Origin of the sequence: Streptomyces sp. NPDC051172 (assembly GCF_040682555.1) — a bacterium.
GTDB lineage: Bacteria > Actinomycetota > Actinomycetes > Streptomycetales > Streptomycetaceae > Streptomyces.
Genome location: NZ_JBFBBE010000003.1, coordinates 126,437 through 182,167, shown reverse-complemented (window position 1 = coordinate 182,167; position 55,731 = coordinate 126,437). Strand labels below are relative to the sequence as shown.

General features: G+C 70.5%; 50 protein-coding genes and 3 tRNA genes (1 of these 53 running past the window's edge). 25 read left to right on the top strand and 28 right to left on the bottom strand.

From position 1 onward, the window contains the following. Window positions 1-992 carry the 5' portion of a Gfo/Idh/MocA family oxidoreductase gene (locus AB0N07_RS03090; RefSeq protein ID WP_365831469.1) on the bottom strand. It extends 82 nt beyond the left edge of the window, so 992 of the gene's 1,074 nt are visible here — the first part of the coding sequence; the start codon lies at window positions 990-992; its stop codon lies beyond the left edge, outside the window. 108 nt (window positions 993-1,100) lie between these two features. Between AB0N07_RS03090 and AB0N07_RS03085 the strand changes: the two genes are divergently transcribed. From AB0N07_RS03085 to AB0N07_RS03060, 6 genes are all read left to right on the top strand, one after another. Continuing rightward, window positions 1,101-2,180, top strand: coding sequence for an ROK family transcriptional regulator (locus tag AB0N07_RS03085; protein ID WP_365831521.1), 1,080 nt, complete (start codon window positions 1,101-1,103; stop codon window positions 2,178-2,180). Window positions 2,181-2,461: 281 nt separating this feature from the next. After that, window positions 2,462-3,208, top strand: coding sequence for a hypothetical protein (locus AB0N07_RS03080; RefSeq protein ID WP_365831467.1), 747 nt, complete (start codon window positions 2,462-2,464; stop codon window positions 3,206-3,208). 86 nt (window positions 3,209-3,294) lie between these two features. After that, complete coding sequence (locus tag AB0N07_RS03075; protein WP_115907969.1) at window positions 3,295-4,074, top strand: HAD-IIA family hydrolase; 780 nt, start codon at window positions 3,295-3,297, stop codon at window positions 4,072-4,074. A gap of 93 nt (window positions 4,075-4,167) precedes the next feature. Next, the gene (locus tag AB0N07_RS03070) at window positions 4,168-4,722 is read left to right on the top strand and encodes a hypothetical protein (RefSeq protein WP_365831465.1); all 555 of its coding nucleotides are present in this window, start codon (window positions 4,168-4,170) and stop codon (window positions 4,720-4,722) included. Window positions 4,723-4,726: 4 nt separating this feature from the next. Next, window positions 4,727-5,392 (top strand): class F sortase, encoded by a 666-nt coding sequence (locus tag AB0N07_RS03065; protein ID WP_365831463.1) that lies wholly within the window; start codon window positions 4,727-4,729, stop codon window positions 5,390-5,392. A gap of 582 nt (window positions 5,393-5,974) precedes the next feature. Beyond that, complete coding sequence (locus tag AB0N07_RS03060) at window positions 5,975-6,988, top strand: glycoside hydrolase family 6 protein (RefSeq protein ID WP_365831461.1); 1,014 nt, start codon at window positions 5,975-5,977, stop codon at window positions 6,986-6,988. Window positions 6,989-7,120: 132 nt separating this feature from the next. Here AB0N07_RS03060 and AB0N07_RS03055 read toward each other — a convergent pair whose 3' ends face one another. The 4 genes from AB0N07_RS03055 to AB0N07_RS03040 all read right to left on the bottom strand — a co-directional run bounded on the left by AB0N07_RS03055 (window position 7,121) and on the right by AB0N07_RS03040 (window position 12,540). Further along, window positions 7,121-9,058 carry a galactose oxidase-like domain-containing protein gene (locus AB0N07_RS03055; protein WP_365831459.1) on the bottom strand — a complete coding sequence of 646 codons (1,938 nt, stop codon included), beginning with the start codon at window positions 9,056-9,058 and terminating at the stop codon, window positions 7,121-7,123. Continuing rightward, window positions 9,055-11,061: a glycosyltransferase family 2 protein gene (locus AB0N07_RS03050; RefSeq protein WP_365831457.1), complete on the bottom strand. Its 2,007-nt coding sequence runs from the start codon at window positions 11,059-11,061 to the stop codon at window positions 9,055-9,057. The genes AB0N07_RS03055 and AB0N07_RS03050 overlap by 4 nt, the downstream gene beginning before the upstream one ends. Before the next feature lie 317 nt (window positions 11,062-11,378). Continuing rightward, window positions 11,379-12,095, bottom strand: coding sequence for a FadR/GntR family transcriptional regulator (locus AB0N07_RS03045; protein ID WP_365831455.1), 717 nt, complete (start codon window positions 12,093-12,095; stop codon window positions 11,379-11,381). A gap of 371 nt (window positions 12,096-12,466) precedes the next feature. Next, window positions 12,467-12,540 (bottom strand) — tRNA-Lys (locus AB0N07_RS03040). Window positions 12,541-12,728: 188 nt separating this feature from the next. Here AB0N07_RS03040 and AB0N07_RS03035 point away from each other — a divergent pair. The 5 genes from AB0N07_RS03035 (at window position 12,729) to AB0N07_RS03015 (ending at window position 18,256) form a co-directional block, all read left to right on the top strand. Beyond that, window positions 12,729-14,036 (top strand): peptidoglycan-binding protein, encoded by a 1,308-nt coding sequence (locus AB0N07_RS03035; protein WP_365831453.1) that lies wholly within the window; start codon window positions 12,729-12,731, stop codon window positions 14,034-14,036. A 106-nt stretch (window positions 14,037-14,142) separates the two neighbouring features. Next, on the top strand, window positions 14,143-15,255 hold the full coding sequence (locus AB0N07_RS03030; protein ID WP_365831451.1) for an SPFH domain-containing protein: 1,113 nt from the start codon (window positions 14,143-14,145) through the stop codon (window positions 15,253-15,255). Between the two features lie 113 nt (window positions 15,256-15,368). Next, the gene (locus AB0N07_RS03025) at window positions 15,369-15,974 is read left to right on the top strand and encodes a lytic polysaccharide monooxygenase (protein ID WP_365831449.1); all 606 of its coding nucleotides are present in this window, start codon (window positions 15,369-15,371) and stop codon (window positions 15,972-15,974) included. A 97-nt stretch (window positions 15,975-16,071) separates the two neighbouring features. Continuing rightward, on the top strand, window positions 16,072-16,587 hold the full coding sequence (locus AB0N07_RS03020) for a DUF3592 domain-containing protein (RefSeq protein WP_365831519.1): 516 nt from the start codon (window positions 16,072-16,074) through the stop codon (window positions 16,585-16,587). Between the two features lie 40 nt (window positions 16,588-16,627). Further along, window positions 16,628-18,256: a long-chain-fatty-acid--CoA ligase gene (locus AB0N07_RS03015; RefSeq protein WP_365831447.1), complete on the top strand. Its 1,629-nt coding sequence runs from the start codon at window positions 16,628-16,630 to the stop codon at window positions 18,254-18,256. A gap of 144 nt (window positions 18,257-18,400) precedes the next feature. Here AB0N07_RS03015 and AB0N07_RS03010 read toward each other — a convergent pair. The 6 genes from AB0N07_RS03010 to ehuB form a co-directional block, all read right to left on the bottom strand. Then, window positions 18,401-18,474: transfer RNA gene (locus AB0N07_RS03010), tRNA-Lys, on the bottom strand. Window positions 18,475-18,579: 105 nt separating this feature from the next. Next, window positions 18,580-19,338: an IclR family transcriptional regulator C-terminal domain-containing protein gene (locus AB0N07_RS03005; protein ID WP_365831445.1), complete on the bottom strand. Its 759-nt coding sequence runs from the start codon at window positions 19,336-19,338 to the stop codon at window positions 18,580-18,582. Between the two features lie 212 nt (window positions 19,339-19,550). Continuing rightward, entirely contained in the window at window positions 19,551-20,327 is a 777-nt protein-coding gene (gene ehuA / locus AB0N07_RS03000; RefSeq protein WP_365831443.1) for an ectoine/hydroxyectoine ABC transporter ATP-binding protein EhuA, read from the bottom strand. A 10-nt stretch (window positions 20,328-20,337) separates the two neighbouring features. Further along, a complete protein-coding gene (gene ehuD, locus AB0N07_RS02995; protein ID WP_365831441.1) occupies window positions 20,338-20,988 on the bottom strand; it encodes an ectoine/hydroxyectoine ABC transporter permease subunit EhuD in 651 nt (216 codons plus the stop codon). Next, a complete protein-coding gene (ehuC, locus tag AB0N07_RS02990) occupies window positions 20,985-21,707 on the bottom strand; it encodes an ectoine/hydroxyectoine ABC transporter permease subunit EhuC (RefSeq protein ID WP_365831439.1) in 723 nt (240 codons plus the stop codon). The genes ehuD and ehuC overlap by 4 nt, the downstream gene beginning before the upstream one ends. After that, complete coding sequence (gene ehuB, locus AB0N07_RS02985; RefSeq protein WP_365831437.1) at window positions 21,704-22,627, bottom strand: ectoine/hydroxyectoine ABC transporter substrate-binding protein EhuB; 924 nt, start codon at window positions 22,625-22,627, stop codon at window positions 21,704-21,706. Before ehuB ends, ehuC begins: the two co-directional genes overlap by 4 nt. A 47-nt stretch (window positions 22,628-22,674) precedes the next feature. Between ehuB and AB0N07_RS02980 the strand changes: the two genes are divergently transcribed. Together AB0N07_RS02980 and AB0N07_RS02975 are read left to right on the top strand one after the other, a co-directional pair. Further along, window positions 22,675-23,175 (top strand): DUF3830 family protein, encoded by a 501-nt coding sequence (locus AB0N07_RS02980; protein ID WP_365831435.1) that lies wholly within the window; start codon window positions 22,675-22,677, stop codon window positions 23,173-23,175. Between the two features lie 30 nt (window positions 23,176-23,205). Next, window positions 23,206-23,790, top strand: coding sequence for a hypothetical protein (locus AB0N07_RS02975; protein WP_365831433.1), 585 nt, complete (start codon window positions 23,206-23,208; stop codon window positions 23,788-23,790). Here the strand turns inward: AB0N07_RS02975 and AB0N07_RS02970 are convergent. Beyond that, entirely contained in the window at window positions 23,771-25,174 is a 1,404-nt protein-coding gene (locus tag AB0N07_RS02970) for an amidase (protein WP_365831431.1), read from the bottom strand. The genes AB0N07_RS02975 and AB0N07_RS02970 overlap by 20 nt on opposite strands. A 22-nt stretch (window positions 25,175-25,196) precedes the next feature. Beyond that, window positions 25,197-26,144: a D-2-hydroxyacid dehydrogenase gene (locus AB0N07_RS02965; RefSeq protein ID WP_365831429.1), complete on the bottom strand. Its 948-nt coding sequence runs from the start codon at window positions 26,142-26,144 to the stop codon at window positions 25,197-25,199. Between the two features lie 151 nt (window positions 26,145-26,295). Here AB0N07_RS02965 and AB0N07_RS02960 point away from each other — a divergent pair, with 151 nt between their 5' ends. From AB0N07_RS02960 to AB0N07_RS02950, 3 genes are all read left to right on the top strand, one after another. After that, complete coding sequence (locus AB0N07_RS02960) at window positions 26,296-27,093, top strand: aspartate/glutamate racemase family protein (protein WP_365831427.1); 798 nt, start codon at window positions 26,296-26,298, stop codon at window positions 27,091-27,093. Further along, the gene (locus AB0N07_RS02955; RefSeq protein ID WP_365831425.1) at window positions 27,090-27,821 is read left to right on the top strand and encodes a decarboxylase; all 732 of its coding nucleotides are present in this window, start codon (window positions 27,090-27,092) and stop codon (window positions 27,819-27,821) included. The genes AB0N07_RS02960 and AB0N07_RS02955 overlap by 4 nt, the downstream gene beginning before the upstream one ends. Window positions 27,822-27,926: 105 nt before the next feature. Next, a complete protein-coding gene (locus AB0N07_RS02950) occupies window positions 27,927-29,015 on the top strand; it encodes an LLM class flavin-dependent oxidoreductase (protein ID WP_365831423.1) in 1,089 nt (362 codons plus the stop codon). A 155-nt stretch (window positions 29,016-29,170) separates the two neighbouring features. On the opposite strand, the gene AB0N07_RS02945 is transcribed toward AB0N07_RS02950, so the two are convergent. Beyond that, entirely contained in the window at window positions 29,171-31,036 is a 1,866-nt protein-coding gene (locus AB0N07_RS02945) for an EAL domain-containing protein (protein WP_365831421.1), read from the bottom strand. 285 nt (window positions 31,037-31,321) lie between these two features. On the opposite strand from AB0N07_RS02945, the gene AB0N07_RS02940 reads away from it, so the two are divergent. Beyond that, a complete protein-coding gene (locus AB0N07_RS02940) occupies window positions 31,322-32,632 on the top strand; it encodes a M6 family metalloprotease domain-containing protein (protein ID WP_365831419.1) in 1,311 nt (436 codons plus the stop codon). 324 nt (window positions 32,633-32,956) lie between these two features. On the opposite strand, the gene AB0N07_RS02935 is transcribed toward AB0N07_RS02940, so the two are convergent. The 7 genes from AB0N07_RS02935 to AB0N07_RS02905 all read right to left on the bottom strand — a co-directional run bounded on the left by AB0N07_RS02935 (window position 32,957) and on the right by AB0N07_RS02905 (window position 39,203). After that, window positions 32,957-33,030 (bottom strand) — tRNA-Lys (locus AB0N07_RS02935). Continuing rightward, window positions 33,021-33,614, bottom strand: a complete 594-nt coding sequence (locus AB0N07_RS02930) for a bifunctional DNA primase/polymerase (RefSeq protein ID WP_365831417.1) — start codon at window positions 33,612-33,614, stop codon at window positions 33,021-33,023. The genes AB0N07_RS02935 and AB0N07_RS02930 overlap by 10 nt, the downstream gene beginning before the upstream one ends. A gap of 121 nt (window positions 33,615-33,735) precedes the next feature. Further along, window positions 33,736-34,101, bottom strand: a complete 366-nt coding sequence (locus AB0N07_RS02925; RefSeq protein ID WP_365831415.1) for a hypothetical protein — start codon at window positions 34,099-34,101, stop codon at window positions 33,736-33,738. Between the two features lie 150 nt (window positions 34,102-34,251). Beyond that, window positions 34,252-35,589, bottom strand: coding sequence for an AAA domain-containing protein (locus tag AB0N07_RS02920; protein ID WP_365831413.1), 1,338 nt, complete (start codon window positions 35,587-35,589; stop codon window positions 34,252-34,254). Further along, a complete protein-coding gene (locus AB0N07_RS02915) occupies window positions 35,586-37,175 on the bottom strand; it encodes a hypothetical protein (protein ID WP_365831411.1) in 1,590 nt (529 codons plus the stop codon). The genes AB0N07_RS02920 and AB0N07_RS02915 overlap by 4 nt, the downstream gene beginning before the upstream one ends. Continuing rightward, window positions 37,166-38,305, bottom strand: coding sequence for a hypothetical protein (locus tag AB0N07_RS02910; RefSeq protein ID WP_365831410.1), 1,140 nt, complete (start codon window positions 38,303-38,305; stop codon window positions 37,166-37,168). The genes AB0N07_RS02915 and AB0N07_RS02910 overlap by 10 nt, the downstream gene beginning before the upstream one ends. Beyond that, entirely contained in the window at window positions 38,256-39,203 is a 948-nt protein-coding gene (locus AB0N07_RS02905; RefSeq protein WP_365831408.1) for a phosphatase PAP2 family protein, read from the bottom strand. The genes AB0N07_RS02910 and AB0N07_RS02905 overlap by 50 nt, the downstream gene beginning before the upstream one ends. A gap of 193 nt (window positions 39,204-39,396) precedes the next feature. Here AB0N07_RS02905 and AB0N07_RS02900 point away from each other — a divergent pair, with 193 nt between their 5' ends. Next, window positions 39,397-39,996: a histidine phosphatase family protein gene (locus tag AB0N07_RS02900; RefSeq protein ID WP_365831406.1), complete on the top strand. Its 600-nt coding sequence runs from the start codon at window positions 39,397-39,399 to the stop codon at window positions 39,994-39,996. Between the two features lie 50 nt (window positions 39,997-40,046). Here AB0N07_RS02900 and AB0N07_RS02895 read toward each other — a convergent pair whose 3' ends face one another. Continuing rightward, window positions 40,047-41,513 (bottom strand): hypothetical protein, encoded by a 1,467-nt coding sequence (locus tag AB0N07_RS02895; RefSeq protein ID WP_365831404.1) that lies wholly within the window; start codon window positions 41,511-41,513, stop codon window positions 40,047-40,049. Between the two features lie 288 nt (window positions 41,514-41,801). On the opposite strand from AB0N07_RS02895, the gene AB0N07_RS02890 reads away from it, so the two are divergent. Together AB0N07_RS02890 and AB0N07_RS02885 are read left to right on the top strand one after the other, a co-directional pair. Then, on the top strand, window positions 41,802-42,233 hold the full coding sequence (locus AB0N07_RS02890) for a hypothetical protein (RefSeq protein ID WP_365831402.1): 432 nt from the start codon (window positions 41,802-41,804) through the stop codon (window positions 42,231-42,233). Window positions 42,234-42,293: 60 nt separating this feature from the next. Next, window positions 42,294-43,163: a fused MFS/spermidine synthase gene (locus tag AB0N07_RS02885; RefSeq protein WP_365831400.1), complete on the top strand. Its 870-nt coding sequence runs from the start codon at window positions 42,294-42,296 to the stop codon at window positions 43,161-43,163. A 13-nt stretch (window positions 43,164-43,176) separates the two neighbouring features. Here the strand turns inward: AB0N07_RS02885 and AB0N07_RS02880 are convergent, their stop codons facing one another. Next, window positions 43,177-43,686: a hypothetical protein gene (locus AB0N07_RS02880; protein ID WP_365831398.1), complete on the bottom strand. Its 510-nt coding sequence runs from the start codon at window positions 43,684-43,686 to the stop codon at window positions 43,177-43,179. A 98-nt stretch (window positions 43,687-43,784) separates the two neighbouring features. Between AB0N07_RS02880 and AB0N07_RS02875 the strand changes: the two genes are divergently transcribed. The 3 genes from AB0N07_RS02875 (at window position 43,785) to AB0N07_RS02865 (ending at window position 47,452) form a co-directional block, all read left to right on the top strand. Then, window positions 43,785-44,489, top strand: a complete 705-nt coding sequence (locus AB0N07_RS02875; protein WP_365831396.1) for a response regulator transcription factor — start codon at window positions 43,785-43,787, stop codon at window positions 44,487-44,489. Continuing rightward, entirely contained in the window at window positions 44,486-45,889 is a 1,404-nt protein-coding gene (locus AB0N07_RS02870; RefSeq protein ID WP_365831394.1) for a HAMP domain-containing sensor histidine kinase, read from the top strand. Before AB0N07_RS02875 ends, AB0N07_RS02870 begins: the two co-directional genes overlap by 4 nt. A gap of 108 nt (window positions 45,890-45,997) precedes the next feature. Next, on the top strand, window positions 45,998-47,452 hold the full coding sequence (locus tag AB0N07_RS02865; RefSeq protein WP_365831517.1) for a cellulose binding domain-containing protein: 1,455 nt from the start codon (window positions 45,998-46,000) through the stop codon (window positions 47,450-47,452). Between the two features lie 355 nt (window positions 47,453-47,807). Here the strand turns inward: AB0N07_RS02865 and AB0N07_RS02860 are convergent, their stop codons facing one another. The 4 genes from AB0N07_RS02860 to AB0N07_RS02845 all read right to left on the bottom strand — a co-directional run bounded on the left by AB0N07_RS02860 (window position 47,808) and on the right by AB0N07_RS02845 (window position 52,642). After that, the gene (locus tag AB0N07_RS02860; RefSeq protein WP_365831392.1) at window positions 47,808-49,247 is read right to left on the bottom strand and encodes a GH1 family beta-glucosidase; all 1,440 of its coding nucleotides are present in this window, start codon (window positions 49,245-49,247) and stop codon (window positions 47,808-47,810) included. 149 nt (window positions 49,248-49,396) lie between these two features. Then, on the bottom strand, window positions 49,397-50,302 hold the full coding sequence (locus tag AB0N07_RS02855) for a carbohydrate ABC transporter permease (protein WP_365831390.1): 906 nt from the start codon (window positions 50,300-50,302) through the stop codon (window positions 49,397-49,399). Continuing rightward, on the bottom strand, window positions 50,289-51,323 hold the full coding sequence (locus AB0N07_RS02850; protein WP_365831388.1) for a sugar ABC transporter permease: 1,035 nt from the start codon (window positions 51,321-51,323) through the stop codon (window positions 50,289-50,291). Before AB0N07_RS02850 ends, AB0N07_RS02855 begins: the two co-directional genes overlap by 14 nt. After that, a complete protein-coding gene (locus tag AB0N07_RS02845) occupies window positions 51,320-52,642 on the bottom strand; it encodes an ABC transporter substrate-binding protein (protein WP_365831386.1) in 1,323 nt (440 codons plus the stop codon). Before AB0N07_RS02845 ends, AB0N07_RS02850 begins: the two co-directional genes overlap by 4 nt. Before the next feature lie 361 nt (window positions 52,643-53,003). Between AB0N07_RS02845 and AB0N07_RS02840 the strand changes: the two genes are divergently transcribed. Together AB0N07_RS02840 and AB0N07_RS02835 are read left to right on the top strand one after the other, a co-directional pair. Further along, the gene (locus tag AB0N07_RS02840) at window positions 53,004-54,044 is read left to right on the top strand and encodes a LacI family DNA-binding transcriptional regulator (protein ID WP_365831384.1); all 1,041 of its coding nucleotides are present in this window, start codon (window positions 53,004-53,006) and stop codon (window positions 54,042-54,044) included. Between the two features lie 273 nt (window positions 54,045-54,317). Beyond that, window positions 54,318-55,109 (top strand): serine/threonine protein kinase, encoded by a 792-nt coding sequence (locus tag AB0N07_RS02835; protein ID WP_365831382.1) that lies wholly within the window; start codon window positions 54,318-54,320, stop codon window positions 55,107-55,109. Here the strand turns inward: AB0N07_RS02835 and AB0N07_RS02830 are convergent. Further along, a complete protein-coding gene (locus AB0N07_RS02830; protein ID WP_365831515.1) occupies window positions 55,098-55,595 on the bottom strand; it encodes a GNAT family N-acetyltransferase in 498 nt (165 codons plus the stop codon). The genes AB0N07_RS02835 and AB0N07_RS02830 overlap by 12 nt on opposite strands. Window positions 55,596-55,731: the final 136 nt, after the last annotated feature.

Here is a 55,731-nt window from a genome sequence, read left to right as displayed (position 1 = left end):
GTCACCGGGTTGGGACCGTCGTCGTTGAGGGCCCTGGTCACGGCCGCATAGTAGGCCGGATAGTCGCCGGGGAGGGTGGGTTCGACGCGGCCGCCTCCGGTCAGCGGGGACTCTCCGGATCCGACGCGGCCCCACAGGGACTCGGGTTCCGTGCCCCAGTCGGCGGTCGTCTGCGGGCGCTCGCCGTCCCGCAGGGCCGCCTCCTGCGGGTCGAGGCCGTACTTGACGTAACCCGCCTTCGATCCCAGTACCCGGAAACGCGGGCCGAGTTGGGCGGTCGTGGCCGAGACGTACAGGTGGGAGCGGACGCCGCTGGTGTGCGTGACGGCGATGAACGTGTCGTCGTCCGTCTCGGCGCCCGGGCGGCGGATGTCCGACTCGGCGTAGACCTGCGCCGCCGGGCCGAAGAGCACCAGCGCCTGGTCGACGACATGGCTGCCGAGGTCGTAGAGCAGACCTCCGATCTCTGTGGGGTCGCCGGACTCGCGCCAGCCGCCCTTCGGCTGTGGACGCCAGCGCTCGAAGCGGGACTCGAAGCGCCATACGTCGCCCAACTCGCCCTCGGCCAGCAGCTTGCGGAGGGTCAGGAAGTCGTTGTCCCAGCGGCGGTTCTGGTAGACGGAGAGCAGCAGACCGCGGTCCTCGGCGAGGGCGGCCAGCTCGCGTGCCTCGGCCGCCGTGCCCGCGACGGGCTTGTCCACGACCACCGGGAGGCCGGCCTTCAGGGCGGTGGCCGCCAGCGGGACATGCGTCTTGTTCGGGGACGCGATGACGATCAGGTCCAGCTCGGCGGCGCGGTCGAACAGCTCGTCGGGAGTGGTCGCGATCCGTACGTCCGGGAACTCGGCGCGGGCCTGCTGCTGCCGCTCCGGGTTCGAGGTGACCACCGTGTCGAGGGTGAGGCCCTCGGTGGCGGTGATCAGCGGGGCGTGGAAGACGGAGCCCGCGAGGCCGTAGCCGACGAGGCCCACGCGCAGAGGGGTGCGAGTCATGCACCCTACTTTCGCAACGCTGTTGCCAAAGTGCAAGCGGGGGAGAATGGAGGCGTGGACAGGACGAACGCAGGGGCGGCGGCAGGAGCGGGGGCCGGACGGGCGGGGATGGCGGGCTCCGCAGGCGTCAATCTGCCGGTGCTGCGCAACCACAACACGGCACTCGTGCTCGATCTGCTGCGCACGGCAGGAGGGGAGGGCATCAGCCGGCTGGAGCTCGCGGAGCGGACCGGGCTGACCCCGCAGGCCGTCAGCAAGATCACCGGACGGCTGCGGGACGAGGGGCTGGCGACGGAGGCGGGTCGCAGGGCCTCGACGGGAGGCAAGCCCCCTACGGTGCTGCGGCTGGTGCCCGAGGCGGGCCACGCCGTCGGGCTGCACCTGGACCGCGACGAACTGCGGGCGGTGCTGGTCGACCTCACGGGGACCGTGCTGGGGGAGCGGCGCACCTCGCTGGACCTGGGGGCGGGGGCCGAGGCCGTCGTCACCGCGGTGGCGGGGGAGGCGGTCGCGCTCATGGCGGGGGACTCGGGCGCCGGTTCCGTCCTCGGCGTCGGTGTCGCGCTCCCCGGTCCGCTCGACCACCACCGGGGTGTCCTGCACCGTATGACGGGATTCCCCGAGTGGAACGGCTTCCCCCTGCGGGACGCGCTCGCGCGGCGGCTCGGGGGGCCGGTCGTCGTCGACAAGGACACCAACGCGGCCGCGCTGGGACTCGCCGTCGGCGGCGAGAGCGGGTCCTTCGCCTATCTGCATCTCGCCACGGGGCTCGGCGCCGGGCTCGTCATCGGCGGCGCCGTGCACCGGGGGGCCCGTACCGGGGCCGGGGAGTTCGGGCACCAGGTCATCCAGCTGGACGGACCGCCGTGCGGCTGCGGCAACCGCGGCTGCATCGAGGCGCTGTGCCTGGCCGCGATGGCACGCGGCGCGGTCGACGAGGCGGCGCACGTCCTCGGCATCGGCGCCGGCAACCTGGTCGCACTCCTCGACATCGACCGCGTACTCCTCGGCGGCCGCACTGTCACCGCCGCCCCGGACGCCTTCCTGCGAGGGGTGCGCACTGTCCTCGTCGAACACGCCGGCCGCCTCGGCGAGGCCCCGGTACCGGTCCGGCTCGCCTCCGGCGGGGTTGCCGAGGGCGCGGCACAGCTGGTCCTGGCAGGGCTTTTCAGCCCGTCCCGGGCTTGATCCTTCACCGTCCGGCGTTGGGATTTCTCAGCCCGTCCGGCGCGGGAAATTTCAGCCCGTCCGGCGCTGGATAATTCAGCCCGTCCGGCGTTTGAGGACGAGGCCGTCAGGCCGAAGGGGGGTCTGGGGGCGCAGCCCCCAGGGACGGGACGGGAAGGGGCGGAGGGGGCGAAACACCCGCCTGCGCCCGATGGCAGCCCCCCGCATGCGCTGAACGAGCGGACCTGAAGGCCCGCACGGAGCGGCACCCTTCCCCACCCGCCGGCCCCCGGCAGACTCACATGTCCATGCGACCCTGCACGCCCGTCTCCCTCTGCCTGGCGGCAGCCGCCCTGCTCCCCGCGGCACCGCCCGCACACGCGGCCGACGCCTCCACCTGCGCCGCCCCCGACGCCCGCCGCTTCCCCCTCACCACCCGCATCCACGGCGGCCCGGACACCTATGAAGCGGGTGGCGGATACGGCATCTGGTATCTGGACCTCACCAACACCACCACCCGGACCTGCGGAAAGATCCACCCGGTCGTCGTGCTCGTCGACGACAGGCACGAGCTGACGTCCTCGCAGACCCATCTGGAGTTCTACGACGGCACCCACCCGCACCCCGTCCAGTTCGAGACCACCGACGAGGACGAACTGGTCGGGCCCTTCGACGACGGCTTCCCCGGGTTCACCGTCGGCCCCCGGCAGACCGTCACCGTGAAGATCCGCCTCGCCATCACCTCGGACGCGGCCCCCAACCAGGTCACCGCCGACGCCGCCGTCGTCCAGCGGCGGGGCGACGACGGCGACTGGGTCGGACAGTCCAACGACTACGCCTTCCGCATCCACAACGACGCGAGCCCCACCCCAAGCCCCAGCACCACGGGAACCGGCACCACCCCGCCCAGCCGCGCCCCCCGCCTCCCCTTCGCCGACGAACTCGCCCGCACCGGCCTCGGCACCCCAGGCGTCGCCCTCGCCGCTGCCGCGGTCCTCGTCACCGGCGGTGCGCTGCTGCTGGCCCGCAGACAGCGCAGGCGCCGCTGAGACGCCCATTCCCGAAGATCCGGCCAGTGTCTACGCTGGGGGCGCACGCAGCACCGCGTACATGCGTACGGCAGGAGATCCCGCACATGGCAGAACGCAGGCCCATCGAGTCGTGGCTCACCGACATGGACGGTGTGCTCATCCACGAGGGCGTACCGATCCCCGGCGCCGATGCCTTCCTCAAGAAGCTGCGCGAGTCCGGCAAGCCCTTCCTGGTCCTCACCAACAACTCGATCTACACCCCGCGCGACCTGCACGCCCGGCTGCGCCGCATGGGTCTGGACGTGCCCGTCGAGTCCATCTGGACCTCCGCCCTGGCCACCGCCCAGTTCCTGGACGACCAGCGCCCGGGCGGCTCGGCCTACGTCATCGGCGAGGCGGGTCTGACCACCGCCCTGCACGACATCGGGTACATCCTCACCGACCACGAGCCGGACTACGTCGTCCTCGGCGAGACCCGGACGTACTCCTTCGAGGCCATGACCAAGGCCGTACGGCTGATCAACGACGGCGCCCGCTTCATCTGCACCAACCCCGACGAGACCGGCCCCTCCACCGAGGGCCCGCTGCCCGCCACCGGCGCGGTCGCCGCGCTGATCACCAAGGCGACCGGCAAGAAGCCGTACTTCGCGGGCAAGCCCAACCCGCTGATGATGCGGACGGGTCTCAACGCCATCGGGGCGCACTCCGAGACCAGCGCGATGATCGGCGACCGCATGGACACCGACGTACTGGCCGGCATGGAGGCCGGGATGCAGACGTTCCTGGTGCTCACCGGGCTGACCCGGCCCGAGCAGGTCGAGGACTTCCCGTACCGGCCGTCCAAGGTCGTCGACTCGATCGCGGACCTCGTCGACCGGGTCTGAAACCCCGCTTGACCCATTCGGAGCAATGCGGTCCCGCTGAGGATGCGGTGCCCCGGTCCGCGGGGGAGTCTCCAGATATCTGGAGGTTTCACGATGGGTTCACCACGTCTCACTCTCTGTACCGGGGTTCTGGCCGTCTGCGCCCTCACCCCGCCGGTGTACGCGGTCGACGCGGGCGGAGCCGGTATCTCTGTGAGCCCCTCGTCCCCCGCGCCGGGGACGGATGTCGCGCTCCGGGTGACCGGGTGCTCGGCGAAGGCGGGGACCGCCGCGTCCAGGGCGTTCGTCGCGGATGTACGACTCGCGGGCGCCGACGGCACCCTCACCGGGAACAGCCGCGTCCGTGCCTCGGCCGAGCCCGGCTCCTACGACGTCAAGGTCACCTGCGCGGGCGCCGTGACCACGGCCAGGATCACCGTCGTATCCCCGTCCCCCTCCCCGTCCAAGCCGCAGCCGGCCTCGCACCCCGCGGCGTCCCCCGTCGCCCCCGTCCACGCGGGCGGGGGTGGCACCGCGCACTTCGCCACCGTGGACGTCCGTGAGGCCGGACCCGGCACGGGGCAGGCAGTCACCGGGCTGGTGCTCGTGGCCGCGGCCGCGGGCGCCGTCGCGGTCCTGAGCGCGCGCCGGAGCCGCGGAACGGACTGAATCCATGTCGGACGACGAACACCCCTCCGGGTCCGGGCGCCTCGTGATGGCCCTGACCTGGGCGGCGCTGCTGCTCGCGCTGTGGCAGTGGGGTGTGCAGTTGACCGACGTACGGCAGGACATGTCCGCACCCGCCACCGGTGACATGGGCGCGGTCGGACGCCCGCCGGTCACGGAACTCCCGCCCGCCGTCCGCCCGTTGGGGAACGCACTGCCGCAGCGCATCGACATTCCCGCCCTGGGCGTCCAGGCACCCGTGCTGCCCCGCGGCCTGGACCGCCAGGGAGCGATCGAACCGCCGCCCTTCGAGCAGGCGGGCACCGTCGGGTGGTACGCGGCCGGGACCCGACCGGGCGCCGCCGGAGCCGCGCTGATGCTGGGGCACCTCGACACCGAGACCGGACCCGCCGTCTTCTACAAGCTGAGCTCCCTACGACCCGGCCAGACCGTCCGCGTCACCCGTGACGACGGCAAGGCCGCCGAGTTCACCGTCGAGGGCGTCCAGGTCCAGAACCGCGACCACTTCGACGCCCGGCAGGCCTACGGACAACACCGACCCGGGCGCGCGGAGCTGCGCCTGATCACCTGCGGGGGCACCTTCGACCGGGACAGCGGCAGCTACACGGCGAACGTGATCGTCTCGGCTTACCTCACGGGAACCGGCCACTGACCGCCCGCACCTGCCCCGGCCGCCGGCCTGCTCATCCTGACGCCGGGCGCGGGGCTGCGGGAGTGCTGCACCGTTCCGGGGGCCGGCCCCCGGGCCCCCGGCGGAGAGGCAGGTTGCCGGGGTGTCTGGTGCGGGCATCGCGAGGGGGCCGGTACCGGGGCCGCCGTACCTGGCCCGGCCGGCGGCCTGCTCCCCCCGACGCCGCCGACCGGGCTGGTCCTCAACCGCGGGCGCAAGGGCTGCGGGAGTAACCCGGCGACCGGCGCGGGAGGTCATGGGGTCACAGCGGCAAGGACCGGCCGGGGACTGGGGCCGTCTGAGACGACTCTAGAACGGATGAGCGCCAGAGCCTAGAGGCCGAATGACGCCAGGTTCCGTTACGGTGGCTCTCCGTCATACGCACTGGTGAACGACGGTGCACTGAGGGTTATACGTCGACCCTCCGGACCGGCCGGGTGCTGCCGTGCCCACCCCGGCCATGGTGCTGTAACAGCTCGCCGACAAGCTCCCTGCGACCTCGTGGGCGAGGCGGGCTGTATGTCAGGATTGAGACCTGGACCGGTGCACCCAAGGGGGAGTTGGATGTACGGCATGAGGGGGGCCCGAGTGAGGGCTTCCGCGGCGGTGCTGGGGGCGGCGCTGCTGGTCGCGGGATGTTCCTCCGGGGGCGGGGACGACAAGAACGCCGGCGCGAAGATCACCCAACAGCCCAAGGACAGCGATCCGTTCTGGGTCAACCCGGACGGCAACGCGGCACGTCAGGTCGCCGCCTACGCCAAGTCCGGCAAGGACTCCGAAGCCGAGCAGATCCGCAAGATCGCCGAGCAGCCGACCGGCGAGTGGATCGGCCCGGAGAACCCCGAGCCGGAGGCCCGGGGCTTCACGGAGGCCGCCGACAAGGCCGGCCGCACGGCCCTGCTGGTCCTCTACAACATCCCGCACCGCGACTGCGGCCAGTACTCCCAGGGCGGCGCGGCCGACGGCAACGCCTACCGCGCCTGGATCGACGGCGTGGCCACGGGTATCGGGGACCGCGCCGCCATGGTGATCCTCGAGCCGGACGCCGTACTGCACCTGGTGGACGGCTGCACCCAGCCCCAGTTCCAGGAGGAGCGCTACAGCCTCCTCAACTACGCCATCGCCAAGCTGAAGTCCCTGAAGAACACCAAGGTCTACCTGGACGCGGGCAACGCCGGCTGGGGCCACCCCGACCAGATCTTCCAGCCCCTCCAGCGCGCGGGCGTGACCCAGGCCGACGGATTCTCGGTCAACGTCTCCAACTTCTACTCCACCCAGGACTCCATCGCGTACGGCAAGCAGCTGTCCGCAAAGGTGGGCGACAAACACTTCGTCATCGACACCAGCCGCAATGGCAACGGCCCGTACACGGCAGGCAAGGCAGACGAAAACTGGTGCAACCCGCCCGGCCGCAAACTGGGCGAGAACCCGACCACGAAGACGGCGGATCCTCTGGTGGACGCATACCTGTGGGTCAAACGCCCCGGCGAGTCCGACGGCACCTGCAGGGGCGGCCCCAAGGCAGGCGAATGGTGGCCGGCTTATGCATTGAAGCTGGTGGAAGGGGCGAGTTCTTAAGGGGCGCGGGGCTGTGACATCTGCGGCTCCGCCGCGATGGGGGTCCCCCGCTCGAGCGAAGCCGAGAGTGGGGGGAGCGACAAGCCACAGCGCTCAGCGCTCCCGCACCCCAAAAGACGACCTGCGGGAGCGCTACGGCACCCTCACCCACTGCGCCTTCGACGGCGTCCCCTGATCGTCATCGACGAACAGCATGTACCACCCCGAAGTCACGAGATTCCGATTCTTCGGCACGGTGACCGTGATCTTGTCACCGGAGACCTGGTAGTCCAACGCAATGGACCGCTGATCCACGTCCGTGACGTGAGTGGACGCACTGGGCCGAATCAACCGCACCTTCTTGATCGCTGAAGCCTGCGGCGACGTGAACGTCCCCGACCCGCCCCGAGCAATGGTCTGCGGCCCCCCGGACAACGACGGCCGCGAATCCCGATAAAGATAGGGCGGGGTGTAGATCTCGATCCGCTGCTCGAACTTCCCCGGCTTCGTGTTCGCCTTGTCGCCGTACAGCGAGTCCGACCCGAAGAACATCACCCGCCCGTCCGGCAGCAGAATCGACCCGGAGTGGTAGTTCCGCCCCACCTCGGGATCGGCGACCTGCTGGAACGTGTTGGTGTCCGGGTGATAGAGCCGGGCCTGCAGGATGTTGGAGTCGCTGCGCCCGCGATAGTCCTCCGACCCGCCGGACACCAGTACCGTGTCGTCCGGCAGCACCGAGGACTGCGGATACCGCGTCCCCTTCTCCAGCGTCGGCCCGTCCACGAACTTCGGATTGCTGTCCTTGAGGTCGATCAACCGCGTCTTGTTGCTGGACAGCTTCGACTCGCCGACCCCGCCACCGCCGATCACCATGAACTTCTCGTTCTGCGCCGGAGGCAGCAGCACGGTGCCGGACGTCTCCATCTCGTTGGCGTCGCTCAGCCCGGGCAGCTTGGTGAACTGGTTCGTATCGACGTCCCAGATACCCGGAATACGGCCGACGTTGTCGGGCCCGTACCCCGCATTCGAACCCGAATAGAAGATCTTTCCGTTCTGCATCAGGAACAGAGCCGGATACGTCGGGAACTGCCGGATCTTCGACGTGTACGTCCACTTCTTGGTCTTCGGGTCGAAGACCTCGTTCTTGCCCGGCACCAGCTGCCCGATGTCGTCGAGCCCGGACACGCTGAGGATCTTGCCGTCCGACAAAGTCGTCAGCGTCGGATACCAGCGCGCCTCGTTCATCGGGTCGACCTTGATGTACTTCTCGGCGACCGGGTCGAACTCGAAGGCGTCCCGGATCCCCTGGAAGTCCTTCTTGTCGAGGGCGAGCTTCTGCGCGATGCCGTACGTGTTGCGTGCGTCGGCGCCGGTCAGGCCCTGGATCCGGTAGTTGTCCTGCGTACCGGTCTCGTACTTCGATCCGCTCTTCTTCGCCTCGACGTAAATACGGCCGAGCCCCGGGTCGTTGCGCAGGAACTTCCCCGTCTTCGGGTCGAAGACCTTCGTCGCGCGCGGCACGAGCACCGGGTCCTTGGACACGAAGGTCTTGCCGTTCTCCTTGCCCGTGAACTTCGTCCCCGCGGGCAGGGTCATCGGCTTGTCCGGGTTCTCGTTGTGCACCACCATCAGGCCGCCGGCCTTGGTGACGTCACCCTTCAGCTTCTCGTACCGCTTCGTCCCGCCCGCGATCAGCAGATTGCCGTTCGCCAACTGGGTGTGGCCGGTGCAGAACAGGTCCTTGGGCGTCGGGATCTTCTTGATGGTGCCCTTGACCGGGTCCCAGATCCGGGTGTCGAACTTCTTCGCGTTGAAGTTGTCCTGGTTGTTGCCCGAGCCGGCGATCAGCAGCACCTTGCCGGTGCGCAGCAGCGCCGCGTGGATGGTGTCCTGGCGGTATTCGGGCGGGAACTCGATGATGTCCCAGTGCCCGTTCTTCGCCTTGTACTCGGGTCTGTTGATCTTGTACTGGTGGTATTTCTCGGTGCCGACTCGGTAGAGCCACGGCCCGTTCATCCCGGCCAGCGCGAGCACCACCGCCGTGCCGATCGCGAGTCGACGGGCGCGGCGGCGGCCTGCACGGTCGTTCATTCCTTGCGTCCCCCAAGTCCACCGAGAGCGATCTGCATCGTCTGGTCACTGCCTGCGCCCGAGCCCCCGCCGGAGGCGGCCCAGCTGGGCTTCTGCCCCGAGCCGTGCGGCGACTGCGGCACGTGCTGCCCGGGCAGCGGCTTCGGCTGGTACGCCGCCGCGGGCGCCGCCGAGTCCTGCAGCTCCTCGTACAGCGGCGCGGGCGGCTGCTTCTTCGCCTGCCTGAGGCCGTACCGCCAGGCGAAGATCGGCGACGCGGTGATCAGCAGGGCGAACGTGGCCCAGATGATCATCGCCGGGTGCGAGTGCCCGAGTGTGAGACCGGCGGCGATCGAGCCGCCGAAGACCAGGATGAAGAACAGGTGGATCCGGAAGGTCCCGAACAGCGTGTCCGGGCTGGCCGAGTCGCCCTTGGGCGTCACCACGAACTTGCTCTTGCGACGCAGCACGGTGTCCATCAGGGAACGTGCGTAGATCGGCGCCGAGAGGGCCGACATCACCATGCCCGCCACACCGCCGGAGCCCTCCGGCTCGTGCGGGGAGACGTTGTGCCGGCGGTTCCAGACGTACAGGCCGATCTGCAGCGCGGACGCGTTGCCGTACAGCATCAGCCAGACCGTCGGGTCGATGTTCACACCCGAGGCGCCCAGACCCAGGAACAGCGCACAGCTCAGCGCCGCCAGGATCCAGTTGAGAGCCGACATCGGGTAGAAGATGATCATCATCGTGTAGTTGAAGAGCTTGCCCGGAGGCAGCGAGAACCAGCCCTTCCAGTACTGCTTCAGGATCGTCTCGTAGGTGCCACGGGACCAGCGCAGCTGCTGTGTGAAGAAGTCCGTCCAGGCACCCGGGCCCTCGCCCACCGCGAGCACGTCCGGCGTGTACACCGACCGCCACTTCCTGCCCGTCGCCGGGTTCCGGTGCCGGTGGATCTCGAAGCCGGTGGCCATGTCCTCGGTGATCGAGTCGTACAGACCGCCGATCTGCTTGAGCGCCTTGATCCGTACGGCGTTCGACGTACCGACGAACATCGGGGCTCCGTAGCGGTTTCCGGCCCGCTGGATGAGGGCGTGGAAGAGGAACTGCTGGGATTCGGCCGCCTTGGTGATGGGGTTGTCGTAGTTGCCGTACACCTGCGGGCCGATGACGAAGCCGACGTCCGGGTCGCGGAAGAAGCCGAGCATCCGCTCCAGGTAGTTGGGCAGCGGCACGTGGTCGGTGTCGACGGAGGCGAAGAAGTCGTAGTCGTCGCCGTGCGCCTCGAGCCAGGCGTTGTAGTTGCCGTGCTTGGTCCTGGCGCGGTGCGGGCCCTTCTTCTGGTTCCACTTCTCGACGCCCTTGCGGGAGAAGTGGTGCACGCCGAGGCGCTCGCAGACGGCCTTCACCTCGGCGTCGTCGCCCTCGTCGAGCAGCCAGATGTGCAGAAGCCCCCGGTGGCGCAGCCGCACGGCCGCCTCCAGGGTCTTCGTCACCATCTCCAGGGGTTCCTTGCCGGGCACGTACGTCGTGATGAACGCGACTCTGGTGCCGGTCTCCGGGACCACCGGGATGGGGTCGCGGGCGACCAGCGTGGCGTGCGCGTTGGACAGCACGTTCATGCAGCGGAAGAACTCGATCAGGCCGATCGAGACGAGCATGACGACGTCCAGCGCCGGCAGGAAGCTGAAGGCGGGGTAGTCGCGCTCGGTCCAGTGCTGAGGCTGCAGCAGCCAGCCGAGCAGGATCAGCGAGAGCAGCGGCGCAGCGCCCAGCATCAGGGCGGCGCGCAGCCGGTGCGGCTCCTGCGAGAGCAGTGAGCGGTACTGCACCTTGTACGGCTTGTTCGGGTCGGGCTGGGTGAGGGGACCGGCCAGCCGGCTGTAGTGCTCGTAGTCGTATCTCGGCAGGGTCTTCTTGATGCGTCGGAACTGGCCTGTCGTGCTGTTCCGGTGGGACTCCACCCTGAGCTGGGTTGTTTCTGACGGGTCGAAATTATGCCGGGCGCCCGTCGGCGTCGACGTCATGAGTCATCCCCCCACACGCAGGTCGCTGCGTGTCGTGTCGGTTCCTTCCGCCCGCAGTCGAGTCCCCCTCGACTCCCCACGGACGAATCAGTGACCGGCCGCAGTCACCACACTTTCCACACCCGAAGACATGGAACCGCGACCTTCCGGTTGCATGATGCCCCCCTCGGCATCCGCTCGTGAACGGGGCCCCTTATCCCCACGAACCCGGCAACCGCTTACTTGCCCCCCAACTGCCGCGCATCCGCAGCATCTTGGAAAACAGGGTTCTACGGCGTTCATCATGATCGCAAGATGCGAAACGCGGTGTTTACCGGTCATACGCGTTCATTGTGGCGTGCGTGGGGGTCCTGTGGACCAGTTGTGGACAGCCGGGCGCGGATGTTGCCGAAGTGCTCTCTTATGGCCTTCTCCGCCCGTACCGAGTCGCCCGAACGCACCGCGTCGAGGATGTCCCGGTGCTGTCTGCAGGTCACCTTCGGGTCCTGGGGCGCGCCGCCCAGATCCGTCTGTACGCGGTGGAAGGCGTCCCAGAACGCTTCCAGGACCTCGCCGAGGAGCACGTTGTCCAGCCCTCGGTACAGGGTGGCGTGAAAGGCGCGGTCGGTGTCCGCGAGGCCGGCGCCTCCTTGCGCGGCCTGGTGCTCCATGCGGTTCACGAGGGCGTCGAGTTCAATGAGGTCCGGCTCCGGGATGCGTCCGGCGAGCCGGGAGACGAGCCCCGTCTCCACCGCCTCGCGCAGTTCCAGCAACTGGAGCAGGGAGTCCTCTCCGCGGTAGTGCCCGGCGACCGTGCGGAAGGCGAGGCCCTCGATCATCGGGGCCAGCGACATCGGGCCGACATACGTGCCGAAGCCGTGCCGGATCTCCACGATGCCCATCGCCTGCAGCGCCTTCAGCGCCTCGCGCACCGAGTTCCGGCTCGCGCCGAGGAACTCCATCAGCTCGGGCTCGGTCGGCAGCGGGGCCCCGGAGGGCAGCCTGCGGTCGATGATCAGCTTCTTGATCCGCTCCTGGAGGTCACGCGCTGCCATGGCCAGAGAGTAGCGCTCCGCCGGGTGCGCGGGACTGGGCCGCCGAACGTCTGCGGCGCCGTCGTGGCTGGTCGCGCCCAAGCGGCGGAGCCGCATATCGACACAGCCCCGCGCCCCTTCAGGACCTGCCCTCCGGCGGTCATGGCTGCGGCCCGCCCGAATGGCGAAGGCCCCCCGCTTGCGCGGAGGGCCTCTGCTGTCTGTGCGCCGCCAGGGACTCGAACCCCGGACCCGCTGATGCTGCATCTTCCGGGGGGTGACCCCCGGACCCCCAGCCGTCGCTGTGGTGCCGGGAGGAATCCGGCGTGCTGGAGTGCGGCCCGCCCGAATGGCGAAGGCCCCCCGCTTGCGCGGAGGGCCTTCGCTGTCTGTGCGCCGCCAGGGACTCGAACCCCGGACCCGCTGATTAAGAGTCAGCTGCTCTAACCAACTGAGCTAGCGGCGCCTGCTGACGTCGTAACTCTACCGGACGGTCGGGGGTGCTCCGGACCACCCGTCCCGGCGGCCCCGCCGGGTCACGGGCGGCGCTTGTACATCATTCGGACCGTCAACATGCGCGTCGGGAAGAGGGTTGGGAAACTGATCACCGTGGACAGGCCCGGTCATTTTCATCTGGAGTGTGAGGGGAATCGCATGGCGACTCCGGTATTCGAGGAATTCGATCCGGCGAACGACTGCGACTGCCCGGGATGTGCGCACTGGCGGAGTGTTCTGCCGTATTCGCGGGCGGTACGGCACCTGGTGGCCCGCCGCGCCGTGATCGTGGCGGCCGCCGCGTCCGCGGCCCTCGGCGCAGGGCACGTGGCACCGGCGCTCGCCGCCCCGCAGGTACCGCCCGGACCGGGCGTTTCCGCAGGCAGCGAGGTGGCCACCCCACAGGGGCACCGGGCCCCGCTGCACGGCAGGGGCGGCCCGCCCGTCGAGCCCGCGGGTGACGTCAAGGCGCCCCGGACCACCCGCGCGGACATCATCACCCGGGCCAAGAAATGGATCGACGCGAAGGTGCCGTACAGCATGGAGGCCTACTGGTCCGACGGATACCGACAGGACTGTTCGGGTTATGTCTCGATGGCCTGGGGGCTGCCCGGAAACGAATGGACGGGCACCCTGGGCAAGTTCGGGGAGCGCGTCACCAAGGATGAACTGCAGCCCGGCGACATTCTGCTGTTCCACAATCCGCAGAACCCGGAGAGGGGCTCTCACGTCGTCATCTTCGGCGGCTGGAAGGACTACACGCACACCTCGTACCTCGCCTACGAGCAGCGGCCCCCGCAGGCCCGCCGGAAGGAGACCCCGTACGCCTACTGGCACCAGTCGAACCGCTACGTCCCCTACCGCTACAAGGGGCTCAAGGAGGACCCGCCGGCCGGTCCGGACAAGCCGGCGAATCCGCCGGGCCTCGCGGCGCCGTACCCGGGAGACGCGTACTTCGGCCCAGGCGCGAACAACAAGTACGTGACCCAGCTCGGGCAGATGCTCGTCGCGCGCGGTGCCGGGCAGTACTACGCAAGGGGTCCCGGCCCGCGCTGGTCGGACGCGGACCGCCGGGCCACCGGGGCGTTCCAGCTGGCCCAGGGCTGGAACGGCGCGGAGGTGCGCGGCCTGCCGGGGCCGCAGACCTGGGACCTGCTGGTGTCGGGCAAGGGCAAGGACATCGCTCCGGTCGACGCGCAGGATCCGCAGGTGCCCTCGTCCCATGGGGTGCCGGGCTATCCGGGACGGGCGATGTTCCGCCCCGGCGCCTCCAACCCGTACGTCACCCAGCTGGGGGAGCAACTGGTGAAGAAGGGGTTCGACAAGTACTACACGGCCGATCCGGGGCCGGACTGGGACGAGGAGGACCGGCGCAACGTCGAGGACTTCCAGCGCTCCCAGGGCTGGCGGGGCGGCGCGGCGGACGGGGTCCCGGGCCCGGAGACCTGGCGGCGGCTCTTCTCCTGAGCGCATCCGGCAATGCCCGCTTTGCCTTATTCCGAGCGGTTTGGCTTGACCCATCTGTTGTGACGCATCTGTTGTGACGCATCTGGCGCGGAGGCTGGAGGCACGCATGAGTACGACGACCACTTCACAGACGCCCGAGTCGGAGGGGCCGGGCAGACCCGGCCGCCTCATCCAGAACGAGGCGACCACCGAGATCCCCGTCCATCTGTTGTTCCGCGACGAAGCGGCCCCGGTGTCCGTGCCGCTCAGGCCGACGGTGGTCGGCCGTCGGCAGGGAACGGGTGAACAGCCGCGGTTCCGGCGCCCGACTGCGGCGAAGCCGCGGTCCGTGCCCGAGGTCGACCCCGACCTGGCCGAGCGGCCCGCCAGGGTGCTGCCCGCGACGGCCGGCGTCCTCGCCGGGGCCTGCGGGGCGGCCGGATGCGTGGCGACCACGTGGTGGGCCGGCGTGCTGCCGTCCCTCGCGGTGACGGCGCTACGGCTGCCGGCGGGCCCGGGCGCCGGACTCGGCCCCGCGCAGTGGGCGGCCTACGCGGGCGCCACGGCGCTGGGCTTCTTCGGCTTCGGCGGCCTCGCGCGCGGCCGGACCGGACGGGCCTGGGTGCTGGGGCTGTACGGCCGCTACCGGGGCACCGTCCGGCGCACCGGCCTGATGTGGGTCAACCCGCTGCACCTGCGCCGCCGGGTCGACGTGCGGCTGCGGCACTGGCGCAGCGAGGAGATGCCCGCGGCCGACGGCAACGGGGTCGCGCTGCGGGTCGTCGTGCTGGTGGTGTGGCGGGTGCGGGACACCGCACGGGCCGTGCTGGGCATCGAGGACCACGAGACCTATCTGCGCGAGTGCGTGGAGGCGGCCCTCGCGCGGGTCGCGGTGGAGGCGCCCGGTGCGTCGAAGGGCTCGGTGGAGGCCGTCGCGGAGGCGCTGACCCGGCTGACGGCGGCGGACGCCGCGCCGGTCGGGCTCGAGGTGTTCTCGGTGCAGCCGGTCCGCGTCGAGTACGCCCCCGAGGTGGCCGCCGCGATGCAGCGCCGCCGTATCGCCGCCCTGGACGCAGAGCACCGCGCGACCGTGCTCACCTCGGTCGTCGACTCGGTGGAGGACACCGTGACGCGGCTGACCGTGCGGGGCCTGGTGGAACTGGACGACTACGAACGCAAGGCGCTGGTCAAGGACTTGACGGTGGCGTTCTGCGCGGGGCGCACAGAACCGGGCCCGTGACGGCGCGGCCATGTCGTGTGCATGGACACGACCAACAATCGGCAATAATCTGGGACTTGGTCTAGACCTGCACGCCTCATGGAACTTCCCCCACGTTCTTCAGGAGCGGCAGCATGCGCAAGAAGACCAAGTGGTACGCCGCCGCGCTCGGACTCACCACGGCGGGAGCATTCGTGCTCTCCGCCGGAGGCGCGAGCGGCCACGGCTACACCGACCTCCCCGTCAGCAGGCAGAAGCTCTGCCAGAACGGCACCGTGACCAACTGCGGCGAGATCCAGTACGAGCCGCAGAGCGTCGAGGGCCCCAAGGGCTTCCCCGCCACCGGACCGGCCGACGGCGCCATCTGCTCCGGCGGCAACTCCCGCTTCTCGCAGCTCGACAGCCCGAAGACCCCCTCGGGCGGCGCCTGGCCCACCACCAGGGTGACGGGCGGGCAGAGCTACACCTTCCGCTGGCAGTTCACCGCCGTGCACGCCACCACCGACTTCAAGTACTACGTCACCAGGCAGGGCTGGAACCAGAACCACAACCTGGCCCGCTCCGACCTCAACACGACACCGTTCCTGACGGTGCCCTACAACGGGCAGCGTCCCCCGGCCACCCTCTCCCACAGCGGCACACTGCCGTCCGGACTGAGCGGCCACCACGTCATCGTCGCCGTATGGACGATCGCGGACACGGGCAACGCGTTCTACGCCTGCTCGGACGTCACGTTCTGAGGGTTCCTTGAGCCAATGGCCAGGTCGGCGTGGGTAGGTTCCTCCCACGCCGACCGAACGGGGCCGGCGTACGACCTCGGGGGACCTCATGGCCGCTATGGATGCTCTGTTCTACGTCGTGCCCAGCCTCATGATCGCCCTCGCGCTCGCCGGCCTGATCCGCCTGCTGGGCCGCGCCCGGCGCATCCGCAGCGCATGGAACAGCGGGCTCACCGCCGAGGCGCGCTGCCTGAACACGTACACCACGACCAGCGGGGGCGGCGGCGACAGCTCCGTGAGCACGACGCTGCACCACGTCTACGAGTTCACCACCCGCGAGGGCCGCCCGGTCCGGTTCGAGGAGAGCAGCGGGCCGCGGACGATCGTCACCGGCGACATCGTCACGGTGCGGTATCCGGCCGAGCACCCGGAGTGGGCCACGGCGAAGCCGCCCCAGCCCGGCCGGCTCGTGGCCGAGCAGGGCTGCCTGCTGGCCTTCTTCGGCGTGTTCATCGCCTTCTGCATCGCCTTCATGGTCGGGTTCAGCCTGATCTCGGACGTCTTCAGTCCCGGCGAAGGCGTGGACGACACCACCAACACCGTCGTCGTGGACGGCGTCACGATGACCCCGTGACCCTCCACATCTGACGGCCCATCAACTACCGTGCGCCTCCATGGAGTCCAGGCGATCCACCAGGCGTACGGTCGCGGAGCTCGTAGCCGAGCGGTGGGGCGACCACCGGCCCGGGCTGTGGTGCGAGGAACGCGTGCTCACCCACCACGAGGTGGCCGCCGGTGCCGCCGCCCGGGCGGCCCTGCTGGCCGATCTGCTGCCGCCGGGCGCCGAGCCGCATGTGGGTGTGCTGCTCGACAACACCCCTGAGTACCCGCTGTGGCTGGGCGCGGCAGCGCTCGCGGGAGCGGCTGTCGCCGGGATCAATCCCACCCGCCGGGGCCCGGAGCTGGCCCGCGACATCCTGCACACCGAATGCCGGATCGTGCTCACCGAGCGCACCCACCTCCCGCTCCTGGACGGCTTGGAACTCCCCGGCGTACGCCTGCTGCCGACCGACGGCGAGGAGTACGACAATCTGCTCGCTTCGTATACGAACGCCGGACCGGACGCCTCCCGGGCCACCCCCGACGACCGCTTCCTCCTCTACTTCACCTCTGGCTCGACCGGGGCCCCGAAGGCCGCGATCTGCACCCAGGGGCGACTGGCCGCCGCGGGAGCCTCGCTGGTCGGCCAGTTCGGGGTGCGCCCCGACGACGTGCACTACATCTGCATGCCGATGTTCCACGGCAACGCGGTGATCGCCGACTGGGCGCCCGCGCTGGCGGCCGGTGCGGGTGTGGCGCTGCGTCGGCGTTTTTCGGCGTCGCGGTTCCTGGCGGACGTACGGAGGTACGGGGCGACGTACTTCACGTATGTGGGGCGTGCCGTGCAGTACATCCTGGCCACCGAGGAGCGCGAGGACGACCGGGACAATCCGCTGCGGCTCGGCTTCGGCACGGAGGCGGGGGCGGTGGACGCGGTGGCCTTCGAGCGGCGGTTCGGAGTGCGGTTGGTGGAGGGGTACGGGTCGTCGGAGGGCGGGGCGGCCGTGCAGTGGTCGCCGGGGACGCCGCCGGGTGCGGTCGGGCGGCCGGCGCCCGGGCTCGTCGTACTCGATCCGGAGACGCGCAAGGAGTGCCCGCCCGCCGTGTGCGACGCGGCCGGGCGGCTGCTCAACGGGGACGAGGCCATAGGGGAGCTGGTGAACCAGGGGCCGAACCCCTTCGAGGGGTACTGGCGCAACCCCGCGGCGGAGGCCGAGCGGCTCCACGACGGCTGGTACTGGACCGGCGACCTCTTCTACCGGGACGCCGCCGGCTACCTCTACTTCGCCGGCCGCACCGACGACCGCCTCCGCGTCGACAGCGAGAACCTGGCCGCCGCGATGATCGAGAACATCCTCGCCCGGTACGAGGGTGCCGACGCCGTCGCCGTGTACGCCGTGCCCGATCCGGTGACCGGGGACCAGGTGATGGCGACGATCGCCGGCAGCTTCGACCCGGCGGGTTTCGCCGACTTCCTGGCCGCCCAGCCCGACCTCGGGACGAAGATGGCACCCCGGTTCGTGCGGGTCGTGGACCGGATGCCGGTCACGGCCACGAACAAGATCCACCGGTCCCGGCTCAGGAGGGAGGGGCTGCGATGCACCGACCCGGTGTGGTGGCGACCGCCGACCGAGCAGACGCCCACCTACCGAAGGCTGACCAGGAACGACCGGGAAGCCGCCGAAGGATCTCCCCGGGGCTGACTTCTTCACTCTGCGGCCGCGGCAGCCGCCGGTGGAAGGGGGGTGTGGGTGGCGAAGCCCCCACAACGCGCGGCGAAGCCGCACAGGAACAACGATGGCGAGGTGGTTCGCGCTTTCCGCGAACACGCCTCGCCATCGCCATCGTGCGCCGCCAGGGACTCGAACCCCGGACCCGCTGATTAAGAGTCAGCTGCTCTAACCAACTGAGCTAGCGGCGCATGACTCACGCCGACCGCGATTTACGTTTCCGTGTCCCGCGGGTGGCGACGAAGAAAATAGTACCTGGTCCGGAGGGGTGCTCCGGACCACCCTGCGAAGTCGGACTAGATCGCCAGGGACAGCAGTACGGGCGCCGCGTTCCGGTTCAGGGTGTCCGCTGCCTGGCGGAGTCGGTGGGCGTCCTCGACGGGGAGGGAGAGGGCCAGGCAGCCGACCGAGGAGCCGGCGCTGATCGGGACGGCCGCGCAGACCGTGCCGACCGCGTACTCCTGGAGGTCCAGATGGGGCACGGTGGGCGGCTGGGACTCCAGACGGGAGAGCAGGAGCCGGTCGCTGGTGATCGTGCGCGAGGTGAGGCGGGCCAGCTTGTGGCGGGAGAGGTGGTCGCGCCGGCTGTTGTGGTCCAGCTGGCCGAGGAGGCTCTTGCCGATCGCGGTGGCGTGGGCCGAGTAGCGGAAGTCGACCCACTCGTTGACCACCGGGGTGGTCGGGCCGTCGGCGTACTGGGCGATCTTGACCTCGCCGTCCACGTACCGGCTCAGGTACACGGCCGCGCCCACCGAGTCGCGCAGCCGGTCCAGAGTGCGCTGGAGCTTCTCGCGCAGTGCCTGCTCGCGCCCCTGTGCGGAGCCGAGGCGGGTGAGCGCGTCGCCCGTGACGTAGGCGCCGTCGGCGATCTGCTCGACGTAGCCCTCACGGCGCAGCATCCTCAGGAGCGTGGTCAGCCGTTCCGGGGTGAGGCCGGTCAGCCTGGCGAGCTCGGTGTCGGTGACTCCGGTGGTGTGCCGTGCCACGGTCTCCAGGACGCGTAGGGCGTCCTGAGCCGAGTGGTACGGCGCGGTCGGCTCGTGCTTCAGCGCCACGGTGGTCCCCCTGGCTCGCTCTACAACTGGGCCGTATTGCGGACAGCGAATCTCTTCCACGATAACCGTCAAGCGGCTTGTTGTGAGCGGCTGTTGACGAGATTAAGACCCCGGCGCACGGCTCTCAGCAGGGGCGCAGGCACTCTGGCATATGCCGTTGCCATGACCCGGCGCCGGGACCTCGCAGATTGACCGACGTTCAACACCTGACGTCAGAGCACCGCACTGAGAAATTCCCGGGTCCGGTCCTTCTCGGGATCGCTGAAGATCTTCTCCGGCGGGCCGGATTCGATGACCCGGCCGGAGTCGAACATCAGCACCTGGTCCGAGATGTCCCTTGCGAAGTTCATCTCGTGGGTCACACAGAGCATGGTGATGTCGGTGGTGCGGGCGATGTCCCGCAGCACGTCGAGCACGCCCGCGACCAGCTCCGGGTCCAGCGCCGAGGTCACCTCGTCCAGGAGCAGCACCTGCGGCCGCATCGCCAGCGCCCGGGCGATCGCCACCCGCTGCTGCTGGCCGCCGGAGAGCTGGGTGGGGCGGGAGCCTGCCTTGTCGGCGAGGCCCACCAACTCCAGCAGTTCGAGGGCGCGCGTCTCCGCCTCGTCCTTGGGCAGGCCGAGGACGGTGACCGGGGCCTCGGTGATGTTGCGCAGCACCGACATGTTCGGGAACAGGTTGAACTGCTGGAACACCATCCCGATCTTCTTGCGGATCTCACGGATCTGCTTCTCGGAGGCCGGGAAGAGCTGCTCGCCGTCGACGGTGATCGTGCCCTCCTCCGGCTTGGTCAGCGTCATCAGCAGCCGCAGGATCGTCGTCTTGCCGGAGCCGGACGGGCCGATCAGTGTGACGTGCTTGCCGGAGTTCACGGAGAAGTCGAGCCGGTCGAGGACCGTGTTCGACCCGAACCGCTTGGTCACGTGGTCGAAGCGGATCAGTTCGCTGCCGTCCACCGGCGGGTTGGCGCTCGCGTCGGGTTCTTTCATCAGAGGGGTGTCAGCGGACAAGGCGTCGCTCCAGGGCTCGTACGAGAAGGGAGGCCGGATAGGCGATGAAGATGAAGGCCACACCGATGACCGTCAGGGGCTCGGTGAACTGGAAGTGCTGCTGCGAGAACAGGCGCGCCTGGCCCAGCATCTCCATGACGGTGATCGTCATCAGGATCGGTGTGTCCTTGAGCATCGCGATGACGTAGTTGCCGAGGGCCGGGACGACCCGGCGGATGGCCTGCGGCAGGATCACCGCGGTCCAGGTGTGCCGCACCGGCAGGTTCAGCGCGACGGCCGCCTCCCACTGGCCGGCGGGCACCGCCTCGATACCGGCCCGGTAGACCTGCATCGTGTACGTCGAGTAGTGCAGCCCGATCGCGCAGACGCCCGTGGTCAGTGCCGAGAACGTCACGCCCCACTCGGGCAGCACGTAGAAGAAGAAGAACAGCTGCACCAGCAGCGGAGTGTTGCGGACGAACTCCGTGACCACCCCGACCGGCCAGCGCACAAAGCGCGTCGGGGTGCGCATCAGCAGCGCCCACACCAGCCCGAGCGCGAACGAGATCAGCGAGCCGAGAACCAGGATCTGCAGGGTGACCAGCAGTCCGTCCCAGAACTTCGGCATGAAGTCGGCGACAGCGCTCCAGTCCCATTTCATCCGAGCGAACCTCCCGCGCCCACGCCGGTCGTCTCAGGACGACGCAGCTCCTGCTCGGCCGAGCGCCCGACCGGCTTGCCCAGCCCTGTCTTGAGCTTGCGCTCCAGCCCCCGCATCCCCCGGGTGAGCAGGAACGCGATGACGAAATAGATCAGCAGGACGTATGTGTAGATCTCCGCGCTCTGCTGCAGTGCCAGGCGCACCAGGTTGGCGCTGAACGCCAGGTCGCCCATGCCCGTGACGGACACCAGCGCGGTGCCCTTGAGCAGCTCGATCAGCAGGTTGGAGAACGGCGGGATCATCTCCGGCACCGCCTGCGGCAGCAGAATCAGCCGCATCCGCTGCCAGGGCGTGAAGCTGAGCGCGACACCACCCTCGCGCTGCGCCGGGTCGACGGCGTTCAGCGCACCGCGCACGATCTCGGCGCCGTACGCACCGTAGGTCAGTCCGAGGGCGAGCGTGCCGGCCCACAGCGGGACCAGTTGCCAGCCGAAGGCGACCGGCAGCACGAAGAACACCCAGAAGATCATGATCAGGGCGGAGGTCCCGCGGAACACCTCGGTGTAGAAGCCCGCGAGGAAGCGGACGATCCACAGCCGGTGGGTGCGGGCCATGCCGACCCCGAAGGCGACCGCCGCGGCCACCAGTCCGCTCAGGACCAGCAGCTGGACGGTGATCCAGATTCCGTGGAGTACGAGTTCCCAGAGTCCCGAGGTCATCCGCTCGTCCCTCCGCCGCACAGCTCCTTGGCGGTCAGATCGGTCATCTCGGCCTTGGTGAAGCCGAACGGCCGCAGGATGCGGAAGAGTTCGCCGCTCTTCTTCAGCTTTCGCAGCTCGACGTTGAAGGCGTCGCGCAACCTGGTCTCGGTCGGCCGGAAGGCGAAGGCTCCGCCGTCCACATGGGGCTTGCCCTTGACGAGGGGTGCGAAGGCCTTGGTCGCCTCGGCCTTGGCGGACTTCTTGACGACCTCCCGGGTCGTCAGGGCCGTACCGGCGAACACGTCGACGCGCCCGGCCTCGACGGCGTTCAGCCCCGCGACCTGGTCCGGCACGATCAGGATGTCGCTCTCCTTGTACCCCGCCTCGACGGCGTACTGGATCTCCGCATATCCGGTCCCGGTGGCGAACTTGGCCTTCTTCGCGACGATGTCCTTGTAGTCGTGCAGCCCCTTCGGGTTCCCCTTCCGCACGATGAAGGAATCGAGCATCTGATAGTCCGGGTCGGCGAAGATGACCTGCTGGCAGCGCTCGGGATTGACGTACATCCCGGCCGCCACGACATCGAACTGCTGCGAGTTGAGCCCCGGAATCAGCGAGCCGAACTCGGTCGGCACGGGCTGCACCTTGTCCACGCCCAGCCGTTTGAAGATGACCTTGGCCAATTCCGGCGCCTCGCCGGTCAGTTCGCCGTTCTTGTCGATGTACCCGAAGGGGATCTCACCCGCGATGCCCAGCCGTACGACACCTGCCGCTTTCAGCCGGTCGAGCAGATCCCCGCCTTCCGTCGTCGAGGCCGTCGCCACGCGACTGCAGCCCGCGGCCCCCAGCGCACCGAGCGCCGCCACCCCCGCGAGCAGCGACCGGCGTGTGGTCCCGGGCGTTTCTCTGTCGTTCTCGTTCCCAATTGGTGGAGCCATGGCGGCGCGGCTACCCGAGAGCATGCGATGTATGCACCATGGGATGTATGGCTGACCGCTACATCGAAGTCTCGCTGGTCAAGCGCGGAATCACCTGCACGGCAAAACTGCTGGACGACCGCGCCCCGCTCACCTGCGCGGCCGTGTGGGACGCCCTTCCCCTGGGCAGCGACGTCTATCACGCGAAATACGCCCGCAACGAGATCTACGCCCTCTTCCCACCCTTCGCGACAACCGAGCCACCCCTGGAAAATCCGACAGTCACCCCGATTCCCGGAGATCTCTGCTATTTCTCCTTCGCCGGCACGGAACTCGGCACCAAGGCATACGGCTACGACCGCGAGGTCCGCGCCGGCACGACCGTTGTCGACCTCGCCCTCTTCTACGAACGCAACAACCTGCTCCTCAACGCCGACGTGGGCTGGGTGCCCGGCATCGTCTGGGGCCAGGTCGTCGAGGGCCTCGCGGAGATGGCCGAGGGGTGCAACGACCTGTGGCGGAGCGGGGCGGCGGGGGAGACGCTCAGCTTCCGGCGGCACACGGGATAGAAACAGCCGGTCCTCGTGCAGACTTGGGCCATGTCGAACACGATCGCCGGCCTGCTCGGTGGTGTCGTCGGAGCTCTGATCTCGGCTCTCTCCATGTTCCTCGGGCCGTTGGCCCATCAGCGGCAGGCAGCTCGGCACGACAGGGACCGGGCGGGTCGTGAGGAGATCCGGATCCAGCTGCAGCGGGTCGCCCGGGTCCGTACGGCGATGCGCGACTGGCACGACTTTTTGAACAACGTCCTCGCCGACCTGGAAGCCGGCCGCTCCGTGGACGCGGAGCGGTTCTCCTCGGAGTCCAAAGCCATGAAGAAGGAGGCGAGAGCGGCTTCCGACGAGCTTCTGGGCGGCGGCCTCTGGATCGGATCACAGCAGTTCGGCGCCTTCGACCAGGTGACGGGCGTACTGCGCACGCTCACCAGCGGGATCACCGACAGGGACGGTCGCACGCTGCGCGCCGATGAGCTGCCGCGTGACCGGTGGCACGGTTGGCGAGAGAGCCTCTTCAGCTCAAGGGCAGAGCTGAACGAAAGACTCCTGGCCTACGTCGACCGGCTGCAGGGCACGCCGGTCGACGTGATCGACACCGGAGGGCCGGTCAGGCGGCCGGGGGCGTGATCCCCGCTTCGTACATCGCATGCGCCGCCCGCAGTACCAGGCCGTCCCGGTGGCGTGCCGCGACCAGTTGCAGGCCGATCGGCAGGCCGTCACCGTCGGTTCCGACCGGGACGGTCGCCGCCGGCTGCTGGGTCATGTTGAAGGGGTACGTGAACGGGGTCCACCCCGTCCAGCGCCGGTGCCCGGAGCCCTTCGGCACCTCGGCGCCCGCCTCGAACGCCGTGATCGGCAGCGTCGGGGTGACGAGGAGGTCGTAGGACTCGTGGAAGCGGCCCATGCGGCGGCCGAGTTCCATACGGACGTCGACCGCGGCGAGGTAGTCGAGCGCGGAGAGGCGGGCGCCGGTCGCGCAGATCTCCCGCAGGCCCGGGTCGAGCAACTTGCGCTGCTCAGAGCCCAGTTGCTGGGTCACCCGGGCCGCCCCGGAGAACCACAGGGCGTGGAAGGCGTCCACCGGGTCGGTGAGGTCGGGGTCGGTCTCCGTGACGTACGCGCCGAGTTCCGCCAGCCGTTCCACCGCCCGTCGTACCGCGGCCGCCACCGCGGGCTGCACCGCCACCTGGCCGCCGAAAGACGGCGAGTAGGCGATCCGCAGGCCCTTCACCCCGCCGGACAGTCCGGCGACGAAGGAGTCCGCAGCGGCGGCCAGCGCCGACCAGTCGCGGTGGTCCGGCGCCCCGATCACGTCCAGGAGCAGCGCCGCGTCCGCCGCGTCCCGGGTCATCGGGCCGACATGGGCCAGGGTGCCGAAGGCGCTCGCCGGGTAGAGCGGCACCCGGCCGTACGTCGGCTTCAGGGCGAAGATGCCGCAGAAGGCGGCCGGGATACGGACGCTTCCGCCGCCGTCCGTGCCCAGCGCGAGGGGGCCCGCGCCCAGCGCCACGGCCGCCGCCGCGCCACCGCTGGAGCCGCCCGCGGTGCGGGTCGGGTCGTACGGATTGCGGGTCACCCCGGACCGCGGCGAGTCCGTGACGCCCTTCCAGCCGAACTCCGGGGTCGTCGTCTTGCCGATGAACACGGCACCGTGCTCGCGCAGGCGGGCGACGGACGGGGCGTCCTCGTCCCAACTGCCCTGCTGAGAGATCGTCTTGGAGCCCTTGAGGGTGGGAGCGCCCCGCAGCAGGATGATGTCCTTGACCGTCGTCGGGACCCCGTCCACCAGCCCCTTCGGCTCACCGCGCCGCCATCGCTGTGTCGACTCCCGGGCCTGCGCGAGAGCCTCCTCGGCGAGCAGCCGCACGAAGGCGTTCACCTCCGGCTGGATCCGCTCGGCCCGTTCCAGCGCGGCCCGCGTGACCTCCTCCGGACTGAACTCGCCCTTGCGGTAGCCCTCGACGATCCGTACGGCGGTCAGCTCGGTGAGGTCGAGGCCGGGGTCCGTCATCTGCCCTCCATCGCTCGGCGGTTCAGCGTCCTGGAACGTATCCGCGCTTCTTGTCCACCACGTTCAGCAGAGGTCTGCCCGCCTCCCAGCGTTCGTACAACTCCACGAACTGAGTGCCGAGTTGATCGCGCCAGCCCACCGTGTCGCCGCTCATGTGCGGGGACACGATCAGACCCGGGGCCTCCCACAACGGGCTTTCGGGGGTGAGGGGTTCGTGCTCGAAGACATCCAGCGCGGCGCCCGCGATCCACCGCTTGGCCAGCGCCTCGGCGAGTGCGTCCTCGACGACCAGACCGCCGCGCCCGATGTTGATGAAGCGTGCGGAGGGCTGCATCACGCCGAAGCGGCGCGCGTCGAACATGCCGTGCGTCTGCTCGGTCAGCGGGGCGGCCGCGATCACCCAGTCCGCGCGGGCGATCAGCCGGTCCAGGTCGTCCGGGCCGTGGATACCGGTGTGCGGGGTGCGCCCGACGATCGCCGTCGTCATGTCGAGCGCCTTGAGCGTGCGGGCGATCGTACGGCCGATGGGCCCGGAACCGACGACGCACGCGCGCGTGCCCGCGACCCGCTGCGTCTCGCGGTGTCGCCAGGTGCGCTCCCGCTGCAGTTCCCAGGTCCGCGGCAGATCCTTGGCCATGGTCAGGACGAGCGCGGCGACGTACTCGGCGATGGGCTGGTCGAAGACGCCGCGTGCATTGGTGACCACCGTGTCCGAGGCGGCGAGTTCCGGACACATCAGGTGGTCCACGCCGGCGCTCGCCGTGTGCACCCAGCGCGGCCGGGGGCCCTCGCCCGGCCAGGCGGAACGCACGGCCCGGGATGTGAAGTCCCAGACCAGCAGGACGTCAGCGTGCGGCAGGCGCTCGGCGAGGGTCGACTCGTCCGCGTGCTCGATCCGGGCGCGGCCGGTGAGTCTGCCGAGGCGGGGCAGTGGGTCGGTGTCCAGGACGAGAAGCGTCGGGGTGGTCATGCGGAAAGCCGTTTCTACGGGAGGTTGCGGCCGTCTGACATGCGAGGTTTGACCACGCTCGCACCCGAACCTACCTTCGTCAACACGGGTGCGATGGGGGGTCCGTTGCTCCGCTGTTTCTCACGGTGAGGCGGTGGCCGCCATGGGTGCCATGAACGTTTCCTTCCTCGGTGGACCACTTCCCCAACGGGGTGTGGGTGTGGTCGCCCCCTTCGACTTCGCTCTGGACCGCGAGCTGTGGCGCTGGGTCCCGGACGAAGTCTCGCTGCATCTGACGCGGACGCCGTTCGTGCCGGTCGAGGTGAGTCTCGATCTGGCCCGGCTGGTCAGCGAGCACGAGACGCTGGACGACGCGGTCCGCACGCTGAACGCGGTCGCGCCGGAGGTCGTCGCGTACGCCTGCACCTCCGGCAGCTTCGTCGGCGGAATCGCCGGGGAGCGCGCGATGTGCGCGGCGATGACCCGGGCCGGTGCGATCCCGTCCGTCACCACCTCGGGCGCCCTCCTTGAGGCCCTGGTGGCGCTCGGCGCCCGACGGGTGGCGCTGGTGACCCCGTACACCGTGTCGGTGACCCGCGCACTGGAGGAATACGTCGCCGAGGCCGGCATCAAGGTCACCGGACGCGCGTACATGGGCCTGACCCGGCACATCTGGAAGGTCCCGTACCGCGATGTGGTCGCCATGGCCCACAAGGCGGTACGACGGCCGGCCGACGTCCTGTTCATCAGCTGCACCAACCTCCCGACGTACGACGTCATCCCGCAACTGGAGGCCGAACTGCGCATCCCGGTGATCTCGGCCAACCAGGTGACGATGTGGGCTGCGCTGTCCCGACTGGGTACCCGGGCTGTGGGGCCGTATCAGGCGCTGATCGATCCGGCGGCGCGCTCCGGTCCCGTACTGCCACAGCTCCCGGACGGCGAACAGCAGCAGGAAGGCAGGTCATGACGGCACTCGGATTCCTCTATCCCGGCCACTCCGCCGAGGACGAATACCCACGCATCGAGCAGCTGCTCGGCAGCAACGTCCGCCTCGACGTCGTCCACACCGACATCGGCGAGGACGCGCACCGGGTGGACGCGCTGCGGGAGATGGGCTCGGCCGAGCGGCTCGCGGCGGGAGTCGAGGAGCTGCGGATGGCGGGCGCCGAGTCGGTGGTGTGGGCCTGCACCAGCGGGAGCTTCGTCTATGGCTGGGAGGGCGCGCACGAGCAGGTGCGCGCCCTCGCCCTCGCGGCCGGGATGCCGGCTTCGTCGACGTCCTTCGCCTTCGTGCACGCGCTGCAGGAGGTCGGGGCGCGGCGGGTGGCGGTCGGGGCGACGTATCCCGAGGACGTGGCCGGGCTGTTCGCGGAGTTTCTGCGGGCGGGGGGTGCGGAGGTGACGTCCGTGCGGGGTGCCGGGATCATCACCGCGGCGGAGGTCGGGACGTGGGGGGAGGCGGAGGTGTTGACGCTGGCCCGCGAGGCTGATCGGCCGGATGCGGACGCGCTTCTGCTGCCGGACACGGCGCTGCATACGGCGGCGCACATTCCCGCCCTGGAGAAGGAGCTGGGGAAGCCGGTGCTCACCGCGAACCAGGTCACCGTGTGGGAGGCGTTGCGGTTGGCGGATCGGCGGGTGAATGCGCCGATGCTCGGTGCGTTGTTCACTCGGGAGCCGATCGTGCAGGTCTGAGGGCTGGTCTTCGCCGGGTGGCGGGGCCCCGGGGAATAAAGCGGAGAGTGCCTCCTGTTAGGTCCGGACGGACCAAGCGCACGGCGATACCGACGGAGGCAACAAGTGACGGCAGACGAGATCCGGGGGACCGCTCGGGGCAGCGCGCCCGTGCCACTCTCCGTACTGGACCTGGTGACCGTCGGTGCGGGGCGCACCGCAAGCGACGCGCTGCGCACCAGTGTCGCCCTGTCCCGTCTTGCGGAGTCGAGGGGCTTCCATCGGTACTGGGTGGCCGAGCACCACTCGATGCCGGGTGTCGCCTCCTCGTCGCCCGCCGTGATCCTCGCCCATCTCGCCGCCCACACCGAACGGATTCGTCTCGGCTCCGGCGGTGTCATGCTGCCCAACCATGCGCCGCTCGTCATCGCCGAGCAGTTCGGCACGCTGGAGGCCATGGCCCCGGGTCGCATCGACCTGGGCCTCGGGCGTGCTCCCGGTACGGACGGCGCGACCGCCGCCGCCCTGCGCCGTACCGATCGTCTCAACGAGGGTGCCGACGACTTCCCCGAGCAGCTCGCCGAGCTCACCCGCTTCCTGGACGACGACTTCCCGGACGGCCACCGGTACCGCCGTATCCATGCTGTCCCCGGTCCCATCCAGGCGACCTCCCCCGGCGGCGTCCAGTCGCCCCACCGCCCCCCGATCTGGCTGCTCGGCTCCTCCGGCTTCAGCGCCCGCCTGGCGGGTGTCCTCGGTCTGCCCTTCGCCTTCGCGCACCACTTCTCCGCGCAGAACACCATCCCGGCGCTGGACCAGTACCGCGAGTCCTTCCGGCCGAGTGAGGTGCTGGACGCCCCGTACGCCCTCATCGGCGTCTCCGCCCTCGCCGCCGACGACGAGAAGGAGGCCCGCCGCCAGGTCCTGGCCGCCGCCCTCAACATGGTGCGCCTGCGCACCGGCCGCCCCGGTCTCGTCCCGACCCCCGAGGAGGCCGAGGCCTACGAATTCAGCCCGATGGAGCGGGAGTTCATCGACTCCTGGAACGCCAACGTCATCCACGGCACCCCGGACGAGGTCCGCGCAGGCCTCGACGACCTCCAGAAGCGCACCGGCGCCGACGAGTTGATGATCACGGGCAACGCCCACAGCGGTGAGGTACGGCTGCGCTCGTACGAACTCATCGCGGAGGCTTACGGATTGCCGACCGCCTGATTCCGCGCGTGGCTGCGGGACGGAGTGATCCCGCCGACCCGCACTCGCCCCGAACCGAACGTCGGACGGCCGGCGACCCGGAGGAACACACCGGATGGCCGGACCGCAGGGCGGAGGCATCCGGCCCTGGGCTCGCGCGAACCCCTCGCCCGGGGTTACGAGTTGCCGGCCACCCGTTTCCCGGCCCGGGGCCGGGGGCCGAGCAGCTCGGAGATGCGATCCGGTGACACCGGCCGTGAGTACAGCCACCCCTGGCCGGTGTCGCAGCCGATGCGCCGCAGGCGGGATGCCTGCGCCGAGGTCTCCACGCACTCCGCGGTGACCGTGATGCCCAGGCGATGGGCGAGCTGGATCATCGCCTCGACGACGACCTCGTCGGCCGGGTTCGGCGCGACGGCGCCCTCCTTGTCGCTCTCGTACTGGAAGCCCCGTACGAAGGAGCCGTCCAACTTCAGGACCGACACCGGCAGCCGGCTGAGGTACGCCAGATTCGAGTAGCCGGTGCCGAAGTCGTCGATCGCGATGCCGACGCCCATCCCGCTCAGGGCCTGGAGGGCTTGCAGGGGGCGGCCCGCCGAGCCCATCACCGCGGACTCCGTGAGCTCCAGCTGGAGCAGATGGGGCGCGAGCCCGGTCTCGGCGAGGGTCTCGGCCACATCGGCCACCAGGTCCGAGTCCCAGACCTGGCGCACCGCCACATTGACGCTCACGAACAGCGGCGGCTCGTCCGGATGGTCCACCTGCCAGCGGCGCGCCTGGTGGCAGGCGGTGCGCAGGATCCAGCGGCCCAGCGGCACGATCGAGCCGTCTTCCTCCGCCAATCCGATGAACCGATTCGGCGTCAGCATGCCGAACTGAGGATGGTTCCAACGGACGAGGGCCTCGACACCGCGCAGCCGCCCGTCCTCCATCCCCACCAACGGCTGGTATTCGAGAACGAATTCGTCGCGTTCAATGGCGGGGCGCAGAGTGGAGGCCAGGGCCTGGCGGGTCATGCGGTGGGCGTTGCGCTCCGGGTCGAAGAGCGTCCAGCGGGCCTTTCCGTCGGCCTTCGCCCAGTACAGCGTGGTGTCGGCGGCCTGCATCAGGGCCGTGGCGGTGGTGTCGGCGGCGCGCCGCTCCACCACACCGATCGACGCCGACACCGACACCCGCTGACCGGCGAGGTCGAACGGCGCCTGCACCGCCTCCAGCACCGCCTCCGCCAGATCGGCGAGTTGCTCCGTGCCCGTCGAGTCCTCCACCAGCAGGGCGAACTCGTCACCGCCGAGTCTCGCCACCAGCGGGGCGCTCGTTCTGCCGTAACCCGCCTCGTCGGCGCAGCGCGTGAGGCGTTCGGCCACGGCGGCCAGCAGCCGGTCGCCGACACGATGGCCGAGTGTGTCGTTGACGGCCTTGAAGCCGTCCAGGTCGAGATAGCACAGCCCGATCCGCCCGGTGCCGCTCTCCTCGTACGACTCCGCCTCCAGCGTGGCCGTCAGCCGCTCGAAGAACAGGGTGCGGTTGGGCAGCCGGGTCACCGGGTCGTGCATCTGCAAGTGCCGTAGCCGGCCCTGGATTTCACGGTGGGCGCTGATGTCGGTGAGTGACAGCAGGACGCCCTCTTCGTGGGCGGCCAGCGGCGAGACGGTGACCTGGACCCAGACCGACTGGCCGTCGGGGCTCTTCAGCCGGCGCGCGCAGCGCAGTCTGGCCTCGCGGCCGCGCAGCACCTCTCGGTACGCGTGCCAGGTGCGGGCGTCGGACGCCAGGTCCACCAGGTCGGCGGCGAGGCGGCCGGTCAACTCGTCGGGGGTGCTGCCGAACAGGGCCCCGAACCCGTCGTTGGCGCTGACCACCAGTCCCTCGCGGTCGACGACAGCCATGGCCAGAGGTGCGGCCTTGAAGACCGAGCGGTACGCAGGCGACTCAGCACGAGTCGTCAGCGGCTCGGTACGAGGAGACGCACAGTCGTCACTGTCTGTTACAGCGCCCCGGTCGAGGTCTGCCGCGGGCGCCGGCCCTTCGGACGTTCCGCTCACCGCTCGCTCCCGCAGTGCACTCGATCTCTGTCCGTGCCGGAAAGTGTGCCGATCATAGAGGCAGACCCAAGGGCCTTCCACCCCACGTCCAGTGTCCCGGATCGAGGGGCACTTCTGACAGATCGTTTCTGCCCGCAGCTGGACGGGTCGTTGGGGCAGCTGACCGCTTGTGACTTTCCGTGAGCGTTTCGGGGGTGTCGGGTCTGATCGGGCCTCGCGGCCGAGTCACTCTTCTGGGGCAGGCGAACAGGGCGTAATACGACAAACTGACACAGGCTGGGTGCGGTGTCCCGAGTACCGCCCCCGGAGGTCCCTGTGCCGCGTCAGTCCCCCCTCAAGGAGTTCAGGGGTTCCCGACTGCGCAGCACCGCCGCCGTGTTCACCACCCTGTCGGCGCTGGCCGCAACCTCGCTGGTGACCGGGCCGTCGATCGCCGAACCGTTCTCGGCGGTGCCGTGTGCGCTGCAGCGGACCGACGCCCATCACTCGGAGGGCCTCGACACCTGGAACGCCGCATATCCGCGGCCGACCCGCGCGTTGAACGCCGTGATGATCTTCCTGTCCTTCCCGGACGCGGTCCCGCGGACCACGCCCGCCCAGTTGACCGCCGACCACTTCCCGGCCACCAGCCGCTACTTCGAACGGGCCTCCTACGGCAGGTTCACCCTGCATCCGCATCCGCTGCTGCACTGGATCCGGATGCCGAGGCCGTCCACGGCGTACGCCATGAAGCGGGACTGGAACGCCGAGCACCGGGCCGCGTATCTGCACGACGCGCTGGCCGCCGCTGATCCGCAGGTCGACTTCTCCCGCTACGACATCGTGTACTTCGTCGCCGACCCGGACGCGCCCGGCGTGGACTCGGACGCGACGAAGGTCGTCAATCTGGACACCCCGCTCAGGGCGGACGGCACGGACATCCGCCGCGTCGTCACCGTCTTCGAGAAACACCCGCCGGACCGGCTCGTCCTGGCCCACGAGACGGGACACGTCTTCGACCTGCCGGATCTCTACCACCGCCCCGACGACGGCAAGGGCGACTGGGACACCTACGTCGGGGACTGGGACCTGATGGGCAGCCAGTTCGGGCTGGCCCCGGATCTGTTCGGCTGGCACAAGTGGAAGCTGGGGTGGCTGGCGCCGCGGCAGGTGGTGTGCGTGCGGGAGGCGGGCGTCACGCGGCTGACGCTGGAGCCGCTGGGGGCAGGGCCAGGGGCCCAGATCAGGGGTGCGGCGGGGCCGCCGCCCTTCGGGCTCGGCCGCGGCGTGAAGCTCGCGGTGGTACGGACCGGCCACGACAGCGTGCTCGCCTTCGAGGCACGCGGGCCGATCGGCAACGACACGGCGGCCTGCCGCTCGGGGATCCTCGTCTACCGGGTACGCGGCGGCGCCCAGTCCGGCAGCGGCCCGATCGAGGTGATCGACGCCCACCCCCACACGGAGGCCTGCTGGGAGAACTCCGTCTACCCCCCTCTCGCGGACGCCCCGGTCTCCCTGGGCGAGACCTTCAAGGTGCCGGGGGAGGGGATCCGGGTGGAGGTGGAGGGGCGAACGGTTTCGGGGGCGTGGATGGTGAAGATCACAGCCGGGGGCTGACTTTCGTCGGCCTGCGGCCACGCCTGCCGGGTGGGTTCTTGGGGCTGCGGCGGCCGACTGAGCTCTTCGGTCTTCGGTGCCGGTAGCCGCCAGAGCTGTGGGTGCCGGCGGAAAATCCCCGTCGCACTGACTTCCTCGGCCTGCGGCCACGACAGCCGTTGGGTCGGCGACGGCCGGCTGAGCTCTTCGGACTGCGGTTCCGGCAGCCACCGGTAAAGGGGGGTGTGGGTGGCGAAGCCCCCACAACGCGCGGCGAAGCCGCGCAAAAACAACGATGGCGAGGTGGTTCGCGCTTTCCGCGAACACGCCTCGCCATCGCCATCGTGCGCCGCCAGGGACTCGAACCCCGGACCCGCTGATTAAGAGTCAGCTGCTCTAACCAACTGAGCTAGCGGCGCCTGCTGACGTCGTAGACCTTAGCATCCTGATCGGCCGGGGGAAAAATCGATATCCGCACGGCTGCGCGGGCCGCCCGCACGGCCGCCCAGAGCAGGATCTCGGGGCCCGGCAGCCAGGGGTGGCGGGTGTCCGGGGCGACCAGCCAGCGGGAGTCGGGGGAGCTCGGCGGGGCGGTCGCGAGCAGGGGCGGGACGGTCACCGCGTCGCCGTTGCCGTGGCACAGCAGCGGCGGGATCGCTCCCGTGCGGCCGAACTCCTCCCAGCGCAGCAATGAGGGCAGCCGCTGGGCCGTGCCGGGTGCGGCGAACAGCAGCATCCGGCCCCGGAATGTCGCCACCGGACCGGAACCCGGCCCCTCGTCCCACAGCCGGTCGACCATCCGGCGTGCGAAGACCGCCGGTGCACTGACGACGTCGAAGGCCGTGCCGCACGGGAGCACCACCGGGGCGTCGGCGTGCTCCTTCCAGAGGGCGAGCGTGCTGCGCGGGTACGCCCCTGCCGAGGCGAGCCAGGCGGCTCCGTCCGCGGTGACTCCGCTGACGTCGTAGCGGTCGGAGAACGGATCGATGCGTTCGCTGCTCATGACATCTATGTCTACCGGCTGTGAACGCGCCGCTCCTCACGGTTGCCGGAAACCGGGACGGCTGGGAGAGAAGAGGAGTATCTTGCCCACCTGGCATATGCCAAACCGAAGTGGACCGTATTCAGACCGGGTCCGCGGAGCCCCGCCCTTCGGCGCCGCTCATCAGGTCCCGCCCGTACTCGACCATCTTCTTGGCATAGTCCTCGGTCCACTCGGCGCGTTCCGCGATGTCCGCCGGCGTCAGCCGGTCGAACCGCCGGGGGTCCGCCAGCTGCGCGGCCGCCACCGCCTGGAACTCCACCGCCCGGTCGGCCGCCGCGCGGAACGCCTGCGCCAGCTCCGTCGAGCGGGCCAGCAGCGCCCGCGGATCGTCGATCGACTCCAGGTCGAAGAAGTGCTCAGGGTCGGAGGCCGCCTCCGCGGGCTCGAAGAGCAGCGGCGCGGGGCGTAGCCGCGGTTCGTTCCGACGCGGCGTGGGCTCCGCCATGTCTTCTCCTCCTCGTACGTCGTAATCGACCCGTCCAGGACCACCGGGCCACCGTCCATTGTCCCGCGGCCACGCAAGAGGGCCCGGAACCCCAGGTCCCTCAAGTCCTGAACGCCGCCCGATGTTCCCCGAGCCGAGCCGAAAGCACGGTCAGGGCTGCCAGCTCACGCGGTGCTCGGCCAGCCGTGCCAGCACCGCGTGGTTCGCCTCCCAGCCGTCCGGGAACTTCACCAGCGTCCCCAGCTGCACCGGCTCCGTGGACGGGTAGTCGTCCAGGAGCTCGCTCACCCCCGCCCGGCAGACCACGATGCAGGCGTGCCGGTGGCGGGAGGCGAGGACGCACAGGCGGCCTGTTTCGAGGTGGAAGGCGGTGGCGTCGGGGCGGCCGGAGAGGGGGTGGAGGACGACCGTGACGTCGTATTCGCGGCCCTGGAGACGGTTCGCCGTGTCGACGGTGACGTCCGTGACGCCCAGCTCCGCGAGTGCGGCGCGGACGGCCGCCGCCTGGTCGCGGTGGGCCGTGCCGACGGCGATCCGGTCCGGCGTCAGCGGCAGGGGTTCGTCGGGTGCACGCTCCGACGTGGCAGCGCCGCCCCGGTCCAGCAGCCGCCGTACGACCGTCGCGACCGCCCGCACCGCCTCGGGGTCCGTGCGCGGGGTGTGCCGCGCGGGCAGTTCGAGCAGGCCCCAGCCCGACTCGGCCGCCTCGTCGATCACCCGGTCGGGGCCGGAGCCGTCGGAGGGGACGGCGAAGGCGAGGAGGCGGTCGCCGTGGTCCGTGCCGCTGCGGAAGGGGGTGTACGAGTAGAAGGCGTCCGAGACCAGTGGGGCCGCGGAGGCCGGGAGGCGCCAGGACACCGGCAGGCGGTGCTGCGGAAGTTCCGGGTTGTGGGCCAGAAGGGTGGTCACGGCGGAGGCCGAGGGGTCGTACGACAGTCCCGCCCACTGCTCGCTGCCCACGATGGAGAAGGGGTCGAGCTGGCCCGGATCGCCCACGAACAGCGCCCGCTCGAACAGCCCCGCCACGGCGAGCAGCGCGTCCGAGCGCATCTGGTACGCCTCGTCCACGATCGCGTGCCGCCACGGCTCGTCGGCCTTCACATGCGCCCACTTCGCGGCCGTGGAGATGACGACCGAGAGGCCGGTCAGGTCGCCCGCCTTCGCCGACTTGCGTACGTTCGGCAGCTCGTCGAGCGCCTTGTCGTACGGGTCGCTGTCGCTGCTGTGCAGGCGGCCGACGGGCAGCTCCCGGTTCTTCTCCGCCAGCCGCAGCACGAGATCGTCCACCTGGGCGTTCGTCTGGGCGACGATCATCAAGGGGCGTCCCGCGTCGGCCAGTTCGAGGGCCGCACGGACGACGAGCGTGGACTTTCCCGCACCGGGAGGGGAGTCGACGACCACACCCCGGTGCGTGCCGTGCAGGGTGTCGCGGAGGATGGCGTCGGTGGCCTCGGCGGCCAGGGCGCCGGGATCGAAGGCGGTGGTCACAGGACGTCCTCCGCGGTCAGGGGATCGGCGGCCTCCACGGCGGCCTCGCCCGGCGGCCCGCCGTGGGTCCACGGCGTCTCCTCCGGGTCGGGCAGCTTCGGGCCGCCCCGCTGCTCGTGCTCGAAGAGAGTGAAGCAGAGCCGGTCGCCCTTCTCGGGCACCGAGCCGGCCTCGGGCTCCTTGCCGCGGCCCATCTTGTCGACGATGCGCAGCACGAGCAGATCCTCCGCCTCCCGCCCGACGAACTCCGCCGCCTGCGGCTTGCCGCCCAGCGAGTGGTACACCTTGACCCGCTCACCCAGATGCGGGCGGTCCTCCGTCCGCACGGTGACCAGCGGGCGGGGGCTCGGCCGCTTGCCCTCGCTGTACGCCATCACGACGTCCGTCACCTCCCCGGCGAACGCCTCCCCGGACAGCCGCCGTCCCGCCATCACCAGCGGATCGTCGAGCGCCTCCTGGGCCTCCAGACGGGCCTGTTCGCGCTCGCGTGCGGCGAGCTTGTTGGCGGCGGTGACCGCGTCGTCGCGGCGCGGCTGCGGCGGTTCGCCCGCGACGATCCGGTCGCGATGGCCGGTGAACGACCAGCGGTCGCGCGTCCACCGCTCCTCGACATGCCCCCCGTCGGGCAGCGCCCGCAGCAGGTCGAGGCCCCGCCACACCTTCTCCCAGGTGGGCAGGGTGCGGCTCAGCACCAGTTCGCGGATCTCCCGCTCGGCGGCGGTGAGTTCACCGAGCCGGCCGTCCGCCTCCAGACCGTCCTCGGCGACGGCGAGGGCGGTACGCGCGCGGTCGTAGCGCTCGATCGCCGGCGCGAGCAGCTTGTTGTCGAACGCCGGGTCGGTGGCCGGTCCGGCGGGCGGGCAGAGCAGTTGGCCCTTGGCGTCGCGGGCCAGCTCGGCGTGCAGGGCGGCCTCGGCGCCCGTCGATCCCTCCGGAGGATCGATCCAGGCGAGCAGGGCACCCAGATGCTGGTCCTCCAGGGTGGACTGCCCGGTCGCCCAGTGCAGGGCCAGGACGCCCGTCATCGCCAGCAGGAGGGAGGAGCCGGGGACGCGGGCGCGCTCCCCGAAGTGCGTCAGCCAGCGGCCGAGCAACGGCACGCGCGGCGGCGCGGGGTACGGGGCCTCCGGGTCCTGTTCCGCCGTACGCCTGAAACGCATGGAGCGGCCGAGCAGCCGTACGAAGTCGACGCCCGCGGGGCTCGGCACGATCAGCTGTGGGGCGTCCGCGCACAGCTCGACCTCGACCTTGACCCGCTTGCCGGTCTCCGGATCGGTCTCGTTGCGCTCGGCGGCCTCGACGTCCTGCGCGTATGCGTCGAGATACGGCAGGACGACGTCGGCCAGCTCGGCCAGGAACGTGAACCTGAGGTCGCGGTCGCGCGGCTGGGGTACGGCCAGCAGGCGCGGCGCGTCCCGCTCGGTGCCGACGAGCGCGCCGAGCGGGGCGCCGGCCTCGCCGGCGGTGGTGAGCGGCACAAAGACCAGCGGCCGTTCGGACAGATGCCGGTGCCGGACGGTGGCGGCGGCTTGTGCGCGGCCGGTGCGCACCGCTTCCAGGCGGGCGAGGGTGGAGATCAGTGACACGGAGTGATCTCCTGACCGAGGGGAGCGAGGGCTTCGGCACGCAGGTGTGCCGCCCTCCGCAGCGCCGCCACCGCCGGGTCGTCCGGGTCGCCGCTGTCGCCACGGGCCGACGACAGGACCTCCTCGACCGTCGTCAGGCCGCCCAGTTCGGCGCGGACCGAGCGGCCCAGGGAGGTCACCGCGCCGACCGCGCGGGAGCGGTCGCGGCAGTGGAAGGCCAGCTCGCAGGCGGACAGGCACTCAGGTGCGTACGTCGCCGGGACCGACTCCACGGCCGAGGTCAGCTCGGCGGCGGGCAGCTCCGGGGAGAAGCAGGTGCCCTCGGGGAGCGCGTCGGCGATGTCCTCGATACGGGTGAGACGCGCCAGCTGGCGGCTCGTGACCGCGCGCTGCTTGCGCACGTCGACGGCCGAGGCGGTGGGGAGGTTGGAGAAGTCCTTGGGGCAGACGAGGAGGATCCGGTGCCGTACCTCGGGGGCGGGGTCGAGGCGGGCGGCGACCTCTTCCAGGGCGAGGACGTACACCGCCGCCTGCCGTGCCGCCGCGCCCACCTTCGCCGGGTCCGCGGAACCGTCCAGCATCGGGAAGGACTTGATCTCCACGACCGTCCAGCTGCCGTCGGGGTGCACCACCACGGCGTCCGGCTCCAGGAACGCGGGGGAGCCCGCCACGTCGAGCGCGAGCATCGGGTGGTCGAGGAGCGTCCAGCTGCCGGCGGCCGCGGTGGCCTCGCGCAGCGCCAGCGTCGTACGGGCCGCGCGGCCCTCGGGGCCGCTCGCGGAGAGGTCCGGCACCTGCGCCTCGGCGGGCGGCTCCGCGCGTCGGTCCAGCTTCTCGTGCACCAGCCTGAGCAGCTCCGCGCCGCCGTCCGCCTTGACCTTCGCCTCGAACGCGTTGCCCCGCGTGAACGCGAACTGCGACTGCCCGAAGACCGAAGGGGAACCCAGCGCGCTCGCCAGCGCCGCCTTGTTCACCCCGGCGCCGTCCAGGATCGCGCGCCGCCTGCACCCGGGGTTGGCGGCGAGGGCGGCCAGGGCGCGCGCGTCCAGCGCCTTGGCCGGTACGTCGGGACCGCGCAGCTCAGCGAGCCGCTGCCGGAGCGCCTTCCCCCGCGTCCGTGGGAGAGGCACCCGGCTCGGCTCCGGATCCGGTCCGGGACTCGCGCTGCCGTGGAATTCGCTCACCCGCGGAAGTCTGGCATCCGGCACTGACAATTGAGGAACCTGCGACCTGAGCGGCCCCTGCGCCGAAGGACAGCCGCTCCCTGATCCCGTCCGCGCCCCGCATGATGTACGGCGCCACGAGCAGCCCGACGCCCATCACGGCCGCACCCGCGACCGCGTCGAGGAAGTAGTGGTTCGCGGTTCCCATGACCACGATCGTGGTGAGCAACGGGTAGGCGACGGCGGCGACCTTCGTCGTACGCGTCCTGCCGTATCGCCACAGCATGACCCCGCACCACAGCGCCCAGCCCACATGCAGGCTCGGCATGGCCGCGTACTGGTTCGTCATCCCCCCGAGGCCACGCGGGGCGCTGGCCTCGCTGCCCCACCAGCCGTACGAGCTGTACTGGGCCATCGTGTCGACGAAGCCGTGGCCCGCGGAGAGCAGGCGCGGCGGACAGGTCGGCAGCAGGGTGAAGCCGATCAGGCCGAAGAAGGTGGATGTCATCAGCCAGGTGCGGGCCGCGCGGTAGTGCACGGGGCGCGATCGGAACAGCCAGACCAGGATCGCCGGAGTGACCAGGTAGTGCAGCGACGCGTACCAGAAGTCCGCCGGGACGCCGAGCCATGCCTCGCGCGTGAAGAGCCGGTTGAGCGGGTGCTCGGCGTTGAGGTGCAGGAACTTCTCGATGTGCAGGATCGTCACGCCGTGGTCGACGGCGCTCGACGTGTCACCGCGGGCGAGGAGCCGGCCGGCCGAGTAGCAGGCGTACACCAGCAGGATCAGCGGCAGTTCGGTCCACCAGCGCAGCCGGGTCTGCGGGGTTGCTGCCTCGATGCCCGGTGTCGTCTCGGTCCTCGGCATCCGATCGCCTCCCCCTTCGTTCTCGCGCGGCGCCCGGCGGGCCGGTCGTGCCACTTTACGGCGTACGTGCGCACCCGCTTCGGGCGCCCCGGCCCTCAAAGACGCAGAGATCGCCCCCCGGGTTGCCCGCGCCAAGGGTGCGCGATGATGGACTGGTTCCGCCTGCGATTTCTCCCGGAAGGCCTCTCAGCTCATGGCACCGCGCATTCTGCTGGCCCGGCACGGACAGACCGAGTGGTCGCTGTCCGGCAAGCACACCGGCAGGACCGACGTGCCGCTCCTGGAGGAGGGCCGGCGCGGCGCCAAGCTGCTCGGCGAGCGGCTGCACCGGATGCCGTTCGAGGGGCTTGCCGGGGTTGCCGTCCGCACCAGTCCGCTGGCACGCGCGCGTGAGACCTGCGAGCTTGCCGGGTTCGGGGAGCGGGCTGTCGTGTGGGACACGTTGATGGAGTGGGACTACGGGGCGTACGAGGGGATGACGCCCGAGGAGATTCAGGCTGTGCGGCCGGGGTGGTTGATCTGGCGGGACGGGGTGCCGGAGGGGGAGTCGCTCGCCGAGGTGGCCTCCCGAGCGGATGAGGTGGTGGCGTGGGCGCGGGCTGAGGACCGGGATGTGCTGGTGTTCGCCCACGGGCACATCTTGCGGTCCATCGGGGCTCGGTGGCTGGGGCTGCCGTTGGACTTCGCCGCGCGGATTCGGTTGAACCCGACGTCGCTGTCGGTGCTGGGGTGGGCTTATGGCGAGCCGGCCATTGAGAGCTGGAACGACTTGGGGCACCTGACCGGGGTGTGAGCTGTGCTCGGGGGTGCCGCCCTTGGCAGCGCGGCTGCCCGCAGCTGCGCCTACGGCGTTCGGGGCTGGTTGGCGTGGCGTTCCAGGAAGCCCGATACCCCCGACGCCCGGCGGTGGGGCAGAAGGACTCGCGCCGTTCCCGCCAGCATCGTCTGGACCCGGGAGGACTGGACCTGGTCCAGGAGGTCCAGTACCTGCATTCCGGCTGCTGCCGCCTCGTCCGGACGCCCGCCTCTGGCCAGGTCGTCCGCCAGTTCCGCGGTGTACAGGGCGATGTTGCGGGTGAAGTGCGGGTCCTGGAGCTGAGCCGCGCGGCGGGCGTGGCGGGCGGCGCGGGGCCAGTCGCCCAGCGTCGACCAGCACTGCGCCTCCAGGCCCTCCAGCTCGGCCTCCCCGTAGAAGCTCATCCACTCGGGGTCGGCGTCCGAGGGGCCTCGCTCGAAGAGGGTCTGCGCACGGACGAGCGCCTGCTCGCAGGCGGTGCGGTCGGCGAGCCCCGCCCAGCCGCCCGCCTCGCGCAGCGCGAGCAGCGACATCAGCCGGGCGGAGCCCAGGGGGCGCGCGACGCGTTGTGCGGCCTGCGCGGCCCGGACCGCCTCGCGCGGGCGCCCGGCGTCGCGCGCGAGGAAGGCCGTGTTGCAGAAGGCGTGCGCCTCCAGGGCGTCGTCGCCGGTCATCCGGGCGGTCGCGAGCGCCTCCGCGTAGTGCGAGCGCGCATCGTCGAACCGCCCCGAGTCGTGCGCCAGCCAGCCCACGGAGATGGCGAGTTCACCGGCGCCCGAGTGGAGACGGTCGGCGGTCGTCTGCCGGGTCGCCCCGGCGTCCAGCAGCGCATAGGCGGCGCGCAACGGAGCCGATGCGCGCCGGTAGAGCCCGTCCGCGCCGTGCCGGTCGTCGAGCAGCCGGATTCTGCGTACGGCCTCTTCGAGCGCGTACGCGTCGTTCGCGCCGGGGCGGCGGACGGGACGTCCCGCTGCCGCGGCGTCGAAGGCGAGCCCGATCGGGCCCAGCGAGGCGGCGGCCACTGTGGCGCCACCGCCGGTCATGAATGCGCGACGCAGCACGTCGCTCTCCTCGTAGTTCTCGTGAAGCGCATGGCTCTCGTGATGCCCATGCGGGTCGTAAGGGACTTGCGGTGGGTAAGGGACCTGCGGGTCCGGGTTGTCCTGCCTCTCATACGGCTCGTACGCCCCCGGTGTCTCACCGGTGGTGTGCGCCCGGCGTCCGCGTACGGACGAGCGGGGCGCGAAGCCCAGTTCGGTGAGGGTGCGGCCGGGGAACATGTGCAGGAACACCCGTTCGTATGCGTAGTTGGGGCAGCGGATCTCGCCCGCTTCCACCCGGCCGATGTAGCGCGCGTCGCAGCTGACCCGCTCCCCGATCTCGCGCGCGGCCCGGCGCACCGCGGCGGCGAACTCGGCCGGCGAGCGCTGTCCGCGCAACTGCCGGAAGACGAGGTTCGGCCGCGGTGGCCTGGGGGGCGTGGGCTGGGACGAGGTCAGCTGTGACGACGCCATGGCCGGGTCCTCTCGTGCGAACCGTCGAACCATGCCGGATTCAGGGCGGGTTGTCCGTGAAGAGCCCTGTCTCCAGCGGGGAAGAACGTACCTGCTGTGCCGGACTGCTCACGCTGTGTTTGGCTACAAACCGGATATCTCATACGGGATCTGCCATGAACTGCCATCCTTTGTGGCTGACTTCTGCCGTAGCCGTTGACGCGTGCGCCGCGTTGAACCCTGTGGACCGGGAGCCGCCCGACTCCCGACCCGCTTCGTTCAAGGAGGGGTTCCGTGGTGGAGGCCGGGATGGAGACCAGACAGAGCGTCGTTCCTCGTACGCCGCCCGCGACCGTGGCGCACGCCCCGGGGCGCGGCGAGCCGCCCCTTCCCGACGGTGCGTGCGACCTCGTCACCGTGCCCACCCGGCAGGGGCTGGAGGCCGTCGACATCCTGCGGCGCGGCGCGGGCGACGCGGTCGGCCCCGTGCTGCACGACGACGACTGCAACACCCTGGGCTTCGTGGTGCCGCCCGGCACGGCTGCCGCCTGGGACGTCCCGGGCAGCACCTGTACGGAGACCGACGGCCGCGGTCTGAGGCTGAACCCCGAGCCGCCCGTGGCGGGCTCGGACTGGCTGCTCCCGCCCGGCGAGGCCGACCTCGCGACCGACCCGGCGGTTCTGCGCGCCGCCCTGGGCGAGGCGGCACGGATCATCGAGGCCGCGGACAACTGCCGCTGACCTGGTTGCTCGTGCCACCCCGTGCAGGCGTGGCCGCCCGGCGCTGCCGATAATGGCGCAATGGGAAAGTCCAGGAACCCCCGGCGCGGAAGCGGCGCCGCCGAAGCGGTCGTCGAGACCGTCGACGGCGGGCTCGCCGAGCTGATGCCCGACCGGGACCGGGCGCGGGCCTGGACGCTGCTGATCGACGGGGCGCCGCAGTCGCACGTCGACCTCGACGACCCCTCCTACCTCTCCTTCGAGTACCAGCGCCGGCTCGGGCACGTCATCGACCTCGTCGCACCGGCCGGGAAGCCCGTGCACGCCGTGCACCTCGGCGGCGGAGCCCTCACCCTCGCCCGCTATGTCGCCGCCACCCGTCCCCGCTCCACCCAGCAGGCCGTCGAGCGGGACGCCGCGCTCGTCCAACTGGTCCGCCGTGAGCTGCCGTTGGACCCGAACGCCCGGATCAGGGTGCGTTCCGTCGACGCCCGCGAAGGGCTCGCCAAGGTGGCCGACGGCTGGGCCGACCTCGTCATCGCCGATGTGTTCAGCGGCGCCCGCACCCCGGCCCACCTCACCTCGACCGAGTTCCTCGACGACGTCCGCAGGGCCCTGAAGCCGGGCGGCTGCTACGCCGCCAACGTCGCCGACGGGCCGCCGCTCGCCCACCTCCGCGGGCAGATCGCCACCGCGGCCGCCCGTTTCTCCGAACTCGCGCTGGTCGCCGACCCGACCGTGCTGCGCGGCAAGCGCTTCGGCAACGCGGTCCTCGTCGCCTCCGACGCCCCGCTGCCGATCGCGGAACTGACCCGCCGGGCCGCCTCCGACCCGCACCCCGGCCGCGTCGAACACGGCCGCGCACTCCTCGACTTCACCGGCGGGGCGACCCCGGTGACGGACGAGGCGGCGGTCGCGTCTCCGGCGCCGCCGCCCTCGGTGTTCCGTTGACCGGTAGTTCCCGCTAGTAGTTCCCGATCTCCACATGCGGTGGCCCGTCGTGCCAGGTGCAGATCACGGAGACCTTGTTCGTGCCCGAGGTGAACTCCACCCGGATCCAGGTCTCCGTCTTCCACGTCTGCATCGACCAGCCGGTGTCCGGGGTCGCCATGACGAGCGTCGCCGCGGTCCTGCCGAGGTCGAAGACCACCCGACCGCCCTCGGTGTCGTAGCTCTTGACCTGGCCGGATGCGGTGGGCGTCGGAGTCGGGCTCGATGCCGGCGTCGTCGACGGCGTGGGCGTCGGGGAGGACTTGCCCGACGCGCCCTTGGACGGTGACGGCGACGGCCGCTTCGTCGACGACGCCAGCGGCTTCGACTGCTGCGTGGTCGCGTCCGCCGCCGTGATCGGCAGGGCGCGCGGCGGGTCGTACGCCGTGCCCGCCATCACCGTGTGGACACCCCACCACGACAGCGTGACCGCCGCGCCCGTGGCGAGCGACCAAGCCAGTACGTGTACGAGTCCTCTGCGCATCGCGGGCCATACTGCCTCACGCGTCCCACCAGCCGCACACGCTCGGAGTTATCCACAGGCCCCGATACGGCCCGCCCGCATGGCGTACGGTGCCGCGCATGGCAAGTGTGCTCGTGGTCGAGGACGACCAGTTCGTACGCTCGGCGCTGATCCGGCACCTGACCGATGCCGCGCACACCGTGCGCAGTGTCGGGACGGCGCTGGAGGCGCTGCGCGAGGTCGCCCATTTCCGTTTCGACGTGGTCATCCTGGACCTGGGACTGCCCGACCTGGACGGGTCCGAGGCCCTGAAGATGCTGCGCGGCATCACCGACGTGCCTGTGATCATCGCCACCGCGCGGGACGACGAGACGGAGATCGTCCGCCTGCTCAACGCCGGCGCCGACGACTACCTGACCAAGCCCTTCTCCGTCGAGCACCTGTCCGCGCGGATGTCCGCGGTCCTACGCCGGTCCCGGTCCTCCCCTTCGGACGCCTCGCCCTCCACCGTCCTGCGGGTCGGCGGCCTCACCGTCGACCCGCTGCGCCGCCAGGCCGAACTGGACGGCGTGCGGCTCGACCTCACCCGCCGCGAGTTCGACCTGCTCGCCTTCCTGGCCGGCCGGCCGGGCGTCGTCGTACCCCGCAAGGAACTCCTCGCCGAGGTGTGGCAGCAGTCCTACGGCGACGACCAGACCATCGACGTCCATCTGTCCTGGCTGCGGCGGAAGCTGGGCGAGACCGCCGCGCAGCCCCGTTATCTGCACACGCTCCGGGGCGTCGGTGTGAAGCTGGAGCCGCCGGGTGGGGAGCCGTCGCGATGAGATGGGCACTGGTCAAGGTCTGTCTGGCCGTCACCGCCATGGTCGTGGTCGCCTTCGCGGTGCCGCTCGGGCTCGTCATCAAGGAGATGGCCCGGGACCGTGCGTTCTCCAACGCCGAGCGGCAGGCCGCCGCGGTCGCCCCGGCGCTGTCCATCACCACCGAACGCGACCAGCTGGAGCGGGTCGTCGCCTCCGCCGGCTCGGACTCCGGGATGGCCGTGCACATACCGGCGACCGCCGGCCAGTCCGCCGTCGACATCGGGCGGCAGCGCGCCGCCGGCGAGGACATCGCGACCGTGCGCAAACTGGGCCGCGCCTCCACCACCGCGGTCTCCGGCGGCTCCACCCTGCTCCAGCCGGTCGCGCTGAGCACCGGCGCGATAGCCGTCGTCGAGGTGTACGTCCCCGAGTCCGAGGTCAGCAACGGCGTCGGTACGGCATGGACGGTGCTCGCGGGGGTCGGGATCGCGCTGATCGTCGGATCCGTCGCGGTCGCCGACCGGCTGGGCGTACGGATGGTGCAGCCCGCGCAGAAACTGGTCGAGGGCGCGCACGAGCTGGGGGAGGGGAAGCTGGGCGCAAGGGTGCCGGAGGAAGGACCGACCGAACTGCGGCTGGCGGCGGTCGCGTTCAACTCCATGGCCGACCAGGTCGTACAACTCCTGGCGAACGAGAGGGAGTTGGCGGCTGATCTGTCCCACCGGCTGCGGACCCCGCTGACCGTGCTCCGCCTCAATGCGGCCTCGCTCGGCGACGGACCGGCTGCCGAGCAGACCCGGGCCGCCGTCGCCCAGCTGGAGCGCGAGGTCGACACCATCATCCGCACCGCCCGGGACGCCAAACCGCAGACCGCGGCCGCCGGTCCCGGCGCCGGATGCGACGCGGCCGAGGTGGTCCGTGAACGGATGGCGTTCTGGTCGGCGCTCGCCGAGGACGAGGGCCGCAAGTGGCGGATGGCCGGCGCCGACCGTCCGGTGCGCATACCCGTGGCCCGGGCGGACCTCGCGGCCGCGCTGGACGCCCTGCTCGGCAACGTCTTCCGGCACACCGCCGAGGGCACGGCCTTCGCGGTCGACCTGCACAACGGCGAGGACGCGGTGATCGTGCTGGTCTCCGACGCCGGCCCCGGGATCCCGGATCCCGAGGCCGCCATGGCGCGCGGGCGGGGCTCCGGCAGTGACGGATCCACCGGACTCGGCCTGGACATCGTGCGCCGGCTGGCCGAGTCGACCGGTGGTGACGTGCGGATCGGGGCGTCGGTCCTTGGCGGGACCGAGGTGCGGATCTGGATCCAGCTGGACGGGCGGGAGCGGACGCCCGGACGCGGCCACCGCTCCGTACGGCGACGCAGACAGAAGAAATTGGTCTCTACCTTTAACCGTCCCCGATCCCTTCCTTAAGCGCACCCTAAGATCCTCAACCCCCGTCCGGATCAGGCACTTTGCCCGATTCCGGCTCGCTAGCGTGCTGCCGCACCCGACCCCCGAACCATGAAGGCAGGCACGCGCATGAGCATGCACCGGCGCAGGATCAGTGGCAGGAACAAGGCGATCGGCGGAGCTGTCGCCGCGGCCGTGATCGGTGGCGGCGCGCTCCTGCTCACCGGTACCGCACAGGCGGCCGGCGTGGCCGCCGCCTACACGAAGACCAGTGACTGGTCGACCGGCTACACCGCGCAGTACGTCGTCACGAACAACACCGGCCAGACGGAGAAGAGCTGGAAGCTGGAGTTCGACCTGCCGTCCGGCGCCAAGCTGAGCTCGCTGTGGAACGCCGAGTCGAGTGTGAGCGGACAGCACGTCACGGTGACTCCGGCCAAGTGGGACACCGACGGCCTCGCGCCCGGCAAGTCCGTCACCGTCGGCTTCGTCGTCAACGGCACCGGCAACCCGAGCAGTTGTCTCGTCGACGGGGCCAAGTGCTCCGCGGACGACGGCCCGACGCCCGAGCCGAGCGGCCGCCCGACACAGTCCCCGACACCCACCCCCACGCCCACCAGGACGGCGACCCCCACGGCGACCCCCACGGCCACTCCCACCCCGACGCAGAGCTCCGGCACCGGCACCACGGCGAGCGCCGGCTTCGCCCCCTACGTCGACACCTCCCTCTACCCCGCCTTCGACCTCCTCGCGAGCGCCGATGCGACCGGCGTGAAGAACTACAACCTCGCCTTCATCACCGACGGCGGCGGCTGCACACCCAAGTGGGGCGGCGTCACCGACCTCGGCAGCGACGGGGTCGCCTCCCAGATCGGCGCACTACGCGCCAAGGGCGGCGACGTCCGCGTCTCCTTCGGCGGCGCCTCCGGTTCCGAACTGGCGACTACATGCTCCTCGGCTGACGCGCTGGCTGCGGCGTACGGCAAGGTCGTGGACCAGTTCGAGCTGACCAAGGTCGACTTCGACGTCGAGGGCGGCGCGCTCCCGAACACCACGGCGAACACGAACCGCGCGAAGGCGATAGCCAAGCTCCAGGCGGCCCACCCCGACCTGGACGTCTCCTTCACGCTCCCGGTCATGCCCGAGGGCCTCACCCAGGACGGCGTGAACCTGCTCACCAACGCCAGGTCCAACGGCGCGAGGATCAACACCGTCAACATCATGGCCATGGACTACGGCGCCTCCTACAGCGGCGACATGGGCACCTACGCCGAGCAGGCGGCCACCGCCACACAGGCGCAGGTCAAGAGTGTGCTGGGCCTCTCCGACGCCGCCGCCTGGAAGACGGTCGCCGTCACCCCGATGATCGGCGTCAACGACGTCTCGTCCGAGATCTTCAAGGTCGACGACGCCACCCAGCTGACGGCCTTCGCGGGGTCCAAGGGCCTCGGCGGCCTCTCGATGTGGTCGGCGACCCGCGACCAGCAGTGCGCCGGCGGCACCAAGCCCACCGCCGACGCCACCTGCAGCTCGATCACCCAGGACAAGTTCGCCTTCTCGAAGGCGTTCGGCGCCTTCAACTGACCGGCACACAACGGGGGTCGACGCGCCCCGGCCGGACTTCCCCCCCACCCGGCCGGGGCGCGCGTGCCTGGGCTGGACTGCTCACAGCCATGACCGGGACGGCACCTCGCGCACGCCGTGCTTGGAACACCGGGACTCGCTCATCTGAGGCGTCGTTCACGCGCGCCCAGGACGTGCAGCGGAATCCCACCGAGAAGGGCAGCACCGTTCCGCGGGGCGGTGGGCCATCTCATCGCCGCCATGGCCGAACCCCACGGGCTGACCGTGCACACGTAGCGCCGGGCGGAATCCACTCGCCAGGTGCGGCACGCCCCCTCGGCGTGCCGCACCCCGCACCCCGGTTCGCCCCCGTCGGTCAGTCGGTCGGCAGCGACGGCAGGGAGCCCGTCCGAGCGGCCTGCCCGTACCAGAGGGCGCTCGACTTCGGCGTACGAGTCAACGTGGCGTAGTCGACGTACACCGCCCCGAAACGCTTCTCGTAGCCGTATGCCCACTCGAAGTTGTCCATCAGGGACCACAGGTAGTAGCCGCGCACGTCCGCGCCGTCGGTGATCGCGCGGCGTACCGCTGCGAGGTGCTTCTCCAGGTAGGCGATGCGCTCCGGGTCGTGGACGCGGCCGTCGGGGTCGGGCTTGTCGTCGTAGGCGGCGCCGTTCTCGGTGATGTACAGCGGCAGGCCCGGGGCCTCACGGGTGTACCGCATGATCAGCTCGTGCAGACCCGTCGGGTCGATCGTCCAGCCCATCTCGGTGCGCTCGCCCGGGGTCTGGTGGAAGGCGACGTCGTCCGCCCCCGGCCACGGGGAGTGGTCGCTGGCGCCGTGGCCGTCGGCGCGCGGACCGCTCGCGTCCGCGTCGGTCGCCGAGACCAGCGCGGGCGTGTAGTAGTTGAGGCCCAGCGCGTCCAGCGGCTGGTTGATCGCCTGCAGGTCGCCGTCGAGGACGTACGACCAGTCGGTGATCGGCTCGGTCGCCGTGAACAGCGACTCCGGGTACGCGCCGTGCAGGGTCGGGCCGTGGAAGACGCCGTTGGCCAGGTCGTCGATCTTCCGCACCGCCGCCAGGTCCGCCGGGTCCTGCGGGGAAAGGGGCCTGACCACCGAGGAGTTGAGGCTGAGCGCGACCGAGTTGCGGGCCGGCATCACCGACCGCAGGGCCGAGGTGCCCAGCCCGTGCGCCAGGTTCAGGTGGTGAGCGGCCCTCAGCGAGGCCTCCGGGTCCGTCCGGCCCGGCGCGTGCACCCCGGAGCCGTAGCCGAGGAACGCGCTGCACCACGGCTCGTTGAGGGTGATCCACTGCTCCACCCGGTCGCCCAGCGCCTCGCCCACGATCTGGGCGTACTCGGCGAACCTGAGCGCCGTGTCCCGCTCCGGCCAGCCGCCCGCGTCCTCCAGCTCCTGCGGCAGGTCCCAGTGGTAGAGGGTGACGGCCGGCTTGATGCCGCGCTCGAGCAGCTCGTCGACCAGCCGCCGGTAGAAGTCCAGGCCGACCTGTACGGCCGGGCCCCGGCCCGTCGGCTGCACCCGCGACCAGGAGATCGAGAAGCGGTACGCGGACAGGCCCAGCTCGGCCATGAGGGCCACGTCTTCGCGGTACCGGTGGTAGTGGTCGACAGCGATGTCACCGTGCTCGCCGCCGGCGGTCCTGCCCGGCGTATGACTGAAGGTGTCCCAGATCGAGGGCGTACGACCGCCTTCCCGCACCGCCCCCTCGATCTGGTACGCGGAGGTCGCGGCACCCCAGAGGAAGGCGGGGGGAAAGGTCACCGGGTTCGCCGGCTGTGCGGACTCAGACATGGAAGCGCTCCCATAAGTGGTCGTCGAGACCGAAGAGTTGGAGGGGGAGTGAGGGAGGGACAGGGGGAGGAGGAGAGGGGGCCGAGGCGGCGCCGGCCCGGCCCCGAGGAGACGTACGACGACGTACGCAGAACCGGCGTGACGAGCCGTCAGCCCTTGATCGCGCCCTGCATGATGCCGCCCACGATCTGCTTGCCGAACAGGATGAACGCGATCAGCAGCGGCAGCGTGCCCAGCAGCGCGCCCGCCATGATCACCGCCTGGTCGGGGACATAACCGGTGCCGAGCGAGTTGAGGGCGACCTGCACGGTCGGGTTCTGCTGGTTGAGGGCGATGATCGGCCACAGGAAGTCGTTCCAGGCGAACACGAAGGTCAGCAGGCCGAGCACGGCCATCGCGGGCCGGGCCGCGGGGAAGACCACGTGCCAGACGACTCTCAGACTGCTCGCCCCGTCCACCCGGGCCGCCTCGATCAGCTCGGTGGGCAGCGCCTGCACCAGGTACTGCCGCATGAAGAACGTGCCGAAGGCGCTGACCAGGGTGGGCAGGATGACCGTCTGCAGCTGGTTGGACCAGCCCAGGTCCGCCATCCACAGATACAGGGGTACGACGGCCAGCTGCGGCGGGATCATCATCGTGCCGATGGTCAGCAGGAGCAGGGTGCTGGAGAACCTGAACCGCAGCTTGGCGAAGGCGAACCCGGCGAGCGTGGAGAACAGGACCGTACCGATGGTGATGGTCCCGGCGACGATCGTGGAGTTGACCATCGCGGTGCCGAGCCCGGCCTGGTCCCAGGCGGCCTGAAGGTTCTTGAACAGGTTCGCGCCGAACCACAGGGGCGGCGGTGACTGCGCGAGCCGCTCGTTGTTGCGCGACGCCGCGATGGCCGTCCAGACCAGCGGGGCCAGCGAGACCAGCGCGAAGACCGTCAGGACGAGATAGGTGACCGGACCCGCGTGCATCTGCTTGCCGGCGCCGATCACCCGGCGGCTTCGGGGGCTGCGGCCCCCGCTCCGCACCTTTGCCTGAGGAAGGGTCAGTTCATTGGTCGTCATGGGACTTCCTCAGCCGTCGGGTGATCAGCAGGTTGATCGCGGCGACGATCAGCAGGATCAGGAACATCGTCCAGGCGATCGCGGAGGCCTTGCCGAGGTTGCCGATGCCCCAGCCCTGGTCGTACATGTACAGGCCGAGCGTCTGGTACTGGTGCGCGGAACCGCCCTTCGAACCGCTGACCCCGCCGAACAGGAGCGGCTCACCGAACAGCTGCGTCGCGCCGATGGTGGAGACGACCACCGTGAACAGGATCGTCGGCCGCAGCATCGGGATCGTCACATGGCGGAACTGCTGCCAGCGGCCCGCGCCGTCGATCGCCGCCGACTCGTACAGGTCGGAGGGGATCGCCTGCATCGCCGCGAGGTAGATCAGCGCGTTGTAGCCCGTCCACCGCCAGATCACGATCGTGGAGACGGCGAACTGCCCGCCCCAGTCGGACTCGCGCCAGTTGATCGGGTGGACACCCACGAAGTGGAGCAGCCAGTTGACCATGCCGCCGTCCCACGAGTACAGCAGCGTGAAGACCAGCGTCGCCGCCGCCACCGAGGTGGCGTACGGGGTGAGCATCACGACCCGCCACAAGGTCGAGCCGCGCAGCCGGTAGTTGAGCAGATGCGCGATCCCGATCGCCATCAGCAGCTGCGGCACCGTGGAGATCACGCCGATGCTGAACGTGTTCTCCAGGGCGTTCCAGAAGAACTCCGAGGACAGCAGGTGCTTGTAGTTGTCCAGGCCGGCCCAGGTCTGGTGGTCCAGACCGGACAGCTGCACGTTGTGCAGCGAGTACCAGGCCGTATAGAGGAGCGGGACGAGCCCGAAGGCGCCGAAGATGATGAAGAAGGGGGCGATGAACGCGTACGGGGACGCCTTCATGTCCCAGCGGTACAGCCGGCTGCGCCATGAGTCGGGGCCCGGCGGTGTACCGCGACCGTGAGCGCCCCGGGCCGCGCCCGGCGGGATGCCGGGCGCGGCCTCGGCGCTCGACGCGGAATGCGCGAGAGCCTGCTGGGAGCTGGTCACTGGCCGAGCACGTCCTTGATCTCGTTCTTGGCCGCGTCCCAGCCCTGGGCCGGGGTCTTGCCCTTCTGCTCCACCTGGAGGATGCCGATGTCGGTGATCGCGGTGCCGATCGGCTGGTCCTTGATGCCGAAGTTCTGGACCGGGATGGTCTTCGCCGAGTCGGAGAAGATCTGGGTGATCGGCGCGTTCGAGAAGTAGGCCGTGGTGTCGGCGGCCGCCTTCAGGTCCGGGTACGCCGAGGGGGTCGACGGGAAGCTCGCCTGCTTGGCGAAGACCTTCGCCTGCTGCTCGGGCGCGGTCAGCCACTTGGCCAGGGCGATGGCCTCCTTCTGGTGCTTGCCCGCCGTCGGCACGCCGAGGAAGGAGCCGCCCCAGTTGGACGCGGTCGGGGCCGCCGCGACGTCCCAGTTGCCCTTGCCGGAGTCACCGGACTTCTGCTCGATGTAGCCGATCATCCAGGCCGGGCAGGCCACCGTCGCGAAGGTGCCCTTGGCGTAGCCCTGGTCCCAGGTCGGGTCGAACTGCTTCAGCTTCGCCGACATGTTGCTGGTCGCCACGGACATGGCGACGTCCCAGGCCTTCTTCACACCGGCGGACTTGTCCCAGATGACGTTGCCGTCCTTGTCGTAGTAGCGCTCGCTCCCGCCGCCGAGGGCCGCGTTGTAGACGGAGGAGGCCGAGTCCACGAACTTGGTGCCCGCCGGCGCCTTCTTCATGTACTGCTTGCCGACGTCCACGTACTTCGCCCAGTCGCCCTTCCACTGCGCGGCGAGCTTGGTGCGGTCCGTCTCCAGGCCGGCCTTCTTGAAGAGGTCCTTGCGGTAACAGATCGCCATCGGGCCGACGTCGGTGCCGAGCCCGATCAGCTTGCCGTCCTTGGTGGTGGCCTGGGCGTTCTTCCAGGCCAGCCACTGGGACTTGTCGACCTCCTTGCCGAGGTCGACGAACTTGCTGCCCTGCGTCTGCACGGCCTCGGTGATGTTGCCGACCTCGATCGCCTGGATGTCGTCGGTGCCGGAGCCGGCCTGCAGCCGGGTGAGGACCTTCGGCCAGTACACGTCGGTACGGGTGGTGACGTTCTCCTTGATGCTGATGTCCGGGTGCAGCTTCATGTACTCGTCGTAGAGACCGGCCTGCTTGTAGCCGAACACACCGAAGGTGCCGATGGTCAGCGTGGTCTTGCCCTTGCCGTTGCCGCCGCTGTCGTTCGACGAACCGTTGTTCGAGTCCTTGGAGCAGCCGGCCAGCAGTCCCGTGGTCAGCGCGGCGACGGCCGCGAGGGCCATCAGCCGGTGGGACCGGCGGGTACTCGTGCGCATTGCGTCCTCCTGTTGCCTGACGTGCCGACCCCCCGGCCAACTGCATTGTTGGGCCCGTTCATTCTCGCTGCGGCTCGGGCGGGGAACGTGCGGGATGTGTATGTGTCAGGTACTGTGGGAGCGCTCCCACAAGTGATGTGTTGAAGGTTCGTCGGTTCGAGCGGGGGTGTCAAGGGAGTCGACGTGGCGAGATGTGTTCAGTTATCGGGCCGTTAACTGGACGAAAGGAGTCCGGTACCGGTCGGGTTTTCCAGTCGGCCGTGGTGGCCCGGGGTGCGGGAGCCCCCGGGGACGGTCACTGGTGCCCCGGGACTGTTAGATTCCAGGCCAGCTGCAGTAACGGCGGAAAGGGCGGAGCCAAATGCGGAGCCGGAGCGGTGGTCGCCCCACCCTCGAAGAGGTCGCCGCGCGCGCGGGCGTGGGCCGCGGCACGGTCTCCCGCGTGATCAACGGCTCGCCCCGGGTCAGCGACGCAACCCGCGCGGCGGTCGAGGCGGCGGTGGCCGAACTCGGATACGTCCCCAACACGGCGGCTCGCGCCCTCGCGGCCAACCGCACGGACGCGATCGCCCTGGTCGTCCCCGAGCCGGAGACCCGTTTCTTCGCGGAGCCGTACTTCTCGGACATGCTGAAGGGCGTCGGCGCCGAGCTGTCCGACACGGAGATGCAGCTCCTGCTGATCTTCGCGGGCGGCGACCGCGAGCGCCGCCGCCTCGCGCAGTACCTCGCCGCCCACCGCGTGGACGGTGTCCTGCTGGTCTCGGTGCACGCGGACGACCCGCTTCCCGACCTGCTCGCGCAGCTGGAGATCCCCGCCGTGATCAGCGGCCCGCGGTCGGCCGCCGAGACCCTGACCTCGGTGGACTCGGACAACTACGGCGGCGGCCGCTCGGCGGTGGAGCACCTGCTCTCCCGGGGCCGCCGCAAGATAGCCCACATCACCGGCCGCCTCGACGTCTACGGCGCCCAGCGCCGCGTCGACGGCTACCGCGACGCCCTGAGCGACGCGGGCCAGGAGGTCGACGAACTCCTCATCGAACCGGGCGACTTCACCGAGGAGGGCGGCCGCCGGGCGATGACGAAGCTGCTCGGCCGCTGCCCCGACGTGGACGCGGTCTTCGCGGGCTCCGACGTGATGGCGGCGGGCGCCCGCCAGGTCCTGCGCGAGGAGGGCCGCCGCATCCCCGATGACGTGGCGCTGGTCGGCTACGACGACTCGGCCATCGCCCGCCACATGGACCCGCCCCTCACCAGCGTCCGCCAGCCCATCGAGGAGATGGGCCGCCGCATGATCGACCTCCTCCTCGGCGAAATCGCCGACCGCCGCCCGGCCGTCTCCCGCGAGCTGGAACGCCGCCAGGTGGTCCTGGCGACGGAACTGGTGCCGCGCACGTCTTCCTGACCGCGGTCCGGTCGTACGACGTCCAGCCTGACCCGGGAGGTCGACCGCAGCGACGGCGCAGCACCGCATCGGCGTCCAGGCTCGCTCGAACCTGTCCCGGTGTGTCGACCGAAGCCGTGCGGGCGGGGAGTTCGGGCTGCGTGTCTGCAGGGCGGAGGGGGCTGGGGAGCCCGCCGTGTATGTGGCCGTGGTGCCTGCCGGCCCGCAGCGCCGCGACTCGGGGCACCAAGAAATGAGCGGTCCCTCCTCACGCGGGCGCGCATGCTGGCACCCATGACTCCCCATCCCCTGCTGGGCGTCCGCGAGGTTGTCGTCGTCGAGTCGTATCTGCGTACGGCGGGCGAGGTGTTCCGGGTCTTTCGTGAGCAGGACTCGGGCTGTGTGTCGTACGGGGTGCTCCTCCCGGAGGGGGAGCGGTGGTTCGTCAAGGAGGCGGTGACCGAGCGGGCCCAGCGGTCCCTGGACCGGGCCTGGGCCTTTCATCGGGCGGTACGCCATCCGGTGATCGTTCCCCAGATCCACCGCTTCGCCGTACGAGAGAGCGGTCGTACGGCGACCGTGATGCCCTGGTGTCGGGGTGAGCCCCTTTACGGCGTCACCGCCCGCTCCCGCTTCCGCGCCCTGCCGGTGCCCCGGGTACTGCACGCCCTGGACCGCATCCTCGATGCCCATCTGGCCGTGGAGGCGGCGGGGCACGTCGCCGTCGACCTCTACGACGGCGCCTTCCTCTTCGACTTCGAGGCCGACGACCTGCGCCTCATCGACCTCGACGAGTACCGCCCCGGTCCCTTCGTCCTGACGGAGGCCCGGCTCCCCGGATCCCGCCGCTTCATGGCCCCGGAGGAGTGGCAGCGGGGTTCGGTCATCGACAACCGCACCACCGTCCATGTCCTGGCCCGCACCGTCCGCCTCCTCCTGGACGCCGGTGACGACGAACGCGCCTGGCGGGGTACGGCGGCGCAGCTGGCGGTGGTGGAGCGGGGGACGCGGGCGGATCCGCGTGAACGGTTCTCGGGTGTAAGGGAGTTGGCGGCTGCGTGGCGGGCGGCGACGTCAGCGGGGTAGCGAGAGCCGCCACCGCTGCTCGCCGTCCTGCTCCTCGCCCGTCGGGAGGAGCCCGGCTGCCCGGGCCACGGCCGCGGAGGCGATGTGCTCGGGATGGATGTGCGCGAGGACCGTACATATGGACTGTTGGCGCAACCGGCCGACCAGTCCGCGTGCCGCCTCGGAGGCGAACCCGCGCCCCTGCCAGGGGGTGCCGACGACCCAGGCGATCTCCGCGACCGTCCCGGTGACCGTTGCCTGGGCCGTCCCCACCAGCCGCGACTCGTCCCTCTCCCGCAGCACCCAGTTGCACCAGGAGACGGAGGGATCGGGAGAGCCGGCGACGAGGCGTTCGTAGCGGACGCGCAGGGCCGCGGGGGACAGGGGGCTGCCGCCGATGAAGGTGTGCAGTGCGGGGTCGGAGAGGACGGTGGCCATCTCGTCGGCGTGCGAGACGCGAAGGGGGAGCAGGTCGAGGCGCGGAGTGCTGATGGTGTCGGCGTACACGGGCACGGGCGGCCTCCCCGGAAACGAGTCAGGCGGGGTCCCGCGTGTGACGGGGGCCCGCGGTCTTCGCAGGGGGTGTGTCGGGGCACGTACCCCCCCCAGACAGGGCCCCAAACACGGGCGCTAACACCAGAGC

Bases quoted from the DNA above. Each gene is read 5' to 3' on its own strand.
- AB0N07_RS03030 (WP_365831451.1), top strand. From the start codon at position 14,143: ATGAGTACGACGACCACTTCACAGACGCCCGAGTCGGAGGGGCCGGGC.
- AB0N07_RS02880 (WP_365831398.1), bottom strand. From the start codon at position 43,686: ATGCGCAGAGGACTCGTACACGTACTGGCTTGGTCGCTCGCCACGGGC.
- AB0N07_RS02845 (WP_365831386.1), bottom strand. From the start codon at position 52,642: ATGCGCACGAGTACCCGCCGGTCCCACCGGCTGATGGCCCTCGCGGCC.
- AB0N07_RS03050 (WP_365831457.1), bottom strand. From the start codon at position 11,061: ATGACGTCGACGCCGACGGGCGCCCGGCATAATTTCGACCCGTCAGAA.
- AB0N07_RS02965 (WP_365831429.1), bottom strand. From the start codon at position 26,144: ATGACCACCCCGACGCTTCTCGTCCTGGACACCGACCCACTGCCCCGC.
- AB0N07_RS03070 (WP_365831465.1), top strand. From the start codon at position 4,168: ATGGGTTCACCACGTCTCACTCTCTGTACCGGGGTTCTGGCCGTCTGC.
- AB0N07_RS03060 (WP_365831461.1), top strand. From the start codon at position 5,975: ATGTACGGCATGAGGGGGGCCCGAGTGAGGGCTTCCGCGGCGGTGCTG.
- AB0N07_RS03020 (WP_365831519.1), top strand. From the start codon at position 16,072: ATGGATGCTCTGTTCTACGTCGTGCCCAGCCTCATGATCGCCCTCGCG.
- AB0N07_RS03065 (WP_365831463.1), top strand. From the start codon at position 4,727: ATGTCGGACGACGAACACCCCTCCGGGTCCGGGCGCCTCGTGATGGCC.
- AB0N07_RS03025 (WP_365831449.1), top strand. From the start codon at position 15,369: ATGCGCAAGAAGACCAAGTGGTACGCCGCCGCGCTCGGACTCACCACG.
- AB0N07_RS02980 (WP_365831435.1), top strand. From the start codon at position 22,675: ATGGCTGACCGCTACATCGAAGTCTCGCTGGTCAAGCGCGGAATCACC.
- ehuA (WP_365831443.1), bottom strand. From the start codon at position 20,327: ATGAAAGAACCCGACGCGAGCGCCAACCCGCCGGTGGACGGCAGCGAA.
- AB0N07_RS02970 (WP_365831431.1), bottom strand. From the start codon at position 25,174: ATGACGGACCCCGGCCTCGACCTCACCGAGCTGACCGCCGTACGGATC.
- AB0N07_RS02925 (WP_365831415.1), bottom strand. From the start codon at position 34,101: ATGGCGGAGCCCACGCCGCGTCGGAACGAACCGCGGCTACGCCCCGCG.
- AB0N07_RS02840 (WP_365831384.1), top strand. From the start codon at position 53,004: ATGCGGAGCCGGAGCGGTGGTCGCCCCACCCTCGAAGAGGTCGCCGCG.
- AB0N07_RS02890 (WP_365831402.1), top strand. From the start codon at position 41,802: ATGGAGACCAGACAGAGCGTCGTTCCTCGTACGCCGCCCGCGACCGTG.
- AB0N07_RS02855 (WP_365831390.1), bottom strand. From the start codon at position 50,302: ATGACGACCAATGAACTGACCCTTCCTCAGGCAAAGGTGCGGAGCGGG.
- AB0N07_RS02960 (WP_365831427.1), top strand. From the start codon at position 26,296: ATGAACGTTTCCTTCCTCGGTGGACCACTTCCCCAACGGGGTGTGGGT.
- ehuD (WP_365831441.1), bottom strand. From the start codon at position 20,988: ATGAAATGGGACTGGAGCGCTGTCGCCGACTTCATGCCGAAGTTCTGG.
- AB0N07_RS03085 (WP_365831521.1), top strand. From the start codon at position 1,101: ATGGCGGGCTCCGCAGGCGTCAATCTGCCGGTGCTGCGCAACCACAAC.
- AB0N07_RS02875 (WP_365831396.1), top strand. From the start codon at position 43,785: ATGGCAAGTGTGCTCGTGGTCGAGGACGACCAGTTCGTACGCTCGGCG.
- ehuB (WP_365831437.1), bottom strand. From the start codon at position 22,627: ATGGCTCCACCAATTGGGAACGAGAACGACAGAGAAACGCCCGGGACC.
- AB0N07_RS02895 (WP_365831404.1), bottom strand. From the start codon at position 41,513: ATGGCGTCGTCACAGCTGACCTCGTCCCAGCCCACGCCCCCCAGGCCA.
- AB0N07_RS03035 (WP_365831453.1), top strand. From the start codon at position 12,729: ATGGCGACTCCGGTATTCGAGGAATTCGATCCGGCGAACGACTGCGAC.
- AB0N07_RS03045 (WP_365831455.1), bottom strand. From the start codon at position 12,095: ATGGCAGCGCGTGACCTCCAGGAGCGGATCAAGAAGCTGATCATCGAC.
- AB0N07_RS02955 (WP_365831425.1), top strand. From the start codon at position 27,090: ATGACGGCACTCGGATTCCTCTATCCCGGCCACTCCGCCGAGGACGAA.
- AB0N07_RS03055 (WP_365831459.1), bottom strand. From the start codon at position 9,058: ATGAACGACCGTGCAGGCCGCCGCCGCGCCCGTCGACTCGCGATCGGC.
- AB0N07_RS02835 (WP_365831382.1), top strand. From the start codon at position 54,318: ATGACTCCCCATCCCCTGCTGGGCGTCCGCGAGGTTGTCGTCGTCGAG.
- AB0N07_RS03015 (WP_365831447.1), top strand. From the start codon at position 16,628: ATGGAGTCCAGGCGATCCACCAGGCGTACGGTCGCGGAGCTCGTAGCC.
- AB0N07_RS02860 (WP_365831392.1), bottom strand. From the start codon at position 49,247: ATGTCTGAGTCCGCACAGCCGGCGAACCCGGTGACCTTTCCCCCCGCC.
- ehuC (WP_365831439.1), bottom strand. From the start codon at position 21,707: ATGACCTCGGGACTCTGGGAACTCGTACTCCACGGAATCTGGATCACC.
- AB0N07_RS03075 (WP_115907969.1), top strand. From the start codon at position 3,295: ATGGCAGAACGCAGGCCCATCGAGTCGTGGCTCACCGACATGGACGGT.
- AB0N07_RS02975 (WP_365831433.1), top strand. From the start codon at position 23,206: ATGTCGAACACGATCGCCGGCCTGCTCGGTGGTGTCGTCGGAGCTCTG.
- AB0N07_RS03080 (WP_365831467.1), top strand. From the start codon at position 2,462: ATGTCCATGCGACCCTGCACGCCCGTCTCCCTCTGCCTGGCGGCAGCC.
- AB0N07_RS02905 (WP_365831408.1), bottom strand. From the start codon at position 39,203: ATGCCGAGGACCGAGACGACACCGGGCATCGAGGCAGCAACCCCGCAG.
- AB0N07_RS02930 (WP_365831417.1), bottom strand. From the start codon at position 33,614: ATGAGCAGCGAACGCATCGATCCGTTCTCCGACCGCTACGACGTCAGC.
- AB0N07_RS02885 (WP_365831400.1), top strand. From the start codon at position 42,294: ATGGGAAAGTCCAGGAACCCCCGGCGCGGAAGCGGCGCCGCCGAAGCG.
- AB0N07_RS02900 (WP_365831406.1), top strand. From the start codon at position 39,397: ATGGCACCGCGCATTCTGCTGGCCCGGCACGGACAGACCGAGTGGTCG.
- AB0N07_RS02865 (WP_365831517.1), top strand. From the start codon at position 45,998: ATGAGCATGCACCGGCGCAGGATCAGTGGCAGGAACAAGGCGATCGGC.
- AB0N07_RS02870 (WP_365831394.1), top strand. From the start codon at position 44,486: ATGAGATGGGCACTGGTCAAGGTCTGTCTGGCCGTCACCGCCATGGTC.